General features: G+C 71.3%; 51 protein-coding genes (2 of these 51 running past the window's edge). 22 read left to right on the forward strand and 29 right to left on the reverse strand.

Annotation, left to right across the window (positions count from 1 at the left end; genetic code table 11):
* The 3 genes from INP57_RS07980 to INP57_RS07990 form a co-directional block, all read right to left on the reverse strand.
* On the reverse strand, window positions 1–69 hold the 5' portion of the coding sequence (locus tag INP57_RS07980) for a GNAT family N-acetyltransferase (RefSeq protein ID WP_307849960.1). It extends 462 nt beyond the left edge of the window; only the first 69 of its 531 coding nucleotides appear in the window; its start codon is at window positions 67–69; its stop codon lies off the left edge, out of view.
* A 108-nt stretch (window positions 70–177) separates the two neighbouring features.
* Window positions 178–735 (reverse strand): class I SAM-dependent methyltransferase, encoded by a 558-nt coding sequence (locus tag INP57_RS07985; protein WP_307850001.1) that lies wholly within the window; start codon window positions 733–735, stop codon window positions 178–180.
* 342 nt (window positions 736–1077) lie between these two features.
* Complete coding sequence (locus INP57_RS07990) at window positions 1078–1254, reverse strand: hypothetical protein (protein ID WP_200069945.1); 177 nt, start codon at window positions 1252–1254, stop codon at window positions 1078–1080.
* Window positions 1255–1502: 248 nt separating this feature from the next.
* On the opposite strand from INP57_RS07990, the gene INP57_RS07995 reads away from it, so the two are divergent.
* Window positions 1503–2579 carry an NAD(P)-binding domain-containing protein gene (locus INP57_RS07995; RefSeq protein WP_200069464.1) on the forward strand — a complete coding sequence of 359 codons (1077 nt, stop codon included), beginning with the start codon at window positions 1503–1505 and terminating at the stop codon, window positions 2577–2579.
* A 6-nt stretch (window positions 2580–2585) separates the two neighbouring features.
* Here INP57_RS07995 and INP57_RS08000 read toward each other — a convergent pair whose 3' ends face one another.
* The 6 genes from INP57_RS08000 to INP57_RS08025 form a co-directional block, all read right to left on the reverse strand.
* A complete protein-coding gene (locus INP57_RS08000; RefSeq protein WP_200069465.1) occupies window positions 2586–3605 on the reverse strand; it encodes a TIGR03842 family LLM class F420-dependent oxidoreductase in 1020 nt (339 codons plus the stop codon).
* 99 nt (window positions 3606–3704) lie between these two features.
* Window positions 3705–5105: a dihydropyrimidinase gene (hydA, locus tag INP57_RS08005; protein WP_200069466.1), complete on the reverse strand. Its 1401-nt coding sequence runs from the start codon at window positions 5103–5105 to the stop codon at window positions 3705–3707.
* Between the two features lie 4 nt (window positions 5106–5109).
* Window positions 5110–6414 (reverse strand): aspartate aminotransferase family protein, encoded by a 1305-nt coding sequence (locus tag INP57_RS08010; RefSeq protein WP_200069467.1) that lies wholly within the window; start codon window positions 6412–6414, stop codon window positions 5110–5112.
* A 57-nt stretch (window positions 6415–6471) separates the two neighbouring features.
* Window positions 6472–7314, reverse strand: coding sequence for a nitrilase-related carbon-nitrogen hydrolase (locus tag INP57_RS08015; RefSeq protein ID WP_200069468.1), 843 nt, complete (start codon window positions 7312–7314; stop codon window positions 6472–6474).
* A gap of 234 nt (window positions 7315–7548) precedes the next feature.
* Entirely contained in the window at window positions 7549–8946 is a 1398-nt protein-coding gene (locus tag INP57_RS08020; protein WP_200069469.1) for an NAD(P)/FAD-dependent oxidoreductase, read from the reverse strand.
* Window positions 8934–9341: a DUF5313 family protein gene (locus tag INP57_RS08025; RefSeq protein ID WP_295144954.1), complete on the reverse strand. Its 408-nt coding sequence runs from the start codon at window positions 9339–9341 to the stop codon at window positions 8934–8936. Before INP57_RS08025 ends, INP57_RS08020 begins: the two co-directional genes overlap by 13 nt.
* Window positions 9342–9575: 234 nt before the next feature.
* On the opposite strand from INP57_RS08025, the gene INP57_RS08030 reads away from it, so the two are divergent.
* The 5 genes from INP57_RS08030 (at window position 9576) to INP57_RS08050 (ending at window position 15161) form a co-directional block, all read left to right on the forward strand.
* The gene (locus INP57_RS08030) at window positions 9576–9713 is read left to right on the forward strand and encodes a hypothetical protein (protein ID WP_200069471.1); all 138 of its coding nucleotides are present in this window, start codon (window positions 9576–9578) and stop codon (window positions 9711–9713) included.
* A gap of 75 nt (window positions 9714–9788) precedes the next feature.
* The gene (locus INP57_RS08035) at window positions 9789–10760 is read left to right on the forward strand and encodes a formylglycine-generating enzyme family protein (protein WP_374220928.1); all 972 of its coding nucleotides are present in this window, start codon (window positions 9789–9791) and stop codon (window positions 10758–10760) included.
* A 270-nt stretch (window positions 10761–11030) separates the two neighbouring features.
* Window positions 11031–12353 (forward strand): bifunctional o-acetylhomoserine/o-acetylserine sulfhydrylase, encoded by a 1323-nt coding sequence (locus tag INP57_RS08040; RefSeq protein WP_200069472.1) that lies wholly within the window; start codon window positions 11031–11033, stop codon window positions 12351–12353.
* Complete coding sequence (gene metX, locus INP57_RS08045; RefSeq protein ID WP_200069473.1) at window positions 12353–13477, forward strand: homoserine O-acetyltransferase MetX; 1125 nt, start codon at window positions 12353–12355, stop codon at window positions 13475–13477. Before INP57_RS08040 ends, metX begins: the two co-directional genes overlap by 1 nt.
* A 31-nt stretch (window positions 13478–13508) precedes the next feature.
* A complete protein-coding gene (locus INP57_RS08050) occupies window positions 13509–15161 on the forward strand; it encodes a long-chain-fatty-acid--CoA ligase (protein ID WP_200069474.1) in 1653 nt (550 codons plus the stop codon).
* 22 nt (window positions 15162–15183) lie between these two features.
* Here the strand turns inward: INP57_RS08050 and INP57_RS08055 are convergent, their stop codons facing one another.
* Window positions 15184–16371 (reverse strand): 4-hydroxybenzoate 3-monooxygenase, encoded by a 1188-nt coding sequence (locus tag INP57_RS08055; protein WP_200069475.1) that lies wholly within the window; start codon window positions 16369–16371, stop codon window positions 15184–15186.
* Between the two features lie 159 nt (window positions 16372–16530).
* On the opposite strand from INP57_RS08055, the gene INP57_RS08060 reads away from it, so the two are divergent.
* From INP57_RS08060 to INP57_RS08085, 6 genes are all read left to right on the forward strand, one after another.
* On the forward strand, window positions 16531–16986 hold the full coding sequence (locus INP57_RS08060; protein ID WP_200069476.1) for a MarR family winged helix-turn-helix transcriptional regulator: 456 nt from the start codon (window positions 16531–16533) through the stop codon (window positions 16984–16986).
* A gap of 275 nt (window positions 16987–17261) precedes the next feature.
* Window positions 17262–20429: an AfsR/SARP family transcriptional regulator gene (locus tag INP57_RS08065; protein ID WP_200069477.1), complete on the forward strand. Its 3168-nt coding sequence runs from the start codon at window positions 17262–17264 to the stop codon at window positions 20427–20429.
* Window positions 20430–20539: 110 nt separating this feature from the next.
* Window positions 20540–22297 (forward strand): alpha/beta hydrolase family protein, encoded by a 1758-nt coding sequence (locus INP57_RS08070; protein ID WP_200069478.1) that lies wholly within the window; start codon window positions 20540–20542, stop codon window positions 22295–22297.
* A 24-nt stretch (window positions 22298–22321) separates the two neighbouring features.
* Window positions 22322–23065 carry a decaprenylphospho-beta-D-erythro-pentofuranosid-2-ulose 2-reductase gene (dprE2, locus tag INP57_RS08075; protein WP_200069479.1) on the forward strand — a complete coding sequence of 248 codons (744 nt, stop codon included), beginning with the start codon at window positions 22322–22324 and terminating at the stop codon, window positions 23063–23065.
* 136 nt (window positions 23066–23201) lie between these two features.
* A complete protein-coding gene (locus INP57_RS08080) occupies window positions 23202–23594 on the forward strand; it encodes a DUF2237 family protein (protein WP_200069480.1) in 393 nt (130 codons plus the stop codon).
* A 236-nt stretch (window positions 23595–23830) separates the two neighbouring features.
* Window positions 23831–24448 (forward strand): TetR/AcrR family transcriptional regulator, encoded by a 618-nt coding sequence (locus INP57_RS08085; RefSeq protein ID WP_200069481.1) that lies wholly within the window; start codon window positions 23831–23833, stop codon window positions 24446–24448.
* Window positions 24449–24734: 286 nt separating this feature from the next.
* Here the strand turns inward: INP57_RS08085 and INP57_RS08090 are convergent, their stop codons facing one another.
* The 5 genes from INP57_RS08090 to INP57_RS08110 form a co-directional block, all read right to left on the reverse strand.
* Window positions 24735–25394 (reverse strand): thiaminase II/PqqC family protein, encoded by a 660-nt coding sequence (locus INP57_RS08090; RefSeq protein ID WP_200069482.1) that lies wholly within the window; start codon window positions 25392–25394, stop codon window positions 24735–24737.
* 47 nt (window positions 25395–25441) lie between these two features.
* Window positions 25442–26065, reverse strand: a complete 624-nt coding sequence (locus INP57_RS08095; RefSeq protein ID WP_200069483.1) for an acetoacetate decarboxylase family protein — start codon at window positions 26063–26065, stop codon at window positions 25442–25444.
* A gap of 23 nt (window positions 26066–26088) precedes the next feature.
* Entirely contained in the window at window positions 26089–27771 is a 1683-nt protein-coding gene (locus INP57_RS08100) for a GMC family oxidoreductase N-terminal domain-containing protein (protein WP_200069484.1), read from the reverse strand.
* A 48-nt stretch (window positions 27772–27819) separates the two neighbouring features.
* The gene (locus INP57_RS08105; RefSeq protein WP_200069485.1) at window positions 27820–29298 is read right to left on the reverse strand and encodes a flavin-containing monooxygenase; all 1479 of its coding nucleotides are present in this window, start codon (window positions 29296–29298) and stop codon (window positions 27820–27822) included.
* 158 nt (window positions 29299–29456) lie between these two features.
* Window positions 29457–31091: an AMP-binding protein gene (locus INP57_RS08110; RefSeq protein WP_200069486.1), complete on the reverse strand. Its 1635-nt coding sequence runs from the start codon at window positions 31089–31091 to the stop codon at window positions 29457–29459.
* A 251-nt stretch (window positions 31092–31342) separates the two neighbouring features.
* Between INP57_RS08110 and INP57_RS08115 the strand changes: the two genes are divergently transcribed.
* The gene (locus INP57_RS08115; RefSeq protein WP_233627176.1) at window positions 31343–32173 is read left to right on the forward strand and encodes an amidohydrolase family protein; all 831 of its coding nucleotides are present in this window, start codon (window positions 31343–31345) and stop codon (window positions 32171–32173) included.
* 106 nt (window positions 32174–32279) lie between these two features.
* Here INP57_RS08115 and INP57_RS08120 read toward each other — a convergent pair whose 3' ends face one another.
* The 3 genes from INP57_RS08120 to INP57_RS08130 form a co-directional block, all read right to left on the reverse strand.
* Window positions 32280–33026 carry a FadR/GntR family transcriptional regulator gene (locus INP57_RS08120; RefSeq protein WP_200069487.1) on the reverse strand — a complete coding sequence of 249 codons (747 nt, stop codon included), beginning with the start codon at window positions 33024–33026 and terminating at the stop codon, window positions 32280–32282.
* Window positions 33027–33173: 147 nt separating this feature from the next.
* Window positions 33174–34475: an MFS transporter gene (locus INP57_RS30275; protein ID WP_200069488.1), complete on the reverse strand. Its 1302-nt coding sequence runs from the start codon at window positions 34473–34475 to the stop codon at window positions 33174–33176.
* Between the two features lie 251 nt (window positions 34476–34726).
* A complete protein-coding gene (locus INP57_RS08130) occupies window positions 34727–35884 on the reverse strand; it encodes an acyl-CoA dehydrogenase family protein (RefSeq protein WP_200069946.1) in 1158 nt (385 codons plus the stop codon).
* A gap of 103 nt (window positions 35885–35987) precedes the next feature.
* Between INP57_RS08130 and INP57_RS08135 the strand changes: the two genes are divergently transcribed.
* Complete coding sequence (locus INP57_RS08135) at window positions 35988–36767, forward strand: SDR family NAD(P)-dependent oxidoreductase (protein WP_200069489.1); 780 nt, start codon at window positions 35988–35990, stop codon at window positions 36765–36767.
* A 47-nt stretch (window positions 36768–36814) separates the two neighbouring features.
* On the opposite strand, the gene INP57_RS08140 is transcribed toward INP57_RS08135, so the two are convergent.
* Genes INP57_RS08140 through INP57_RS08175 form a run of 8 tightly spaced genes read right to left on the reverse strand, consistent with a single transcriptional unit; the run spans window position 36815 to window position 45676 of the window.
* Window positions 36815–38074, reverse strand: a complete 1260-nt coding sequence (locus INP57_RS08140) for a CaiB/BaiF CoA transferase family protein (RefSeq protein ID WP_200069490.1) — start codon at window positions 38072–38074, stop codon at window positions 36815–36817.
* A gap of 18 nt (window positions 38075–38092) precedes the next feature.
* Window positions 38093–39571: an aldehyde dehydrogenase family protein gene (locus tag INP57_RS08145; RefSeq protein ID WP_200069491.1), complete on the reverse strand. Its 1479-nt coding sequence runs from the start codon at window positions 39569–39571 to the stop codon at window positions 38093–38095.
* Complete coding sequence (locus INP57_RS08150) at window positions 39568–40080, reverse strand: MaoC family dehydratase (RefSeq protein WP_200069492.1); 513 nt, start codon at window positions 40078–40080, stop codon at window positions 39568–39570. The genes INP57_RS08145 and INP57_RS08150 overlap by 4 nt, the downstream gene beginning before the upstream one ends.
* Before the next feature lie 4 nt (window positions 40081–40084).
* Complete coding sequence (locus INP57_RS08155; RefSeq protein WP_200069493.1) at window positions 40085–40999, reverse strand: HpcH/HpaI aldolase/citrate lyase family protein; 915 nt, start codon at window positions 40997–40999, stop codon at window positions 40085–40087.
* Window positions 40999–42165: an acyl-CoA dehydrogenase family protein gene (locus INP57_RS08160; protein WP_200069494.1), complete on the reverse strand. Its 1167-nt coding sequence runs from the start codon at window positions 42163–42165 to the stop codon at window positions 40999–41001. The genes INP57_RS08155 and INP57_RS08160 overlap by 1 nt, the downstream gene beginning before the upstream one ends.
* 13 nt (window positions 42166–42178) lie before the next feature.
* Complete coding sequence (locus INP57_RS08165) at window positions 42179–43822, reverse strand: ATP-dependent acyl-CoA ligase (protein WP_200069495.1); 1644 nt, start codon at window positions 43820–43822, stop codon at window positions 42179–42181.
* Window positions 43822–44883: an LLM class flavin-dependent oxidoreductase gene (locus tag INP57_RS08170; RefSeq protein WP_200069496.1), complete on the reverse strand. Its 1062-nt coding sequence runs from the start codon at window positions 44881–44883 to the stop codon at window positions 43822–43824. The genes INP57_RS08165 and INP57_RS08170 overlap by 1 nt, the downstream gene beginning before the upstream one ends.
* Window positions 44884–44902: 19 nt before the next feature.
* Window positions 44903–45676: an SDR family NAD(P)-dependent oxidoreductase gene (locus INP57_RS08175; RefSeq protein WP_200069497.1), complete on the reverse strand. Its 774-nt coding sequence runs from the start codon at window positions 45674–45676 to the stop codon at window positions 44903–44905.
* 158 nt (window positions 45677–45834) lie between these two features.
* On the opposite strand from INP57_RS08175, the gene INP57_RS08180 reads away from it, so the two are divergent.
* Together INP57_RS08180 and INP57_RS08185 are read left to right on the forward strand one after the other, a co-directional pair.
* Window positions 45835–46995 carry a thiolase family protein gene (locus INP57_RS08180; RefSeq protein WP_200069498.1) on the forward strand — a complete coding sequence of 387 codons (1161 nt, stop codon included), beginning with the start codon at window positions 45835–45837 and terminating at the stop codon, window positions 46993–46995.
* Between the two features lie 48 nt (window positions 46996–47043).
* Entirely contained in the window at window positions 47044–47808 is a 765-nt protein-coding gene (locus INP57_RS08185; RefSeq protein ID WP_200069499.1) for an SDR family NAD(P)-dependent oxidoreductase, read from the forward strand.
* 194 nt (window positions 47809–48002) lie between these two features.
* On the opposite strand, the gene INP57_RS08190 is transcribed toward INP57_RS08185, so the two are convergent.
* The gene (locus tag INP57_RS08190; protein ID WP_233627177.1) at window positions 48003–48770 is read right to left on the reverse strand and encodes an enoyl-CoA hydratase/isomerase family protein; all 768 of its coding nucleotides are present in this window, start codon (window positions 48768–48770) and stop codon (window positions 48003–48005) included.
* Window positions 48770–48961: a ferredoxin gene (locus INP57_RS08195; protein ID WP_200069500.1), complete on the reverse strand. Its 192-nt coding sequence runs from the start codon at window positions 48959–48961 to the stop codon at window positions 48770–48772. Before INP57_RS08195 ends, INP57_RS08190 begins: the two co-directional genes overlap by 1 nt.
* A 128-nt stretch (window positions 48962–49089) precedes the next feature.
* Here INP57_RS08195 and INP57_RS08200 point away from each other — a divergent pair, with 128 nt between their 5' ends.
* The 4 genes from INP57_RS08200 to aroQ all read left to right on the forward strand — a co-directional run bounded on the left by INP57_RS08200 (window position 49090) and on the right by aroQ (window position 53168).
* Complete coding sequence (locus INP57_RS08200) at window positions 49090–50319, forward strand: cytochrome P450 (RefSeq protein WP_200069501.1); 1230 nt, start codon at window positions 49090–49092, stop codon at window positions 50317–50319.
* Window positions 50316–51467: an NAD(P)/FAD-dependent oxidoreductase gene (locus tag INP57_RS08205; RefSeq protein WP_200069502.1), complete on the forward strand. Its 1152-nt coding sequence runs from the start codon at window positions 50316–50318 to the stop codon at window positions 51465–51467. The genes INP57_RS08200 and INP57_RS08205 overlap by 4 nt, the downstream gene beginning before the upstream one ends.
* Before the next feature lie 11 nt (window positions 51468–51478).
* Window positions 51479–52249, forward strand: a complete 771-nt coding sequence (locus INP57_RS08210; RefSeq protein WP_200069503.1) for an SDR family NAD(P)-dependent oxidoreductase — start codon at window positions 51479–51481, stop codon at window positions 52247–52249.
* Window positions 52250–52550: 301 nt separating this feature from the next.
* Window positions 52551–53168: a gamma subclass chorismate mutase AroQ gene (gene aroQ, locus INP57_RS08215; protein WP_233627178.1), complete on the forward strand. Its 618-nt coding sequence runs from the start codon at window positions 52551–52553 to the stop codon at window positions 53166–53168.
* A 12-nt stretch (window positions 53169–53180) separates the two neighbouring features.
* Here aroQ and cynS read toward each other — a convergent pair whose 3' ends face one another.
* Window positions 53181–53624, reverse strand: a complete 444-nt coding sequence (cynS, locus tag INP57_RS08220) for a cyanase (RefSeq protein ID WP_200069504.1) — start codon at window positions 53622–53624, stop codon at window positions 53181–53183.
* A gap of 340 nt (window positions 53625–53964) precedes the next feature.
* On the opposite strand from cynS, the gene INP57_RS08225 reads away from it, so the two are divergent.
* Complete coding sequence (locus tag INP57_RS08225; protein WP_307849961.1) at window positions 53965–56343, forward strand: WS/DGAT domain-containing protein; 2379 nt, start codon at window positions 53965–53967, stop codon at window positions 56341–56343.
* Window positions 56340–56862: the 5' portion of a DMT family transporter gene (locus tag INP57_RS08230; RefSeq protein WP_295146021.1), read on the forward strand. 380 nt of this gene lie beyond the right edge of the window; the window shows 523 of its 903 coding nt (coding positions 1–523); it begins with the start codon at window positions 56340–56342; the stop codon falls past the right edge of the window. Before INP57_RS08225 ends, INP57_RS08230 begins: the two co-directional genes overlap by 4 nt.

The following is a 56862-nucleotide window of genomic DNA, read 5'->3' on the forward strand; positions in this document are numbered from 1 at the left end:
GTTGAGCATCCGCTCCAATTCGGGAAGGTCGTCGGATAGCACCGGTCTGAGCCGCACCAATGTCCCCACATGGCGACCGTAGACCGATCTCGCGCCACGGGACATGCTCTGTTCCGGTGGCAAATTTCCGCCACCGGGTTGCACGGCACGTGCGCGCGCCGGATCAACCTCCGGCGATCAAGCTTTGGGGCGGCGGCAGGTGTAGACGCGGGCCGGTGGCACGTTGCGCCACACCGTGCGGCTGGTGAGGACTTCGTCGAACGCGCCGTCCAGGCGGCGGCGGAACGTTTGCGCACCGGACATGCCCAGCGCGTGCACATAGGCGAACGTGGTGAACGCGCCACCCGGCGCGAGGGCCTTGCCGACCTCGGTCAGGATGTCGCGCTGCAGCTCGCCGGAGAAGATCGACCACGGCAGCCCGCTGACCACCGCGTCCACCGAACTCACCCCTGCCTCGGCCAGCAGCGCGCCGAGGCGGGAAGCGTCGCCGCGCACGACTTCCAGCCACGGCAGGTCGGCGCGCAAGTGCTCGATCATGCCCGGGTCGATCTCGATCGCCAGGTGCCTGCCGCCTTCGGGCAGCCGCTCGTGCACCGCGCGGGAAAGCGCACCCGTGCCGGGACCCAGCTCAACTACGACGGGCGCGGCCGTGCGGCTCGGCACGACGGCCGCCATTTCACGCGCCAGGAAAGGAGAACTCGGCGCGACCGCGCCGACCAGGCCGGGTTCGCGCACCGCCCGTGCGACGAACCTGCGGTACTCCGCGAGCGCCGAGCCGGGCGAAGCACCGGGACGGGGCTGCTGCTGCGATGTGGTCACAACTGCCTTCCGCGGTCGTCGAGCAGGGACCCGGGCACTCTATCGGGGGCCGGGCGATGCCCGGCGCGGACCTGTCGGCCGGGCGGCAACCCGCGCGATGAAACGCGAAAAAGGAAGTTCCGACGAACGCGGAAAGCGCCGCGAAAAACCGGGAAAAGCATCCCGGGAAAATGTGTAACGAAACCGGTTTCGCCGCCGATGGCGCGGCGATCACCGTGCTCGGGGCTTGCCCTCGACGGGCAAGCCCGCTGCACTCGTTCAGGCCGGTTGCTCGATCAGCCCACCGGTCGGCTCGGTCACCGGTCCCTGCTGTTCAGCGGGCCGGGCCGGGGTGTTCGGCGCAGGCTTGCCAACCCACCTCACCGCCGCGACCGCAGCCGCGAGCAGCACGACAGCTTCGACCGCAAGAGCCACCCACACCATTGCCACTTTCATTGCCTCCCTTCTGCTTACCTCCCCGTCTTCCGGACATGCGCCAGCGGCCGCGCACAGGCATGGCCCGAAGGCACGACGAGCGGAAGAGGTTTGGGGCGAACACCCACTTGCACTTCGATACTAGGCGCTTGTTTCGGACGGGTTAAAGAGGGGCTGGAGTGGCGTCCGTCGCACCCGCCCGGGTGGCGTTTCCCGGTGGTCGACGACACAGCGGGTACGGGACGTCCGCGGCCGGGTGCGGCGTTGCGGTGAACGTGGAGCACGAAGTCGACGTGGTCGTGATCGGGGCCGGGCAGGCCGGGCTCAGCAGCGCGTACCACCTCGGACGCAACGGGTTCGCGGACGCCGGTGATCACGTGGTCCTCGACGCCGACTCGGCGCCCGGCGGAGCGTGGCGGCACCGCTGGCCATCGCTGCGGATCGGCGGCGTGCACGGCATCCACGACCTCCCCGGCCTGCCGCTGCGGGAGAAGGACGGGCAGCGCCCGGCCGCGGAGGTCATGGCGGAGTACTTCGCCCGCTACGAGCGAACGTTCCACCTGCCGGTGCGCCGTCCCGTTCAGGTGCACTCGGTGCGGTACGGCCCCGACCGGCGCTTGCTGGTCGACGCGGGCTCCGAGCGCTGGGCCGCCCGGGCGGTGATCAACGCGACCGGAACGTGGCGGCGGCCGTTCGTGCCGCACTACCCGGGTCAGGCGACCTTCCGCGGCAGGCAGCTGCACACCGCCGACTACCGCGGGCCGGAGGAGTTCCGCGGGCTGCGGGTGATCGTCGTCGGCGGCGGCATCTCCGCGGTCGAACTGCTCACCGAGATCGCCGAGGTCGCAGGCACGACGTGGGTGACGCGGCGGCCGCCGGTGTTCACCGGAACCGAGTTCAGCCCGGACGACGGGCGGGCCGCGGTGGCCGAGGCGCAGCGGCGGGTGCAGGCCGGATCGCCGCCGGGAAGCGTTGTGAGCCTCACCGGGCTGCCCACCACGCCGGCGGTCCGCCGCGCCCGCGAACGCGGCGTGCTCGAGCGCTCGCCGATGTTCCAGCGGATCACGCCGCACGGCGTGCAGTGGGCCGATGGCAGCGAGTCCGGCGCGGACGTGATCCTGTGGGCGACCGGTTTCCGCGCCGACCTCGACCACTTGGCTCCGCTGGGATTGCGCGAACCCGGCGGCGGGATCCGGATGGCGGGCACGCAGGTCGCGGCCGAACCGCGGCTGCACCTGGTCGGCTACGGACCTTCGGCCAGCACGATCGGCGCGAACCGGGCCGGACGGGCCGCGGCTTCGGCGGTCAAGCGGCTGCTGGACGCCGAGGTCGCCGCCGCGAGCTGACCGGGCTCAGCGCGTGGCCGAGTCGTCCGCCCGCACCGCCGGGATCACCTGCGAGCCGTATTGCTCCATTGTGGACTCTATTGCGTCGTGCATGGCGTAGAGCGCGAATTGGTCGACGCCGGCGTCGCGCAGCTCGGTGAGCTTGTCGATGTGCGCCGGAGCCGGGCCGAGCAGGCAGAAGCGGTCCACGATCTCGTCCGGCACGAACTCGGTGTCCGGGTTGTCCGCGCGGCCGTGGTGCGCGTAGTCGTAACCGGCGCGGTCCTTGACGTAGTCGGTCAACGCGGCTGGCACCGCGTCGGACTGCGCGCCGTAGCGGGTGACCAGGTCCGCCACGTGGTTGCCGACCATGCCGCCGAACCAACGGCACTGCTGGCGGGCATGGGCGAGGTCGTCGCCGACGTAGGCGGGCGCGGCCACGCAGACGGTGATCTCGGCCGGGTCGCGGCCCGCGTCCGCGGCGGCCTGCCGCACGTGATCGACCATCCAGCGGGTCAGCAGCGGGTCGGCGAGCTGCAGGATGAACCCGTCCGCGACGCGTCCGGCCAGTTCGAGCGCTTTCGGCCCGTAAGCGCCCATCCACACCGGCAGCGAACCGTTGCGCACCCACGGCAGCCGGACCTCGTTGCCGTCGAGGCGGACCTCGCGCCCCTCGGCGAGGTCCCGGATGACCTGCATCGCGTGTTCCAGCGTGGCCAGCGTGTTCGGTTTGCCGCCGGTGACCCGCACGGCGGAGTCACCGCGTCCGATGCCGCAGACCGTGCGGTTGCCGAACATCTCGTTGAGCGTCGCGAAGGTCGAGGCGGTGACCGTCCAGTCCCGGGTGGCCGGATTGGTCACCATCGGGCCGACGACCATGCGGTCGGTGGCCGCGAGGATCTGGCTGTGGATGACGTACGGCTCCTGCCACAGCACGCACGAGTCGAACGTCCAGCCGTGCTCGAAGCCGAGGTCTTCGGCGCGGCGCATCAGGTCCACCACCCGCCAGGCGGACGGGTCGGTTTGCAGCACGAGACCGAATCGCACGGGCGCCTCCGTGGTCGTCGCTGAACGGGTCGTCACTGAACGGTCATCACTGAACGGGTCGCAGGCTGATCGCCGGTGGTGTGCGGGGGACGCCCGCGATCAGGTCAGGTACCCGCACGTACCGCGCGGCAGGAACTGGCCGTGCCCGGCGCGGCCCCGGTACTCGCCTTCATCGAGGATCGCCTCGCCGCGGGAGAGCACCGTGTCGACGCGGCCGGTGATGCGTCTGCCCTCGTAAACGCTGTAGTCGACGTTCATGTGGTGCGTCTCGGCGGAGAGCACCTGCTCGGCAGCCGGGTCGTAGATGACGACATCGGCATCGCTGCCCGCCGACAGCGAGCCCTTCCGCGGGTGCAGGCCGAACATCCGCGCAGGAGCCGTGCTGGCCAGTTCCACCCAGCGGCGGCGGGTGATCCGGCCCGCCACCACCGCCTGGTGCAGCAGGTCCACCCGGTGCTCGACGCCGGGCAGTCCGTTCGGGATCTTGGAGAAGTCCCCGAGCCCGAGCTCCTTCTGCGGGGTGAAGCAGAACGGGCAGTGGTCGGTGGCCACCACCGACAGGTCGTCGGTGCGCAGCGCCCGCCACAACGACTCCTGGTGCTCGGCGGGCCGCAGCGGCGTCGAGCACACGAACTTGGCGCCCTCGAAGCCGGGCCGGTCGAGTTCGGTCACGTCCAGGAACAGGTACTGCGGGCAGGTTTCGCCGAACACCGGCAGCCCGGCGTCGCGGGCCTGGGTGAGTTCGGCGACCGACTCGGACGCGGACACGTGCACCACGTACAGCGGGGCCTCGGCGACCCGGGCGAGCTGGATCGCGCGGTGCGTCGCCTCCGCCTCCAGCAGCGGGTGCCGCACCTTGCCGTGCTGGCGCGGATCGGTGCGGCCTTCGGCGAGCGCCTGCTGCACCAGCACGTCGATGGCGATGCCGTTCTCCGCGTGCATCATCGTCAACGCGCCGTTGCCCGCGGCCTGCTGCATGGCGCGCAGGATCTTGCCGTCGTCGCTGTAGAACACGCCCGGGTAGGCCATGAACATCTTGAAGCTGGTGATGCCCTCGCCGACCAGCGCGTCCAGCTCCTTGAGCGCCGACTCGTGCACATCGGACAGGACCAGGTGGAAGCCGTAATCCACCGCGCACTGCCCGTCGGCCTGCGCGTGCCAGGAATCCAGGCCCTCGCGCAGGGAATGGCCGATCGACTGGATGGCGAAGTCGATGATCGTCGTGGTGCCGCCCCAAGCCGCCGCACGGGTACCGGTCTCGAACGTGTCCGAGGCGTAGGTGCCGCCGAAGGGCATCTGCATGTGCGTGTGACCGTCGACCCCGCCGGGGATCACGTAGCGCCCGCGCGCGTCGATCACCCGGTCCGCGCCGGGTCGCCACTGCTCGGCCAGTTCCGGCGTGGCCACCGCTGCGATCTTCTCGTCGACGACGAGGACGTCGGCTTCGACCTCCTCGGTCGCCGTGATCACCAGGCCGCCGCTGATCAGTGTTCTGCCCATGGCCTCACTCCTGCGCTCTCGCGAGTGCGTCGACCAGGACCGCCGCTCCGTCCCGGGCCTCCTGCTCGGTGAGGCTCAGCGGCGGAGCGATCCGCAGCACGTTGTTGTCCAGGCCGCCCTTGCCGATCAGCAGTCCGCCGCGGCGGGTCTCCTCCAGCACTCTGGTGGCCGCGGCCGGGTCGGGAGCACCGGTGTCCGGCCGGGCCAGCTCGACACCGAGCATCAGGCCCTTGCCGCGCACGTCGGCCACGATCGGCAGCCGCTCCCGCGCCTTCTCCAGTTCGCCGCGCAGCACCGAGCCCACGCGCAGCGCGTTGCCCTGCAGGTCGTGCGCCAGCAGGTGGTCCAGGTTCGCCAGCGCGCCCGCAGTGGTGACCGGGCTGCCGCCGAAGGTGGACAGCGAGCTGACCTCGATGCTGTTCATGATCTCGGCACTGGCCACGACGCCGCCGATGGACATCCCGTTGCCGAGGCCCTTGGCGAAGGTCATGAGGTCCGGCGAGCCGCTGCCGCCGTGCGCCTGCCAGCCCCAGAAGTGTTCGCCGGTGCGGCCCCAGCCGGTCTGCACCTCGTCGCTGATCCACAGGATGCCGTGCCGATCGAGGATTTCCTTGAACCGGGCGAACAGCCCGTCCGGCGGCACCGCGAACCCGCCGACGCCCTGGATCGGCTCGGCGATCAGGCAGGCGACGTTGCCGTGCAACTGGCCGAGCACGTCTTCCAGGTCCTCGGCGCAGGCGTCGATGAACGCCTCGTCGGACAGCTCCGCGAGCTTCGTGCCGCGCCTGCGGCTGCCGTGCACGTACGCGGTCTGCACCGGCGAGAGGCTGGTCGGCGACCACGCGCGGTTGCCGGTGATCGCCAGCGCCGAGAACGAGCGCCCGTGGTAGCTGTTGCGCAGCGCGAGCACCTGGTTGGACCCGCGGTACCCGGTGGCCAGCAGCAACGCGGTGTCGTTCGCCTCGGTTCCGCTGGAGGTGAAGAAGACCCGCGGATCTTCGATGCCGGACAGTTCGGCGACCCGCTCGCCCAGTTCGATCATCGGCCGGTTCAGGTACAGCGTCGAGGAGTGCAGGATGCGGCCTGCCTGCTCGCTGACCGCGGCGGTGACCGCGGGCAGCGCGTGCTCGGTCATCGTGGTCAGGATGCCGCCGAAGAAGTCCAGGTACCGGTTTCCCTCGGCGTCCCAGACGTGCCTGCCCTCGCCGCGTTCGATCTCGATCGGCTCGTCGTAGTAGGTCGCCACCCAGTCCGGCAGCACCGCGCGGCGCCGCTTCGCCAGCTCGGTGTGCACGCCAGTGCCTGCCATCGCCGTCCTCTCCTCGTTGCTCGGATGCGCGTGGATCGCTCGGGTGCCCGCGGGCGGTCAGGGGGTGGTCAGCGGGCCGTAGGCGTCCGGCCTGCGGTCGCGGTAGAAGGCCCACTTGGTGCGCACCTCGTCGAGCAGGTCGAGGTCCAGGTCGCGCACCAGCAGCTCCTCGTCGGTGTCGCTGGCCACCTCGCCGACGAACTGCCCGTAGGGGTCCACGAAGTAGCTGCTGCCGTAGAAGTCGTTGTCGCCGTACTCCTCCACGCCGACGCGGTTGATCGCGGCGATGAAGTACTCGTTGGCGACCGCGGCGGCCGGTTGTTCCAGCTTCCACAGGTAGGAGGAAAGGCCGCGGCTGGTGGCCGAGGGGTTGTAGACGAGCTGCGCGCCCGCCAGACCCAGCGCCCGCCAGCCCTCCGGGAAGTGCCGGTCGTAGCAGATGTAGACCCCGACGCGGCCGACCGCGGTGTCGAACACCGGCCAGCCGAGGTTGCCGGGGCGGAAGTAGTACTTCTCCCAGAAGCCGGGCAGGTGCGGCAGGTGGTGCTTGCGGTACTTGCCGAGGTAACTGCCGTCGGCGTCGATCACCGCGGCGGTGTTGTAGTAGAAGCCCGGCCCGTCGACCTCGAAGATCGGCACCACGACGACCATGCCGAGTTCGCCGGCGAGCGCGCACATCCGGCGGGTGGTCGGCCCGTCCGGCACGGCCTCCGCCCACCCGTAGTGCTCGGGTTCCTGGACCTGGCAGAAGTACGGCGCGTTGAAGACCTCCTGGAATCCGATGATCCGCGCACCGCGCTCGGCGGCGGTGCGCGCGTGGCGCTCGTGCAGGTCGGTCATCGATCCCGCGTCGCCGGTCCACTTCGCCTGGACCAGCGCGGCACGGACGAGGTTCGACATGGCTGCGGCTCCCGTTGCGGCGTGGCGGCGATGGACCTCCCGAACATATGGCGCGGGTCACCTACCTGCAATGACCCAGCTGCCAAGGAATTTCCGGGCCCAGCGAGATGATCGGCCGCGCCCGGCCGAACGGCCTGGTCGGCGGTTCCGCGGCGCCGGTCGTGAGCGGTGCGTGATTCGCTCGCTCGGTGGAAGCGCCGGTGTGTCGGCCCGAACGACGGCGGCTCGCCGCCCTCAGCTGCCGAGGCCGAGCCCGAAGCGGTCCAGCAGCCGCAGCCAGCGCCCGCGTTCACCGGCGTCCGCTTCGCGCAGCGCACGCCGCGTAGCCCGGACGAGCGGCCAGCGCAACGGCTCCGGCGGGAACGCCATCGGGTGCGTGCGCACCAACGGGTTGGTGGTGCGCTCGGTTTCCCCGTCTTCCAGCAGGTCCAGCGCCACCTGCGCGCCGAACCGCGAGGCGGCGACGCCGAGCCCGGCGAATCCCACCGCGTAGGCCACCCGTCCCGCGCACGCCGTGCCGAACACCGGCGTGGAACGGGTCGTGGAGTCGATCGGGCCGCCCCAGCGATGGGTGAAGCGCACGCCCTCCAGCTGCGGGAACGTCGTGCAGAACGCTTCGGCGAGCGCCCGGTGCGGCTCCGGTCGCCAGGCGTGCCGCAGCGCGGTGCGCCCGCCGAAGAAGTAGTGCGGAGAACCGCCGCCCCAGAGGATCCGCCCGTCCGGAGTGGGCCGGTAGTAGTGGAACAGGTTGTGGCTGTCGGTGATCCCCTGCCGATCGCGCCAGCCCAGCCGGTCCCACGCCGAGTCCGGCAGCGGTTCGGTCACCAGCACGTAATCCCAGATCGGCAGCACGTACCGGCGCAACCGCCGCAGCGGGCTGCGAAAGGCGTTGGTGGCCAGCACCACCCGCGCTGCCCGCACTGTCCCTTGTGGACATTGCAGGGACGGCCCGCCGCGCGCGGAACGCACCGAATTCACCGGCGTGTGCTCGTGCAGCCGCACGCCACGCCGCCGCGCCGCCTCGGCCAGCCCGCCGACCAGCTTCGCCGGATCCACCAACCCCCCGGCGTCCGGCAGCCGGAGCCCGGCGCGGAAGGACGGCGAATCCACATCCGCACGAACTCCGCCCGCGCCCTGGAACAGCACGCGGAAGCCGTGCTCGCGGTAGCGGTCCGCCTCGTCGCGCAGCTCGCCGACCTGGTGCGGCTCGGTGGCCACCGCGGTTTTGCCGCACAGCCGCAGGTCCGCGTCGATGCCTTCGGCGGTGACGAACTCGCTGATCTCGCGCAGGTTCCGGGCGCCGAGCTCGACCAGCGCCCCGATCTCCGACGGCCACAGGTGCGCGCCGTGCGCGAGACCGTGCGTGAGCGACTCGGACAGGAAACCACCGCTGCGCGCACTGCCCCCGGAACCTGCCCGGCCGGCGTCCAGGATCAGCACGTCCAGCCCGGGATCGCGCTGCTTGGCCAGCACCGCCGTCCACAATCCGGTCAGGCCCGCTCCGACGACCACCAGGTCGGCTTCGGCCGAGCCGGGCAGCGCGTCCCGCGGCGAACCCCGGTGCGCATCCCAGAACACGGCCGGTTCCGCGTCCGCGAGCGCGCGGTCGACCTGCCCGTTCAGTGCCACCACGGGCGGTACCCGACTCCGTGCTTGCCTGCGCGCTCCACGTCCTTGCGAAGCTGCCTGGTCTCGCGGGCGGTGCCCGGCGGATGTCCGTGCTTGATCGAGCGGTGCTCGCACGCCTCGCCCATCAGGCACACCGAGTAGAACAACCCGACGAACAACCCGAGCACCAGAGCGCTCAGCCGGATCGACCACGATGCGGGCAGCAGCAGGACCACCGCGCAGCAGGGCGCCAGCTGGGTCAGCGCGCGGGCGAAGTGGCGCAGCGCCCAGGTGCGGCAGGTGACGTCGTGCAGCACCCACTCCGCGCACCGTTCGGGCAACCGGCCGCCGAAGGCGTACCAGACCCATTGCGCCGGGTTCGGCCGCCCGGAACTCGCTCGCTCAGGCCGGGGTGACACCGCTCCAGGGTAGGCCTCGCCGCCGAACCCGAGGGACCCCAGTGGGTCGCACATGTCACTCCGGTCACCGGTAACGATCTCCGGTGGGCGACGATGTTATTGGTGCAGGGCGAAAGCGCCGGGAGGCCAGCGCCGGACGTACGCTCACGGACCGCGCGACCTCCCCCGGCAGCGCCGCCGTCTTTCGCCGCTTCGCAATCCGCCGCTCAAACGAACCGAAACGGGCACGCCAGCATGTTCATCCTCGTCGTCGTGATGTTGTTCCTCGTCGTCGTCGGTGCCGTGAGTTTCACGGATCTCGTGGACAACGGTTTCCGCAGCGCGGGCGCCACGCTCGCGCAGGCGCTGCGCGACACCCGCCCGAACACCTGACCATCCACTGAGGACACTCGCGGCGGCGCGGAACCGGTCTCGGGTGCCCGCGCCACCCGGTCCTAGAGTGGGGGCGTGAGCAGTGCGAACCCGCCGGAGACCCACGGCTGCTGCGCCCCCGGGCGCGAGCCGTCCGATCGGGCCGCGGCCACCGGTTCCCGGCCGCGTGCCGAGGTCGGCAGGCAGGCCGACCGCCATTGGCGACAACTGCCCGGCGGGACGTTCCGGATGGGCACCGAAGACGCGGAAGGCTTCCCGGACGACGGTGAAGGACCGGTGCGCGAGGTCCGGCTGAGCCCGTTCGAGATCGGCCCGTTCGCGGTGACCAACGCCGAATTCGCCGAGTTCGTCGCGGAAACCGGTTTCGTCACCGACGCCGAGCGGTTCGGCTGGTCGTACGTGTTCGCCGCGTTCCTGCCGGGCGCGCTGCGCCGCGCCGCGCCGCGCCCGGACCAGACGCCGTGGTGGTGCGGCGTCGAAGGCGCGTACTGGCGCGCTCCCGAAGGCCCCGGCTCGGCGGTGGACGGCCGGGAAGACCATCCCGTCGTCCACGCGTCCTGGCACGACGCCGCCGCCTACTGCGAGTGGGCGGGCGGGCGCCTGCCCACCGAAGCGGAATGGGAGTGCGCCGCCCGCGGCGGGCTCGACCAGGCCCGCTATCCGTGGGGCGACGAGCTGCTGCCCGGCGGCGAGCACCGCTGCAACATCTGGCAGGGCATGTTCCCCGCCAAGAACCTCGTCGAGGACGGCCATCGCGGCACCGCGCCGGTGGACTCCTTCCCACCAAACGGCTTCGGCCTGCACAACGTGGCGGGCAACGTCTGGGAGTGGTGCGCGGACCGGTGGACGACCACGCACTCCGCGCAGCCGGTCGCCGACCCGGCGGGACCGCCCGAGGGCGACCGGCGGGTGATGCGCGGCGGCTCGTACCTGTGCCACGAGTCGTACTGCAATCGCTACCGGGTGGCCGCCCGCACGGCCAACACGCCGGACAGCTCGGTGGGCAACCTCGGGTTCCGCTGCGTGCGCGACTCTCCCGAATGGTGAACGACCTGTTGCTGCGAGTGTCGTAGCCGCTATGCTCCGCGCATGATCGACCTGGCGCGCCCGACCCGCCTTGTGATGCGTAAGCACGTCGATCTCCTGCGCGTGATCAGCAGCGCCTGTCGCGCCGGCTGACGCAGCTCGCTCCTTTCACCGCTCGGATCCGCCTGTTGAGCGGAATTTCCGCGCGTTTCCAGCTCATCGCACCGCCTTTCGCGGCGCGTTCCCAATCCGGCGCGAACCGTCGCGCCCGAAGTCCACTGTGGAGTCCGCATGTCCGCTGAACCGCAAGACGAGTCCGCCTGGTCGTTCGAGACCCAGCAGGTGCACGCCGGTGCCGCACCGGACCCGGCCACCGGCGCCCGCGCGGTGCCGATCTACCAGACCACCTCCTACGTCTTCCGCGACACCCAGCACGCGCAGGACCTGTTCAGCCTGGCCGAGCCCGGCAACATCTACACCCGCATCAACAATCCCACCCAGGACGTGCTGGAACAGCGGGTCGCGCGGCTGGAAGGCGGCGTCGGAGCGGTCGCGGTCGCCTCCGGGCAGGCCGCCGAGACGCTGACCGTGCTCACCCTCGCGCAGGCCGGGGACCACCTGGTCTCCAGCGCCTCGCTGTACGGCGGCACCTACAACCTCTTCCACCACACGCTGCCGAAGCTGGGCATCGAGGTCAGCTTCGTCGACGACTTCGACGATCCGCAGGCGTGGCGCGCGGCGGTGCGGCCGAACACCAAGCTGCTGTTCGCCGAATCCCAGGGGAATCCGCGCAGCAACGTGCTCGACGTGCGCGCGGTGGCCGACGTGGCGCACGAGGCCGGTGTGCCGCTGGTCGTGGACAACACGGTCACCACGCCGTACCTGCTGCGGCCGCTGGAGCACGGCGCGGACATCGTGGTGCACTCGGCGACGAAGTACCTCGGCGGGCACGGCACGGCCGTCGGCGGCGTCGTGGTCGACGGCGGGAAGTTCGACTTCGGCGCGAACGGAGCGCGGTTCCCCGGATTCGTCGAACCGGATCCCAGCTACCACGGGCTGAAGTACTGGGAGGCGCTCGGGCACGGCGCGTTCGCGGCGAAGCTGCGGGTGCAGCTGCTGCGCGACCTCGGACCCGCGATCTCGCCGTTCAACGCCTTCCTGGTGCTGCAAGGGCTGGAGACGCTGTCGCTGCGCATCGAGCGGCACAACCGCAACGCCCAGCGGCTCGCCGAATGGCTCGAAGCCCGCGACGAGGTGGAGAAGGTGCACTACGCGGGCCTGCCGTCGAGCCCGTGGCACGAACTGGGCAAGCGGTACCTCGACGGCGGATTCGGCGCGATCGTCTCGTTCGAGCTGCGCGGCGGAGTCGCGGCCGGGCGGGCCTTCGTGGAGGGCACCTCGCTGTTCAGCCACCTGGTCAACCTCGGCGACGTGCGCAGCCTCATCGCGCACCCGGCCAGCACCACGCACAGCCAGCTCTCCGAGCAGGAGCAGCTGGACGCGGGCGTGCCGCCGGGGCTGGTGCGGCTCGCGGTGGGCATCGAGTCGGTCGAAGACCTGGAGGCCGACCTCGAAGCGGCGTTCCGAGCGGCGAAAGCCGAATTGGAGGGTTGATGATCGTCCCGGCCCTTCCCGCCACCGGCGCGTGGCGGGAAGGGCACCCGCCGGGACGGCGCGAGTGGGTCCGGCTGGCGCCGTTGCCGCTGGCCGCGGGCGGGAAGCTCACCGGTGCCCGGCTGGCCTACGAGACGTGGGGCGAACTCGCCCCGGACGGTTCGAACGCGGTGCTCGTGCTGCACGCGCTGACCGGCGACAGCCACGTGCGCGGGCGGGCCGAGCCCGGGCATCCGAGCCCCGGCTGGTGGCACGAGCTGGTCGGACCGGGCCGCGCGTTGGACACCGACCGGTGGTTCGTGGTCGCGCCCAACGCGCTCGGTGGCTGCCAGGGCAGCACCGGCCCGGCGGAGAACGCCACGGACGGGCGGGCGTGGGGCTCCCGCTTCCCGATGATCACGGTGCGGGACATGGTGCGCGCGGAGGTCGAGCTGGCCGAAGCGCTCGGCGTGCGCCGCTGGGCGGCGGTGCTCGGCGGTTCGCTGGGCGGGATGCGGGCGCTGGAGTGGGCGGTCGACCAGCCCGAGCGGGTCGGCTCGGCGCTGCTGCTGTGCTGCGGGGCGATCTCCTCGGCCGAGCAGATCGCCTGGTCGTCGGCCCAGCTGCACGCGATCCGCGCCGATCCGGACTGGCTCGGCGGCGACTACCACCAGCTGCCCGCCGGGCGCGGGCCGCACACCGGGCTCGGGATCGCGCGGCGCATCGCGCACCTGACCTACCGCAGCCCGCAGGAGCTGCAGGACCGGTTCGCCGCCGAGCACCAGGACGGCGAGCCGGCCGGCCGCTACGCGGTGGAGTCCTATTTGGACCACCACGCTGACAAGCTGGTGCGCAGGTTCGACGCGGCCAGCTACGTCGCGCTCACGCGGGCGATGTCCGCGCACGACGTGGGCCGGGACCGCGGCGGGGTCGCCGCCGCGCTGCGCCGGGTTCGCGCCCGGGTGCTGGTCGCCGGGGTGGACAGCGACCGGTTGTTCCCGCTCGCCCAGCAGCGCGCCCTGGCCGACGGCCTGCCGGGCTGCGGCCCCGCGCGGGTGGTGCGCTCGGCGGCCGGGCACGACGGGTTCCTCACCGAGAACGATCAGGTGGGAGCGCTGCTGCGGGAGCTGCTGGCCGAGTCTTGACTTCACCGCGGACGAGGCCAACCGTGTGGCAATGAGCACCTACGACGAACGCCCGTGGCTGGCCCGCTACGACGCCGGGCAGCCGCACGACGTCGCCGCCGAGTTCCCGAACGCGCTGGAGATGTTCCAGGACTCCGTGCGCCGCCACCCGGACCTCCCGCTGATCCACTACTTCGACGGGACGCTCACCGTCCGCGAGTTCGACGAACTCACCGACGCCTTCGCCTGCGCGCTACTGGAGCGCGGCTGCTCGCCCGGCGATCGGGTCGCGCTCTACCTGCAGAACGTGCCGCAGTTCGGCATCGCGATGGTCGGCGCCTGGAAGGCCGGCTGCATCGCGGTCTCGATCAACCCGATGAACCGGCACCGCGAGCTGGCGCTGCTGCTGGCCGACTCCGGAGCGCGCGTCCTGGTGGCGCTGCGCGGGCTGTACGAATCGGTGGGCGCCGCGGTGCTGCCGGACAGCCCGGTGGAGCTGACGATCACCACCTCCGAGCACGAGTACCAGACCCGCAGCGACCCGCGAGCACTACCGGACCCGATCGAGACCGTGCCCACCGGCACCGAGGACATGGCCGGGCTGATCGCCGCGCACCGCGGCCGGCGCCCGCCGCGGGTCTCGCCCGGCCCGGACGACGTCGCCGTGCTCACCTACACCTCCGGGACCACCGGCCCGCCGAAGGGCGCGATGAACACCCACGGCAACATCGTGTTCGACGCGCGGGTGTGGCGGGACTGGATCGGTGTCGGCGCCGACGACGTGATCCTCGGTGTGGCGCCGATGTTCCACATCACCGGGATGGTCGGGCACCTGGCGCTGGCGCTGCTGACGCCGGCACCGCTGGTGCTGACCCACCGGTTCGAGGCCACCGCCGCGGTCGACGCGATCCGCGAGCACCGGCCGACGTTCACCGTCGGGGCGATCACCGTGTTCATCGCCCTGATGAACGCTCCGGGCGCGAGCAAGGACGACTTCACCAGCCTGCGCAAGATCTACTCCGGTGGCGCGCCGATCCCGCCGAGCACGGTGCAGGCGTTCGAGCAGCAATTCGGGCAGCGGATCCACAACGTCTACGGGCTCACCGAGACCTCCTCGGCCACGCACGCCCAGCCGTTCCACGCCGAGTCGCCGGTCGACGAGCTATCCGGTGCGCTCTCGGTCGGCGTGCCCGTCTACAGCACGGACGTGCGGATCGTCGGCGAGGACGGCGCGGACCTGCCGCCCGGCGAGGAGGGCGAGCTGGTGATCTCCGGCCCGCAGGTGGTGCCGGGATACTGGAACAAGCTCGAGGAGACCGCGCACGCCCTGCCCGGCGGCGCGCTGCACACCGGCGACGTCGGCTACATGGACGCCGCGGGCTGGTTCTACCTGGTGGACCGCAAGAAGGACCAGATCAACGCGGGCGGCTACAAGGTGTGGCCGCGCGAGGTCGAGGACGTGCTCTACGAGCACCCCGCGGTGCGCGAAGCCGCCGTCGTCGGCGTCGCCGACCCGTACCGGGGCGAGACGGTGAAGGGGTACGTGAGCGTGCGCCCGGGCCAACGCGCCACCCCGGAAGAACTGGTGGCGTTCTGCAAGGAGCGGATGGCCGCCTACAAGTACCCGCGAGAGGTCGAAGTTCTCGACGAACTCCCCAAAACCACCACCGGCAAGCTGCTGCGCCGCGAACTCCGCGCCCGGTGAACCGACCTGGAGCCGGAACGAGTCACGCAGGCCCGGCGGGCAGCGGCAGGCCGACGTAGTTCTCCGCCAACGAGGTGGCGGCCGCCGTCGAATTTGCCACGTAGTCCAGGTGGGACAGCTGCAACCGGCGTCCGAAGTCGTCCGCGGCCGGGTCGGTGTGCAGCAGCGTGGTCATGAAGTACGAGAAGTGCTCGGCCCGCCACACCCGCCGCAGCGCGGTGTCCGAATAGGCGTCCAGTTCGGCGTCGTCACCGCGCAGCAGCGACGAGCCCAGCGCGCGGGCCAGCAGCGTCACGTCCGCTGCGGCCAGGTTGAGCCCCTTCGCCCCGGTCGGCGGCACGATGTGCGCCGCGTCGCCGGCCAGCAGCAACCGCCCGTGCCGCAGCGGTTCGGACACGAAGCTGCGCATCGGCGTCACGGATCGTTCGGTGATCGGCCCGCGCTGCAGCTTCCAGTCCGCGTCGACCTCGAAGCGCCGGTCCAGTTCCGCCCAGATCTCCTCGTCCGGCCAGTCCTGCAGCGAGGTGTCCGGCGGCACTTGCAGGTACAGCCTGCTGACCTGGGTCGAACGCATGCTGTGCAGCGCGAAGCCGCGCTCGTGATTGGCGTAGATCAGCTCGTCGGTGGACGGCGGCACCGAAGCGAGGATGCCCAGCCACGCGTAGGGATAGGTGCGCTCGTAGGTCCGCACCCGCTCCGTCGGGATGGATTTGCGCGCCACACCGTGGAAACCGTCGGTTCCGACGACGTAATCGGCCGCCAGGACCTGCTCGGCGCCGTCGTGCCGGTAGCGCACCCTGGGCTGCTCCCCCTCGGCGCCCTCCACCGCGAGCGCTTCCGCCTCGAACAGCACCGGGGAGCCGGACTCCAGGCGCAACGCCACGAGATCGCGCACGACCTCGGTCTGCGCGTAGACCATCACCTGCCGTCCGCCGGTCAGCGCGGCCATGTCGATGCGGTGCCCGGCCCTGCCGAAGCGCAGTTCGATGCCGTCGTGCGGCAGGCCCTCGCGGTCCATCCGCTCCCCCGCGCCGCATTCGCGCAGCACGTCGATGGTGCCCTGCTCCAGGATCCCGGCGCGCTGGCGGTGCTCGACGTGCTCGCGGGAGCGGGATTCCAGCACGACCGAGTCGATGCCCTGCCGCTGCAGCAGCCGGGCCAGCAGCAGTCCGGCCGGTCCCGCTCCGATGATGGCCACGCTGGTGCGCATCCACAGCTCCCTCGGCGCCGGAGAATTTAATCCGTGTACGGATGAGTTGGCTAACACCGTCCAGCCTGCAACATCCGTTGTCAACTGTCCGATTTCCGCTGCCTCGATCAAGAGTCGATCCGTGCACGGATCATCGGTCCGATCAAGCACAATGGCCGGGTGGGACCCATCGATCTCGGCACGCATCCCGGGCACCTGTTCCGGCGCGTCCAGCAAGTGCACACCATGCTGTGGGGCGCGGCGGTCTCCGAGGAGATCACGCCGCCCCAGTTCGCGGTGCTCAACGGGCTCGCCGAAGAACCGGAACGGGACCAGCGCACGCTGGCCGAGCGGGTCGCGCTGGACCGCTCCACCGCCGCCGACGTGGTGGCGCGGCTGGTGCGGCGCGGGCTGGTCGAACGCACCAAGGACAGCGCGGACGGGCGGCGCAACGTGCTCCGGTTGACCGAGTCCGGGCAAGCCGCGCACGAGAACCTGGTGCGCCGCACCGAGCGGATGATCGAGATCTTGCTGACCCCGTTGCGGGGAGACGAGCGGGAGCAGCTGCTCGCGCTGCTGTCCCGCGTCGCCGAGGCGGGCGAACGCATCCGCGATCCCGGAACGGCCCGGAGCTGACGCCACCCGAACCGGTTCCCGTCAAGAGGCCCCACCTGAGCAGGTGACCGTCGCCGCCGCGGTTCACCCGAACCGCGGCACCGGCGCTGCCGGTACGGCCACGAACAGAACGCGGCCGCCACTCCATCGCGCAGTAGCGCCTGCGACGCGCAGGCACGATCCGGCGAACGGCTCGCCCGGTTCGGCACGCAGGGTTTCAGCGCCGTTCGCGCGCATCCGGCAGCGCCGCGGCACCGATCTCACCATGAGCGACATCAGCGCAGGTGGGAGGTGTGATGCGACGTCCTGACCCCGTCGCGGCGCCAGGTTCGGCGCAGGTACCGCGCCCGGACCTCGACGACGCGCTGGCGGCGGCCACCCGCAACCTGGTGTGCCTGGTGATCGGAGCGGCCGGCTGGGGCAAGACGACCGCGGTCCGCTCGTGGGCCGAGTCGACCGGTGCCGATGCGCTCTGGTGGGCGCCCAGCGGATCGGGCCGGGATGCCGAACGGCTGCTGGGCGACCTCGCCCGCGCGGCGCTGCCCGCGGATGCGGACCATGCCGGCGACGCCGCGCCGGTACGCGATGCGGCCGAGGCGTGCGACCGGCTCGGCGCACTTCGCAGCACCCTGCACCTGGTGATCGACGAGCTGCACGAAGTGGACGAACCGACGGCGCGAACGCTCGCCGAACTCTGCCGCCTCGCCCCGTCCGGGCTGCACTTGGTGCTGCTGTCCCGGCAAGATCCCCCGTTCTCCCTGGAACGGCTCCGGGGGCGGGGCAAAGTGACCGAGATCGATGCGGCCCGGCTGGCCCTCGCCCCCTCCGAGATCGCCGAACTCCTGCGCACAGCGCTGGGCGCGCAACCGCCCGGACTCGCCGATGCACTGCACGAACGCACCGGCGGCTGGCCGGCCGCGGTCTGCCGCGCAGTGCAATCGCTGCGCGCGGTGCCGGAACCCCGCGCGGCCGAGGCGCTGCCCGCCGACCACTTCCGCCCGTACCTGACCGAAGAAGTGCTGGACGGCGAACCGGAACCGGCGCGGCACGCGCTGCACCGGCTGGCCGTGCTCGGCGAAGCCACCGCGGCGGAGTCCGGCGACGTGCTCACCGACTTGGCCAGGCGCGGACTGCTGCGTCCGGCCGGGCTCGGGCGCTGGTCGCTGGTGCCGCCGCTGGCGGAGTTCTTCGCCGAATCCCGGGTCGTCACCGCCGAAGCCCGCACGGAACTGCACCTGCAGGCCGCCGAAGAGCACCGCCGCGAAGGCAGGCTGGGGCAGGCGCTGCGGCACCTGGTCACCGCACGCGACGCGGACGGCTGCGCGGCGCTGCTGCACGAGTCCGGGCCCGCGCTGCTGGAGGCCGGGCACGTCGACGCGGTGCTGGACGCGGACGCGCTGCTCGGTGAGCGCGCAGACGTGTCCCTGGCCCGAATCGCCGGGCAGGCCCACCAGATCCGCGGCCGCTGGGCGGAAGCTGCGCGGCGGTGGCGGCACGCGGGAGATCCGGGCGAGCCGGGCCTGGCGTGGCGCATCGCTGCCGGTGCGCTCGCTCGCGGCGAACCCCGCGAAGCGCTGGCTGCCTGTTCGGCCGCCGCTCCCGTCGACGGCGACCCCGACACCGCCCGGGTGTTCGCGGTGGCAGCGGTGGCGCACCGCCTCATCGGCGAGATCGAGCGCGGCGCCGAGTTCGCGGAACAAGCGGTGGACGTGGCGCAACGCAGCCGCGGAATTCCGGGCGCCGGACAGATCTCCGCAGTGGCGCACGGCGCTCGCGCGGTGCTGAACGCCGCGCGCGGAGATCACCGGGGTGCCGTCACCGCTTGGTTCGACGCCACCGAGAACGCTCCGGACGGCCGGCTCGCCCAGCTGCACGTCGTCCGGGCGCTGCACCTGGTGGAGGGCGGCTCGCCCGGAGAAGCGGTGCAGCACGCCGACAAGGCGCTGCGCATCGCCGAACAACACGGTGAACCGCTGTTGCGGGCGCACGCGCTCACCCAGCGAGGCGCGGCGCTGGCCCGGCTCGGCCGGTTCGACGAGGCGATCGTGGCGCACGACGAAGCATGCGACGTCTTCCGCCGCTACGGCTCGCGGTTCCTGTCCTGGTCGCTGTGCGTGCGCGGGGACGTGCACCGCCAACGCGGGCGGCTGGAACGCGCCCGCTCCGCCTATGAAGAAGCGCTCGCGCTGGCCGGACCGGACCTGCTCGGCACCAGCTCGGCGCTGCTGGGGCTCGCACGAGTGCGAGTCGTCGACGACCCGGACGAAGCGCTCCGATCCGCGCAGCGGGCGATCAGCCTCGGCGAGCTGCTGCACGAGGTGCGCGCGCTGCTGACCCGCGGCTGGATCTGGTGGGAGACCGGCGCGACCGAGATGGCCCGCGCCGACGCCGCGCTGGCCGCCGAACGTGCCCGGGCGCGCGGCGACGAGCCCGGCCTGGCCGAAGCGCTGGCGCTGACCGCGGTGACCTCCCCGGATCCGCTGGAGCACGGACGGGCGCTCGACGAGGCCGTGCAGATCTGGCGCGAAGGCGGCTTCGGCATCGAGCAAGCGCAGGGACTGCTGCTGCGGCACCGGCTGGGCCCGGCCCGCGACGGGGTGCCCGCCACGGTCGACCTCGCCGAGCGCACCTTGCGCGAACACGGCATCGTGCCGGATTCCCGCACCGCCGCCGGACCGCTGGCGGCGGTCGCGCACCTGGCTCCTCCGGTCGCGCTGCACGCGCTGGGAGTGTTCCAGGTCGAGCACGCAGGGCGCCCGGTGCCGAAGGCGTCGTGGCAGTCCCGCAAAGCGCGGGACCTGCTGAAGATCCTGGTGGCGAAGCGGCGGCCGGTGCGCCGGGAAGAACTGATGGAGCTGCTGTGGCCGGAGGTCGAGCCGGTCCGGGCTGGCAACCGGCTGTCGGTACTGCTCTCGACCGTGCGCGACGTGCTCGCCTCCCGCGGACCTGCGGCCGGGTCGGTGCTGCTGACCAGCGAAGCGGGCACGGTCGGGCTGGACCCGCGGCACGTGCGCATCGACGTGGAGTCCTTCGCCGCCCAGGCCGAGCGCGCGCTTGAGGCGCACCGCCAGGACCACGACGAGGTCACCGAGCTGCTGCTGGCCGCCGAAGCCGCCTACACCGGCGATTTCCTGGAGGACGATCCGTACCAGGACTGGGCGGCCCCGCTGGCCGACGAGCTGCGCACCACGCACACCGCGCTGCTGCGGGCGCTGACCCGGCGGCTGCGCGACGAAGGCGACGCCGACCGGGTCGCGCGGTTCGCGCTGCGGCTGCTGCGGGACGACCCGTACGACGAAGAGGCGCACCTCGACCTGGTCGAGACGTTGCTGCGCCAGGAGCGGTTCGGGGAGGCGCGGCGCCGCTACGAGATCTACGGCGAGCGGATGCGGGAGATCTCGGTAGCGCCGCGCCCGTTCCCGGAAGTCTCCGGCACCCGGCGCCCCGATCACCCTTCCGAGTAGCAGCGGCCACACTTCCGGGTGCCTCCGGCCGTTTTCTAAGGAAACCTTAAACCGTCTTGAACTGCGATTTCCTAGCCTCGCGGCGTGCATCCCGCTGAACCGGGGCGCCGATGAGCGCACCCGCCCCGATCCGGCCGGCCTCGCTGGCCGTGTCCAGGTCGAACTTCGGCTTCTCCCCGGACGGCCGGGAAGTCGCGTGCGTCCGGACCAGCGAGGAGATCTCCACCCTCGAACTGTGGGACTTCGGCACCGCCAACCGGTCCGCACGGCCGCACAGCCTGCGGTCCCGCTCCCTCGGCACGCGCCCGGCCCACTCCCGCGCATCCCGCTTCCCGCAGCAGCGCGACGGCACTGCACGCGCGCTGCACCGGGGCACCGTCGTCGACCCGTCCGCGCAGGCCACACCGCTCGGCGAAGGCCGCGTGCTGCTGCTGACGACGGATCACGAGCTCGCCGAGCTGGAACTGATCGACACGGCCGCCGCCCGCTCGCACCTGCTCGGGCAGGTGCGCGCCCAGGAGGGCTACCTGCTGGCGAGCCCGTCGGCCGCGCAACTCGGTTTCCTGATCGCCCGGGAGGACCGGGAGCGGAGTGCCGTCTGGCGGATCACCGACGGCCCGCCCGGTGTCGAGCCACTCGTGCGGCTGCCTGGTGCCGCCTCTGGGGGTGTGTGGCTCGACACCGACGCGGATCTGCTCGCGCTGAACCTCACCCGGCCGGACCGGCGGGTCGAAGGCGTGCTGGTCGACCTGCGCCGCGGGTCCTGGCAGCCGCTGTTCTCGCTGTCGTCCGACAGCGACGACCGGATCCTGCTGCACCACCAGGGCTCCAAGCTGCTGCTGGTGCGCTCGACCGCGGACGGATCCGACCGGCTGGGCTGGGTCGTGCTGGACGGGGCGAGCACGGTGCGCTTCCCGGACCGGCTGACCTCGGCGCACGTCCCGCTGGCGGTGGACGGCGGCGGCCAGCGGGTATTGCTGCGGCGGGACTCCGGGGCGCTTTCCGCGCTGGAGCTCTACGCGCCGCGCGAGGACAAACTCACTCCGCTGTCGCTGCCGCCGGGCAGCACCGGGGACCGCGCCTGCCTGCCCGGCAAGGTGGTCCGCGTGCCGTTCTCCTCGCCGGCGCGGCCGTCGACGCTGGTCACGCTGGCGCCGAGCGGGGCGTGCTCGACGTTGCCGGAGGACTCGGAGGCTTCGGAGCTGCCGCCGTGGGCCTCCGCCGACCTGCTGCGGCTGGGCGGCGGCATCGAGGCGATCGTCTACGGCGGCGGCCAGTGGCGATCCTGCTCGCACCTGGTGCTCGCGCTGCACCCGCTGGAAGACGCGGTGTGGCGGTGGGAATTCCACCCGCTGTTCCAGGACCTGGCCGCGGTGGGGGTCGCGGTCATCGCCGCGAACCACCGCGACGAGAACGGCGCGTGGGGCGCGCCGGGCCTGCCCGAGATCCTTTCGCTCGGGCACCACCTGCGTTCGCAGCGCCCGGGCCTGCCAGGGTCGATGCTGATCGGTGGCGGGCACGGCGGGCGGATCGCGCTGCGCGCCGCCGGGACCGCGCCGGACCTGTGGTCGGGGTGCGCGGCGCTGGCACCGGAGCTGCTCGCCGACGACGAGCTGCCGCGCACGATCACCTCGGTGACTTCGCCCCTGCTGCTGGTGCACGGCGTCGAAGACGAGGTGGTGCCCGTGCAGCGAGCCAGGCAGCTGCGGCGGGCGGTCGCCGGGCTCGGCGCGGCCGGTCCTGAGCTGCGCTACTTCGAGGTCGCCGGTGATCACCGCGGGGTGGCCGCGGCGACCTCGGGCGCGCTGCGGGAGCGGATCGTGAGCTTCTGCCGGGGCGGCACGGCACCCTCGCCCGGGAGCCGTTGATCACCGTCGGGCAGACTGGCCGCGATGAGCGGAACGGTTCTGGTCCTCGGCGGGCGCAGCGAGATCGGCGTGGCACTGGCCCGGCGGCTGGTGGACGCGGGCGCGCGCACCGTCGTGCTCGCCGCCCGGCGCAGCGGTGACCTCGACGAGCAGGAGCGCGAGCTGCGGCAGGCGGGCGCGGACCACGTCGAACGGGTCGAGTTCGACGCCGACGACACCGGCAGGCACCGGGAAGTCCTCGACCAGATCACCGAGCGGCACGGCCCGATCGACGACGTGATCGTCTCGTTCGGCATCCTCGGCGATCAGCAGCGGGCCGAGACCGACGCCGAGCACGCGATGTCGATCGTGCACACCGACTACGTGGCGCACGTGACGGTGCTGACCCACCTGGCGACGCTGCTGCGGGCGCAGGGACGCGGGCGGATCGTGGTGTTCTCCTCGGTGGCCGGGGTCCGGGTGCGGCGGGCGAACTACGTGTACGGCTCGGCCAAGGCCGGCCTGGACGGATTCGCCAGCGGGCTCTCCGACGCTCTGGCGGGTACCGGTGTGCACCTGCTGGTGGTGCGGCCGGGGTTCGTGATCGGGCGGATGACCGAAGGAATGTCGCCCGCGCCGTTCTCCAGCACCCCGGATCAGGTCGCGGACTCGGCCGCGCGGGCGCTTCGCCGCGGCAGGAACGAGGTGTGGGTGCCGTTCGCGCTGCGGGTGCTCTTCGGCGTGCTGCGGTACGCGCCGCGGGCGGTGTGGCGCCGGATGCCGCGCTAGAAATCCCCGCACAGCCGCCGAAACCGCCAGTACTGGACGGATTCGGCGGTTCTCGCCACACTTGGGTGGCCAGGCCGCAGGCACGTCGGGCCGGGCCGGGCCAGAGCCGACAGGTGTGGGAAATGAAGGTGTCCTCATGACGACCGAACGCAACGTGCTCGGTGGCGAGCTGGAGCCCTGCGGCACCGATCCCCTCACCGGCTTCTACCGGGACGGATGTTGCTCCACCGGACCCGAGGACGTCGGCAGGCACACCGTCTGCGCGGTGGTGTCCACCGAATTCCTCGTGCAGCAGCAGGAAGCGGGCAACGACCTGGTCACGCCGCGCCCCGAGCACGGGTTCGCCGGCCTGCAACCGGGTGATCGCTGGTGCGTGTGCGCCGACCGCTGGCGGGAGGCGTACGAGGCGGGTGTGGCACCGCCGGTGCTGCTGGCCGCCACGCACGCCGACACCACCGAAGTCGTTCCGCTGAGCGCGCTGCGTGAGCATTCCGTGGACGTGCCCGCCGATCCGAGCGCGCTGATCTGAACTCGCCGGAGTCCCGGCACCGGGCGGGCACCGTTCTCGCCCGCGCTGCGCCGGGTGGCTGAGGTGGTCCGGGGGCGGTCGGAGTCGTTCCCGGCCGCAGTCGGCCGTGTTCCGGCGCCGTTCTCGCTCGGCGCGGCCGGTCGGTGATGTTCGCGACGCGCGCGTGCGGCGGGTTGGTTCGGCGCTCGCCGATCGGCAGACTGGTCCGGACGCACCGGAGGCGAGGAGGAGCGCGGATGCCAGCCGAACAGCCGTCCGGCGACCCCGTGCTCGGCCTCCCCCGCGCCCAGCCCGCCGAACGGGCCGATGCGGCGCGGAACCGCAAGCGGATCTTGGACGCGGCCCGGGACATCGTGCGCACCAGCGGCGTCGAAGGACTCTCCATGGAGGAGGTCGCGCACTCCGCCGGTGTCGGCGTTGGCACCGTCTACCGCCGGTTCGGCGACCGCGCCGGGCTGGCCTACGCGCTGCTCGACGAGCGGGAACGCGAGTTCCAGGAGTCCTTCCTGCGCGGCGCTCCGCCGCTCGGACCCGGCGCCGCGGCCGCCGAGCGCATCACCGCGTTCCTGCACGCACTGGTCGCCCGGGTCGAGGAGCAGTCGGCGCTGCTGCTGCTGGCCGAGCACAACACCCCGCACGCGCGGTACCTCAGCGGGGCTTACGCGGTGCATCACCGCCACCTCGCCGAGCTGCTGCGGCAGGCCAGGCCGGGCTCGGACGAGCACTACCTGGCGGACGCGCTGCTGGCCCCGCTCGGCGCCGGCATGGTGACCTACCAGCGGGAGATCGCCGGGATGCAGCCGGAACGGATCAAGGCAGGGCTGGCGGATCTGGTGCGCGCGCTGGTGGCATGACCGTCCATAGTGTCCTACGGCGTGGCTGTGCCGCACGGACGTGCGGATCCGCGGGGCCGCCCGGTCCAACCCCTGCGTGCTGCAACAGCTCAGCGGCACCTACGACGCGGGCAACTCCCTCGACGCGCTGTGGCTGGGTGGCAACATCGCGCTCGGCGCGGCGGGACTGCATCCCACGTTGGCCGCGTTCGGCGAACCCGGGCCGGACGAGGAGCTGAACCTGAGCCGCTGGGGGTGGCCGCGCTGCGGGCCAGGCGCTGCGCAGGGATCGGTTCGTGCGCGGAACCTAGCCCGCGTCGGCGAGGGTGTTCCAGAACATCAGCTCGAACTCCTGGAACAGGCGCGCCTGCTCGCGGGCGGTGGACTCGGTCAACTTCCCGGCGTCGAGCCCGGCCTGCACCGCCGCTTCGGCCTGCTCGGCGGCCCCGGCAGCGGGGTGCGCGAACAGGTCGAAGAACTCGCAGTCCTGTTCGGACAAGCCGTAGTGCGACCGCAGGCCGTGCGCGATCTCGGCGCAATACCCGCCCCACGCCGCGAAGTTCGACACGATGGCGACCGCCGCGTCGGCGGGCTCGGCGTGCAGCGCCAGCCACGACATGTACGCCGGGTACGCCTGGCAGCCCGCTGCGGGGCGGTAGGCAGCCACCTCGTCGTCGTCCCACCCGAGCGCGCGGGCGAGTTTCGGCAGCGCGTTGAGCGCGGCGCCTTCGCCCGCGGCGAGCCCGGCGAAGAACTCCCGGGTGGGCCGGTCGGTGGCGCGGGCCGACAGGGTCAGGAAGCTGCGCCAGTCGCACGGCACGATGCGGTGTTCCTCAGCGGCCAGCGCGGCAGGCACCGCACGCGGGGCGTTGCCGTGCCGGACCAGCGGGACCAGCCGGTTGCCGCCCTCACGCGGGGCGAGGTCCTGCTGCACCGAGTCCAACAGCGCACGAGCGGAGCCAGTCATGACCGCGATGATCGCACGCCGCGCACCGGCCGCTGATCAGAAAACCCTCAGTTCTCGTCGCCGAAGCGCAACGACACGTCCCGCAGCTGCACGCTGGCCAGCGGCCGCCTGCCCGCCAGCCAGGCCAGCGGGCCGCTCGCCTCGAACCGCCAGGACGCGGTGCACAGGCCCGCCGGGGACGACCCGTGGAAACCGCTGATCTTGAGCCGGCCGTCGAGGGTCTGCGCGAGCTGGTAGTCGAACGGCCAGTTCCCGGGCAGCTTCGCCAGCCGGGTGAACCCGGCCGAGGCGATGCCGTCCGCAGCGAACGACGCGACCCGCGATTCGCCGGCCTGCCCGGTCGCCGAACGCAGCCGGAACCGCGCCAGCTCCTTCGGGATGCCCCAGAGCTCGCGGCCGCCCTGCTTGGACGCGGCGCTGTCCACCCAGATCTTCGTGATGGTCACGTGCGGGCGGCCGTCGTGGCGCACCAGCACCGCCTCCAGCAGCTCGTTGTACTCCAGCACCGAACCCGGCCCGTAGACCAGCCACGCGGTGCCGACCAGCCCGGAACCGCCGAGCAGCGCAGGCTCGGTCCCGGCCGGGACATCCGGCAGCTCGAACGCGGGCACCGGCCACAGCGACATGTGCATGCTGGCGCGCATGTTCCACGGTTCGGGCGGATAGGTCATCGATGCCTCCAAGCTCTGGGCGTTCAGACGGGGGTGACCGGCAGGCGCAGTGCGCCCGGCGCGGCCTCCGGCACGACCGGGCGGCCGGGCGTGCTCGCGGGGACCTGCTGGTACGGCTCGCCGAGTTCCGGGCGGCGGTCCGGTTCGCCCTTGTTCGGCCACAGCGCCATCGCCCGCTCTGCCTGCGCGGTGATCGTCAGCGAGGGATTCACCCCGAGGTTGGCCGAGATCGTGGAGCCGTCCACGACGTGCAGCCCCGGATGGCCGTAGAGGCGATGGTACGGGTCCACGACACCCTGCTCGGCGTCCGCGCCGATCGCGCAGCCGCCGATGAAGTGCCCGGTGATGGGCACGTTGGCCAGATCGGCCCAGCTGCCCGCCGGTACGCCGCCGATGTCGCGCGCGACCGCGCGGGCCGCGTCGTGCCCGGCCGGGATCCAGGTGGGGTTCGGCTCACCGCCGCCCTGCTCGCTGGTGAGCCTTCGCCCGAACAGGCCGCGTTTGCTGCGCAGCGTCAGGGAGTTGTCCACCGCCTGCATCACCAGCAGGATGATCGCCTGCTGCGACCAGCGCCGCGGGTTGTGCAACGTGGGCAGGTCGCGCCAGTTGCGCAGCATGTGCCGCAATCCCAGCAGCAGGCGGTTGCGTCCCGGCTTCGGGTCCACCAGCGACGCCTCCAGCAGGGCGAGCAGGTTGCTGCCCTTGCCGTAGCGGACCGGTTCGATGTGCGTCGTCGAGTCCGGGTGCAGCGACGAGGTGATCGTGACTCCTTCGCTGAAGTCGCGTTCGGACCCTTTCGCGCGGGCGGCGAGGATCTGCTCGGAGTTGGTGCGGCTGAGCACGCCCAGCTTGGCCGAAATGCGCGGCAGCACGCCCTCGTCGCGCATCCGGTGCAGCAGCTTCTGGGTGCCCAGCGCGGAGGCGGAGAAGATCACCTGGTCTGCGGTGAAGGTCTTGCGGTGCTTGCGGAATCGGCCACCGGTGCGCACGGTGTCCACTGCGTACCCGCCGTCCGGCAGCGGCCGCACCGTCGTGGCCGTGGTCATCGGATGCACCGCGGCGCCCGCGTTCTCCGCCAGATGCAGGTAGTTCTTCGCCACGGTGTTCTTCGCGCCGTGCCTGCACCCGGTCATGCAAGCTCCACAGTGGATGCATCCGCTGCGGTCCGGTCCGGCGCCGCCGAAGAAGGGGTCGGCGGCGGTTTCCCCCGGCTCGCCGAAGAAAACCCCGACCTGGGAGGTGTGGTAGGTGTCGCCGATGCCGAGCTCCTCGCCGACCCGCCGCATGACCTCATCGGACGGTGTGTCGCGCGGGTTGCGGGTCACACCGAGCATCCGCTTGGCCTGGTCGTAGTAGGGCGCGAGTTCCTGCTCCCAGTCGGTGATCCCGGCCCACTGCGGGTGCCGGTAGAACTCCTTCGGCGGTTCGTACAGCGTGTTCGCGTACACCAGGGAACCGCCGCCCACTCCGGCGCCGCTGAGGATCAGCACGTCCTTGAGCAGGTTGAGCCGGAAGATGCCGTAGCAGCCCAGCGCGGGCAGGTACAGGTAGTCGCGGACCCGCCAGGAGGTCTTCGGGAAGTCCGCGTCGGAGAAGCGCTTGCCCGCTTCGAGCACCCCCACCCGGTAGCCCTTCTCGGTCAGCCGCAGCGCGGAAACCCCGCCGCCGAAACCGGATCCGATGACGAGCACGTCGTAGTCGGCCATGCGCAACCTCGCTGTCGTTTCACCACTGTGGACACACTCGGCGGGGGGTCAGGACTGCACGGCACCCGGGCTCAGGACCCGGTAGTCGTCCAGCGCCACCCGCCGGGTGCGGCGCCGGTACTCGGCCATCGAACCGGGCCAGTTCGTGCTGATCCGCCCGTCCGCACCGCGATACCAGCTCGAGCAGGTCGTCCACACGCTGTGCTGCAACCGTTCCTGGATCTCGCGGTCGAATTCTTCGGCCGCCTCGGCGCGCACCTCCAACGCCGCGCCGCTCCGGCGCACGATCTCCCGCACCGCGCGCACCACGTACCGCGCCTGACTTTCCAGCATGTGCACGATGGAACCGGATCCGAGGTTGGTGTTCGGGCCGTACATCAGGAACATGTTCGGGAATTGCGGCACCGACATCCCCAGGTAGGCGCGCGCGCCGTCGCCCCACTCCTCGCTCAGCAGCCGGTTTCCCTTGCCGCGCACCGTGATCGAGGAGAGGAAGTGCTGCGCGTCGAAGCCGGTGCCGAAGATCAGCACGTCGGCGTCGTGCTCGATGCCGTCCGCGGTCCGGATGCCGCTGGGCGTGACCCGCTCGATCGACTCGCGCTCCAACCGCACTCCGGGCCGGTTGAACGCCGGGTAGTAGTCGCTGGAGAACAGCACCCGCTTGCAACCGATGGCGTGGTCCGGGGTCATCCCCTCCGCCGTCTCGGCTTCAGCGAGCTGCGCTGCGCGGTGCCTGCGCGCCACGGCGGTGAACGCGCGGCCGATCGGCTGCGCGGTGGTCATCCCGCGCCCGGCGAACTCGAAGAACAACCACACTCCGAGCCTGCCCAGCAGTTGCGCACCCGGAACGCGGCGGAACGCGAATTCGTGCCGCGGCCGGTACGGACGGTCCGGGCGGGGCACCACGTGCGGTGCGGAGCGCTGGAAAACCGTCAGCTTCGCGGCGCGCTCGGCGATCTCGGGCACGAACTGGATCGCGCTCGCGCCGGTGCCGACCACCGCGACGTTCTTCCCGGCCAGCTCGCAGCCGTGGTCCCACCGCGCGGAGTGGAACGCCCGGCCCGCGAACTCCTCGCGGCCCGGCAGATCCGGCACCAGCGGCTCGCTGAGCTGGCCGACCGCGGGTACGAGCACGTCGGCCTGCACCTGCTCGCCGGACTCGGTCCGCAACCGCCACCGGCACTGCTGCTCGTCGTAGTGCGCGGCCACGATCGCGGTGCTGAGCCGCAGGTGGTCGGTGAGCCCGTAGTGCTCGACGCACCGGCGCAGGTACCGCAAGATCTCCGGCTGCCGGGCGAACCGGAACCGCCAGCGCGGTTCCCGCGCGTGCGAGAACGAATACAGGTGCGACGGCACGTCGCAGGCGGCTCCCGGATAGGTGTTGTCCCGCCACACACCGCCGACGCGAGCGGCCCGCTCGTAGATGGTGAACGAGGTGTACCCGGCGCGGCGCAGTTCGGCCGCCACCGCGATACCGGCGAAACCACTGCCGATGATGGCAACATGCGGCGGGCGGATCGGTGCCATCGCGGACTCCTGGGGCTCGTGCGCTGCAGTTCGGAGATCACGCTAAGCCGCAGCCGCCCGCACCGGTCTGACCCCGGCGGTCAGATCGTTGACATCTTCGGACACCGGACTCATCGGGCACTGGCCTCACCGGCACCGAGCGCACCGGGGCACCGGGCTCAGGCCAGCGCGCGGCGCACCAGCTTTCCGGTGGTGTTGCGCGGAACCGACTTCACCAGCACGACCTCGCGCGGGACCTTGTGCCGGGCCAGCCGGCGGCGGACGAACTCGACGATCTCCTGCGGTTCCAGCTCGGCGCCCGGGATCGGCACCACGAAAGCCCGCAGCCGCTGACCGAATTCCGCGTCCTCGGCGCCGATGACCGCGACGTCCTTGACCGCTTGGTGGGTCGCGATGAGGTTCTCCACCTCGGCGGGGAACACGTTCTCCGCGCCGGAGATGATCATGTCGTCGGCCCGCCCGTCGACGAACAGCAGCCCGTCACCGTCGAAGTGCCCCACGTCCCCGGTGTCGATCAGCCCGTCGATGCGCCCGCGACCGACCCCGGCGGTGGTGTAGCCGGTGAAGGCGAGCTGGCCACCTGCGAAGATCCGGCCGGCGGTGTGCGGTCGGGTGATGCGCCGGTTGTGCTCGTCGTAGAGCCGCACCGCACACCCGCGCGGGGACCGGCCGACCGTGCCGGGCGCCGCCGCCAGCTCCCGCGGGGTCGCGACCGCGGCGACCGCGGCCTCGGTCGAGCCGTACAGGTTGTAGAGCACGTCGCCGAGCACCGCACTGGCCCGCTGTGCCAAGGCGGGTGCCAGCACCGAGCCGGAGACCACGACCGAACGCACCGAGGACAGCAGCTCCCGCAGGAACCGCTCGTCCAGCTCCAGCAGCCGGTGCAGCATCGTCGGCACCAGGACCACGCAGGTGCAGCCGTTCTCGTGCACCGCCCGGGCGAGCTGCCCGGGATCGAACCTCCGGTGCACCACGACGGTGCTGCCCAACCCGAACGCGACCGTCAGCTGGGAGAAACCGATCGCGTGCGACAGCGGTGCGGCCAGGAAGGTCCGCTCGTGCGCCCGCAGCGGGATCCGGTCCAGGAAGTCCGCGGCGGCCAGCGCGGAGCGGACCTGGCGGCGCGCGCCCTTCGGGCGGCCGGTGGTGCCGCTGGTGAGCAGCACGACGCTGCCCGGGCGATCCGGTTCCGGCAGCGGCGCGCCGTCGTCGGCCTCCGCCACCAGGTCCGCCAGGCTCGGTCCCGCACCGCGCGGCTGCGGCGCCTGCCAGGCCACGAAGCACGGCAGCCGCAACCGCGCCTCCTGCACCAGCGGGTGGAATTCACCGTCGAGCACCAGCGCTGCCGCGTCCTCGCGGGCGAGCACGTCGGCCAGCTGCGGGGCGGCGAACCCGGTGTTGACGAGCACGACGTGCACGCCGATCCGGCCGCAGGCCAGTTGTGCCAGCACCAGCCACCGGTGGTCGCGGCACAGCACGGCGATCGTGTGGCCGGGCTCGAATCCCCGTTCCAGCAGTGCGAGGGCCAATGCGCGCGAGGCGCGGTCCAGTTCGGCATAGGTCAGCGTGCCGTGTTCGTCCACCAGTGCGGCGGCGTTCGGGCGGGTGCGCAGCGCGTGCCGCAGCGCGCCGACCAGTGGGCCGTGGTCGCGCACGTCGGCGAGCCCGCGCAGCGCGGTGGCGGGCGCAGTGGCTGAGGCCATCCCCGCGCGCGTGAGCACTTGGAACCCGCGCAGGTTCTGCACGGCTCGGCGCACCGAGCCCGATCTGCCTTCGTGGTCGTCCCGCGCCATGGTGCCCCTCCGAACGTTTACAACGGGAAATGTAAACAAAACCTTCTACCGACCCGGCTTCGAGCACGTCAAGACAGCCGGTCCGGCCGCGCGATTCGTTGTCATGCGGGTGATAAAAAACCGGCTGACCATGAACGATTCGGCAACGACGTCCACTTTGGAGTTCGGTTCCGCCGGGTCCGCGACACCACTCGCGCCGACCACTGTGGACCGGCGACTAACCATTGTAATGATTTTCAGCGTCTGTTAAGTTGCTCCGCGAGGATCGCCACCGCCCACCGGAGGTCGACGTGATCATCGACGCGCACACCCACGTGTGGCCGGACGCGATCGCGGAGAAGGCGCTCGGCGCGAACGCGCTGCCCGGCCTGCGCGCGCTGCGCGACGGCAAAGCGGGCACGCTGGCCGCGGACATGCGCGCGAACGGCATCGACCACAGCGTGGCGCTCGGCGTGGCCGGCGCGGCCAAGCACGTCGACCGCACCAACGAGTTCGTGTCCTCGCTCGACCGCGACCGGTTCACCCCGTTCGGCACCGTGCACGTGGATCAGTCCGTGGAAGCGAACCTGGCCAGCCTGCGCAGGCACGGCATCCACGGGGTCAAGGTGCACCCGCTGTTCCAGGGCTTCGGCCTGGAGGACCCGCGGTTGTGGGAGCTGCTCGAGGCGTTCGGCTCCGAGTTCCCGGTGATCACGCACGTGGGCGCGGGCGGCAGCGGCGCGGTGAACTCGCTGAGCACTCCGAAGATGCTGCGCAAGATCGTGCGCACGTTCCCGCGGCTGCGGCTGGTCGCCTGCCACTTCGGCGGCTACCACATGCTGGAAGAGGCCCGGGAGGAATTGCGGGACCTGCCGATCGTGCTGGAGACGAGCTGGCCGCCGGGGCTGGCCACGGTGCACCCGGGCACCGTGCGCGAGATCATCGGCAGGCACGGCGCGGAACGGGTCGTGTTCGGCTCCGACTGGCCGATGGCCGATCCGGCCGCGGAAATCGCCGCCATCGGAGCGCTCGGCCTGGGCGACGAGACCGAAGCGGCGCTGCTCGGCGGCAACCTCTCCCGAGTGCTGCGGCTGCCCGTTTGAGCAGCCGCCTCGGGGGTGCGTCACCGGGCCGGCAACGGCGGCGCCAGGACACCCGCTTCGAGGCGTCCGAGGTCGCACCGCCCCTGCCGCGGAACCGCCTCCGAGCTCACCGCCAGTCCACGACCTCGTTCATGAGCTGCGGTTCCTTCTTCGCGACCATCTTGGCGTACTCGCTCATGTGCTCGCGCATGAGTTCTTCGGCGCGGTCGCCGTCGCCGTCCACGATCGCGTCGGCGATCTGCCCGTGCACCTTCTTCACCTCCGCGCGGCGGCGGCTGACGAACAGCACGCCGGAAACCCGCTCGGTGAAGATGTCCTTGAGCGCGCGGGCGAAGATGTTCAGCAGGCCGTTGCCGGACATGGACAGCACCTTGGCGTGGAAGGCGCTGCTGGCGCGCAACCACTCGGCGGAGTCCTCCGCGTCGAAGCCCTCCTGCACGATGGTGCGCAGCTGCTCGTTGTCCTCCGGATCGCGCCGCTCGGCGGCCAGCCGAGCGACCAGCGGTTCGACGATCAGCCGGGCCTCCACCAGCTCGCTGAACCGGATTCCCATCACCTGGAAGAACAGCGTGCACATCCGGCCGAACTCGCGACTGTCCACATCGGCCACCACGGGACCGCCGCCGGGGCCGGGCTTCATCCGCACCAGGCCGTGGGTCTCCAGGACGCGCAGCGCCTCCCGCAGCGAGGCGCGGGCCACCTGGTAGCGGCCGAGCATCGCGCTCTCGGATTCCAAGGTGGAGCCGGACGGCAGCTCGCGCTTGGCGATGTCCCGCACGATCTCCCGCGCGATGATCGCCGACACCTTCTCGCCGCGCCGTTCCCAAGCGGCCCCGGACACAGGTTCATTCATAATAGTTGTCATGGTAGTGGCCGCGTTGTGGCCGGTCGCGCCAGGGCACGCGGAAAGTCGCACATATTTTCCGCAAGCGCTCCGGTTGCGCGGAGCAACCGTGGTGGCTGCTGCCTGTTGTGCTCGATGTGGCGATCACCGCCGTGCTCATCGGGCTCTACCCGTGCTTCTCCGCCGGTCCGATGGCTGCGGAGCGGCTTCGCGTGGCGTGCACAACAGCGCCGCCATGCCCAGCGCGGCGGGCAGTACGAACAGGTAGAAGTCACCGCGCAGCCCGAAACCCGCGGTGATCGCGAAGGCACCGAGCATCGGTCCGAGGATCGCGCCCACCCGGCCGACCGACAGGATCCCGCCGAGCGCACCTGCGCGGACCCCGGCCGGGAAGCGTTGCGCGATGTAGCCGTTGAGCACGATCTGCGCGCCGTTCGAGCCGACCCCGGCCAGCGCCACCGCCAGGTACAGCACCACCGTCGGCGGGTTCGTGCTCAGGATCAGCAGTGCCAGCACCGCTACGCCGAACGCCGCGATCACCACGATCCGGGCGCCGAGCCGATCAGCCACAGTGGACAGCACCAACGCGCCGGCCACGGCGCCGACGCTCAGCGCCACGAGGAACTGCAAGGAGGAACCGAGCGGATAACCCGCCGAGCGCATGATCTCCGGAAGCCACGTGTTGAGGCCGTAGACGACCACCTGCCCGAGGAAGCTCGCCGCAGCGAACGCGGCGACCAGCCGCGGATACGGGCGCCGCAACAGAATTCGGAAGCGCTCACGCCCGGCAGCGGTGGCGGCTGCGGGCTCCGGCACCGCGATTCCGTACTGCGCGGCGACCCGCTCGGCTTCCGCTCGCCTGCCCCGCGCCGCGAGGAAGTCCACCGACTCCGGCAACCACCGCCACGCCACCGGCACGACCAGCACCAGCGGCAACGCGCCGATCGCGAGCAGGGGGCGGAAACCGTGCCCGGCGACCAGCACCAGGCCGAGCACCGCCGCCAGCACCGCACCGACCGAGTAGCCGGAGTTCATCAGCGCGTTGACCAGATTCCGTCGCCGCGGCGGGGCGAATTCGACGGTGAGCGCGATCGCGGTGGGAATCACGCCGCCGAGGCCGATGCCGCCGAGGAACCGGAACAGCCCGAACAACTCCGGGGTCGGCGCCACCGCGCACGCGCCCATCGACAGCGAGAACCAGGTGACGCTGGCCAGCATCAGCTTGCGGCGGCCGAGCAGGTCGGTGGTCACACCGACCAGCAACGCGCCCAGCAGCATCCCGATCAGCGAGTAGCTCGCGATGGCCCCGACCGCGGTGGCGTCCAGGCCCCACGGCTCGTAGCGCAGCAGGCTCGGCACGACAGTGCCGTAGACGATGAGGTCGTAGCCGTCGCACACGATCGTCACGAAGCAGATCGCCGCGACCACGCCACCGCGCCGTTGCGGTAAGCCGTCCACTTTCGACTCCTTCGCGGGACTCGTCCTGACCCGATCGGTGCGGTCCGCAACGGCTCGGGGCGGTTTCACAAGCGGCGTAAGCCGCTTGCGGTGCGGGACTCAGGCGGACCACCGGCGGGTTCTCAGGCGTCTTCTGGCGAGGACAGCGCCGACGCCGCGTAGGGAGCTACGTCTCCGAGGCGATCCCGGAGCCAGAAGACGCCTGAGGTTCCGCTACCCGACCCACTACGCAAACCGTTTTAAGGCACCATTTAGTAGATCTTGCCGATGTCCTTGGTCAGTTGCTTCGCGAGGGAATCGAGGATCACTTCGGTGGAGCCTTCGTAGATCCGCATCGGTCTCGCCTCCCGGTAGAGCCGTTCCATCGTGGACCCGCGCACCAGGCCGAACCGGCCCATGGTCTGCAGCGAGCGGTCCACGATCCGCGCGCACGCCTCCGTCGCGCCGACTTTGGCCATCGAGGACAGGTGCAGGTTCGCCAGCGGATCGCGGGCGGCGCCCGCCGCAGCGCGGTAAGTCAGCGAGCGCGCCATCTCCAGGTCGGTCCACGAAGTCGCCAGCGACTCCGGAACCGACCCGAGCCGGGCGAGGGACACGCCGAACTGCTCGCGCCCGGTCGCGTGCCGCACGGCCTCCTCCAGCGCGGCCCGCGCGGTGCCCACCGCGGCTCCGGCGACCGAGACGCGGAACGTGGCCAGCGTCGCCAGCATCAGCTTGAACCCGCGGCCGCGCTCGCCGAGCCGGTTGGCCGCCGGGACCCGCACGTCGTCGAGCACGACGTCGCCGAGCACGTGCGGCGCGATGATCTGATGCGGCTTCTCCGTGGACACGCCCGCCGCGTCCGCGGGCACCAGCACCAGCGAGTAGTCCTCGCCTTCCTTGCCCAGCACGCAGTAGTGGTCGGCGTCCCCGGCGTTGGTGATGAACGACTTGTGCCCGCGCAGCACCAGCTCACCGTTGCGCTCGGTGATCGTGGTGCTGATCGCGCGCAGGTCCGATCCGACGTCCGGCTCGGTCAGCGCGAGCGCGGCGATCACCTCGAGCGCGGCGACCTTCGGCAGCCAGGTCCGGCGCACCTCGTCCTGCCCGCCCGCGCTGATCGCGTAGCTGCCGATCCCTTGCATGCCCAGCATCGAGTCCAGGTGCGCGCTCTCGGCGGCGAACGCCTCGCGGACGACGGTCACCGCAAGCGAGTCGACCTGCTCGTAGCGCCCGCCGTACTCGGCCGGGACCACGATCGAGGCGAGCCCGCTGTCCGCGAGGCGCTTGCGCATCTCCGGGTCGATGTCGTCGGATTCGTCGGCGCGGGCGGCGATGTCGCGCACCGATGCCGCGAACTCGCGCGCCTCGGCTTGCAGTTCCCGGTGCCTGCGGGGGAGCTCGAAGACCCCGTGCTGCTCGTCGGTCACCGCCGCGCTCCTCTCCCTTGAGGCATATTGATGATTACCATAACAATGAATACTGACCGCTGGAAGATGCCGCGCCCCGCCGGGGCGCTCTAGGAGGTGCCGCGTGTCGGGTGAACCGCACCGTTTCGACCCGCAGACCGCGTTCGACCTGACCGGGAAGGTCGCCCTGGTCACCGGTGGCAGCCGCGGGCTGGGCAGGCGGATGGCCGAGGGGCTCGCGGCCGCAGGCGCCGACGTCGTCATCGCCAGCCGCAGCCGGGAATCCTGCGAGCAGGCCGCCGCCGAGATCGAGCAGGCCACCGGGCGCACCGCGCTGCCCGCGCCCGCGCACGTCGGCCGCTGGGACGAGCTGGAGTCCCTTGTGGACACCGCCTACGAACACTTCGGGCACGTCGACGTGCTGGTGAACAACGCGGGGATGTCGCCGCTCTACGACGACCTGAACTCGGTCAGCGAGGAACTGTTCGACAAGGTTCTCGGGGTGAACCTGAAAGCCCCGTTCCGGTTGGCCACGCTGGTGGGCACCCGGATGGCCGCCGGGTCCGGGGGCAGCATCATCAACATCAGCAGTGCCGGAGCGGTGCACCCGCGGCCGGGCATCCTGCCGTACGCCGCGGCCAAGGCGGGGCTCAACGCCATCACCACCGGGTTCGCGCACGCCTTCGGCCCATCGGTGCGCTGCAACGCCATCATGGCGGGGACGTTCCACACCGATGTGAGCTCGTCCTGGGACCCGGAAGCGTTCGCGCGCCGCGCCGAGGGGTTCGCGCTGCGCCGAGGCGGGGACCCGGACGAGATCGTTGGCACGGCGCTGTACCTGGCCGGTGCGGCGTCCAGCTACACGACCGGGTCGGTGATCACAGTGGACGGTGGGCAGCCGTGAGGCGGTGATCGGCCGCGGGCCGCCGGAATTCCCGGCGGCCGGCCGGATCATCGCGCTCCGGAAGCGATCACGCCCCGGCCGCCGAGTTCGTCCAATTCGGACTCCGCCAGCCCGAGCCGCTCCCCCAGCATCGCGCCGGTGTGCTCGCCGATGCGCGGCACACCGTCGTAAACCGGACCGTCGTAGCCCGCCAGGTGCAGGATCGGCCCGGGCATCAGGGAACCGGCCAGTTCGTCCCGCCCGGTGATGCCCACCAGCGTCCGCTGCAGGAAGTGCGGGTCGGCGACGATGTCGGCCGCATCGTTGACCGGGGCGTTGACCACCTCGTGCTCCTCCAGCAGCGCCAGCGCCTTCGCTCGCGGCAGCGAACCGACCCAGTCCCGGACCCGTTGCTGGACCTCGTCGTTGTTGGCCAGCCGCGCCGCGTTGGTGGCGAAATGCGGGTGCTCGATCAACTCCGGGCAGCCCATCGCGCTGAACAACCGCTCCGCGATCGCCTGGTTCGACGCGGCGATCGAGAGGTACTTCCCGTCGGCGGCCTCGTAGATCCCGCGCGGCGATGCGGCTCCGGTGCCGTTGCCGATCCGGCCCTGGATCTCGCCGAGTCCGGTGTACTTCAGCAGCATGTCCCCGATGATGAACATCAGCGGTTCGTACAGCGCCACGTCCACCACTTCGCCCTGGCCGGTGCGTTCCCGCCGGTACAGCGCCATCGCGGTGCCCATCGCGGCGGCGATGCCCGCGATGGAGTCCGCGAAGCCGAACGGCGGGGAGGTCGGCGGCAACTGCGGCCAGCCGTTGATCTGGGCGAAGCCGCTGGCGGTCTCGGCCACGGTGCCGAAGCCGGGTTGCGACTTGTACGGGCCGGTCTGGCCGAAACCGGAAACCCGGGTCAGCACCAGAGCTGGGTTGTCCGCGGCCAGCCGTTCGTAACCCAGACCCCACTTCTCCAACCGTTCCGGGCGGAACGACTCGACGACCACATCGGACTGCGCGGCCAGCCTGCGCACCAGCGCGCGGCCCTCCGGGTCGCGCAGATCCACGCCGACGGAGCGCTTTCCCGCGTTGAGCCGGGCGAAACCCAGCGACAGGCCGTCCTTCTGCGGCACCCACTGCCGGGCGTAGTCCCCGGTGACCGGGTCCTCGACCTTGACCACGTCGGCGCCGAAGTCGCGCAGCATCCGGCCCGCGGTGGGCGCGGCGTACATCGTGCCGAGCTCCAGCACCCGCACGCCCGCCAGCGGTCCCGCACCGGATGCACCCGCAGACCCGGAGGTGTCGGCCGAGGCCGATGTCGTCCCTGCCATGATCGCCTCCTCGGCGGCCTAAAGCCGCCACTGGATGTGCCGGGGTTCCAGGTATTCCCGGATTCCCCATTCGCCGAGTTCGCGGCCGACGCCGGAGCGGCCCGACCCGCCGAACGGGGCGTCGGGGCGCATCCCGCCGCCGCCGTTGATCCACACCGTGCCCGCGCGCAGCCGCTCGGCAACGTGGCGCCCCTCGTCGAGGTCGGCGGCCCACACGTTGGCGGCCAGCCCGTAGGCGGTGTCGTTCGCCAACCGGACCGCTTCCTCGGTGTCCCGGAACGGCACGACGACCGCGACCGGGCCGAAGATCTCCTCCTGCACGGCGCGGGCGTCGTGCCCCAGCTCGCCGAGCAGCACCGGGTTCACGAAGTAACCCTTGTCCGGCAACGGTTTTTCCACCGACAGCAGCTTCTTGCCACCGGCCTCGACCGCGTCGTCGACGTAGCCGCGCACCCGGTCCCGGTGGTCCGGCCGGATCATCGGCCCGATGTTGGTCTCCCGGTCCCACGGGTCGCCGACGACCATCTGCTCGAAGGCGTCCGCGCTGGCCGCCAGGAACCGGTCGTAGAGATCCTCGTGCACCAGCAGCCTCGCCAGCGCCGCGCAGCCCTGACCGCCGTTGCGCGACCAGCGCAGGTGCATGTCGGTGGCGAACGACTCGACCTCGGTGCCCGGCAGCACGATGCTGGCGGATTTGCCGCCGAGTTCGAGGGTGACGCCGTTGAGGTTGCGGGCCGCCTGCTCCATGATCTTCGAGCCGACCGCGTCCGAACCGGTGAACGAGACCTTGTCCACCCCGCGGTGCGCGGAAAGCCGTTGTCCCGCTTCGGTTCCGCCGACGACGGTGTTGAGCACGCCCGCGGGCAGCTCGGCTTCGCGGACGAGGTCGCCGAACAGCAACGTGGTCAGCGGAGTCCGCGGCGACGGCAGCAGCACGACGGTGCACCCGGCGGCCAGCGCGGCCCCGAACTTGTAGATCGCCAGGTTCAGCGGGTAGTTGTAGCCCGTGATGGCGGCGACCACGCCGACCGGGAAGTGCGTCACGTCGCTTTCGGTCGGCACCGGCTGGTCGAACCCGCCGAGGTGCACCGTGCGGTCCTTCTTGGCCGCCTCGGCCTGCCACCGCAGGTGCGAGATCCCGAGGGCTACCTGCATCCCTTCGGCCAGCGACACCGGAGTGCCGACCTCGTTCACGATCGAGGCGAGCAATTCGTCCCGGTGTGCTTCGAAAACGTCCGCCAGCCGGTGCATGGCTGCGCTGCGCTGCACACCGGTCAGCGACGACCAGGGGCCGAACGCTTCGCGCGCGGCCGCCACCGCTTGGTCCACCTGCTCCGGTGCGGCGCCGCCCACGGTCGCCAGCACGTCCTCGGTGGCCGGATTGCGGACTTCCCAGCTCTCACCGGCAGGCTGCACGGGCTTGTTGGCGATGGTGAGCGTGCGTACTTGCGGGACGAAATCGCGCAATGGGCGGGAATCGGTGTTCGTCGTGGTCATCGCGCACCTTCTTCGGCTCCGTCGGCGGGCGGTTCTCCTTGCGGTGCCGCGGAATCGTCCGCGGGCTTCTTGGCCATCATGCCGACGCGGGTGCATTCGCAGATCAGCACGTCGTCCTGGTTGTAGCCGCGGTGCTCGAACCAGACGATGCCGGAATCATCGCGGCTGCGGGATTCCCGCTTGTCCAGGATGGTCGTCTCGGCGCGCAGCGTGTCCCCGTGGAAGACCGGGTGCGGGAACTTCACCTTGTCGTAGCCGAGGTTCCCGAGCGTGGTGCCCATGGTCAGCTCCGGCACGTGGAACGAACCGATCAGCGCGAGGGTGAACAGGCTGTTGAGCACGCGGCCGCCGTGCACGCTGCGCTTGGCGAACTCCTCGTCCAAGTGCAGCGGCTGCAGGTTCATCGTCAGCGAGGTGAACATGACGTTGTCCATCTCGGTGATGGTGCGGGTGAACGGGTGGCGGAAGTTCGCGCCGATCTCGAACTCCTCGAAGTACAGTCCGCGCACTGCCTCACTCCTCCCCGCGCCGCAGCGCTTGCCGACCGGTGCCCGCAAGCAGCGATTCCGCACGCCAAAGCCAGTCCACCGCTTTGTCGTAATGCGCCTTGTCGATGTGCACGCCGCGGTAGCGCAGGGCGCCCGCGCCGTCCGCGGCGGCCTGCTCGTAGGCGGCGACGAGCCCGCGGTAGAACTCGATGTCCTGTTCGGACGGTGTGAACACCTCGTGCAGCGGCGCGACGTGACTCGGATGGATCGCGATCATTCCGCGGAATCCGAGTTGCCTTCCGCGGCGCGCGAACTCGCGAAGCCCGTCCAGATCGGACAGCGCTTCCCAGAGCCCGGTCAACGCGTGAATTCCGGCCTCCCGACAGGCGAGCAGCACGCGGGAGCGCAGGTACAGCGTCTCGAGCCCTTCCGGGGTCCACTCGTAACCGACGGCGTTGGCGATGTCCGCGTGCTCGGCGGTCGGGCCGATCATCGCGCCCACCCGCGGGGACGCGGTCGCGATGTCCAGGCAGGAGTGGATGGCGCGGACCGTCTCCACCGGCACGATGTACTCCAGGTCCGCCACGCCGTTGCGGACCTCGAAGTGGTCGACGAGCGCGTCGTAGCGCAGCACGTCGATGGCCGCCTCGATCTTCGGGGCGAACACGCCGGTCAACCCGGGCACCACGACTTCTTCGAGGTCTCCGCCGGTCAACTTCGTCTCCAGCGGGTTGACCCGGACGAACAGCCCGATCTCGACGCCCTCGCCGCGCAGCCGCTTGATGGACTCCGCCGCGGCGCGGCGGGCCCCGGCCTTCTCCGCCGCGGGCACCGAATCCTCCAGGTCCAGCACCACCGCGTCGGCGCCGCTGGCCACGGCTTTGTCCACCCAGGACGGACGGTGAGCGGGCACGAACAGCACGGAACGGTACGGCCGCATCAGTAGCTCCTGGGCAGGCCGAGCACGTGCTCGGCGGTGTAGTTGAGCACCATTTCCTGGCTGATCGGGGCGATCCGCATCAGTCGCGCCTCCCGGAAGTAGCGTTCGATGTGGTACTCCTTGCTGTAGCCGTAGCCGCCGTGCGCGCTCAACGCCGCGTCCGCGGCTTGGAAGCTCGCCTCGGCCGCCAAGTACTTCGCCGCGTTGGCCTCGCGGCCCGCGGTGTGCCCGTTGTCCAGCAACCACGCGGCTTTCTGACAGGTCAGATCCGCGGCGTCGAGCCGCATCAACGCTTCCGCCAGCGGGAACGCGATCCCCTGGTTCCGGCCGATCGGACGGCCGAAGACCTCGCGCTGCGTTGCGTATCCGGTGGCACGGCGCAGCGCGGCGCGGCCGATGCCGAGCGCGGCGTTCGCGGAGATCACCCGTTCCGCGTTGAGCCCGGCCAGGATGGCGCGGAAGCCCTTGCCGACCTCGCCGACCACGTCCTCGTCCGGGACGAACAACTCGTCGATGAACAACTCGTTGGTGTCCACGGCATTGCGGCCCAGCTTGGGGATCTTGCGCACGGTGACGTTGTTGCGGTCCATCGGCGCGAAGAACAGCGTGAGGCCGTCGGTCTTCTTCGCCACCTCGCCGCGCGGCGTCGTGCGGGCCAGCAGGATCAGCCGCTCGGCCTCCTGCGCCTTGGTGATCCAGACCTTCTTGCCGGACACCGACCATCCGCCGTCCACTTTGGTCGCGAACGTGCTGAGGTTGGTGGTGTCGGTACCGGCGTCCGGCTCGGTGACCGCGAACGACACGTGCAGGTCACCTTCGGCCAGCCGCGGCAGGAACCGCTGCTTGAGCTGCTCGTCGCCGTGACGGATGATCGGCTCGAAGCCGAACACGCCGATGTGCACGGCGCTGCAACCGTTCATCCCCGCACCGGAGGCGGCGATCTCCTGTTCCACGATCGCCGCCTCGGTGACGCCCAGCCCACCGCCGCCGTACTCGGTGGGCACCGTCAGCCCGAGCCAGCCGCCCTTGACCACGGCTTCGTAGAATTCCCACGGGAATTCCTGGCTCTGGTCGTGCTCCATCCAGTAGTCGTCGGAGAATTTCGCGCACAACGCGCGAACCGCCGATCGGATGTCGTCGTGCACCTCGTCGGTGTTGAAGTCCATCGTGGTCTCCTGATCAGCGAGCCGGTGCGCCGGACCGGTCGAAGGCGTCGGCCGTGATCCCGTCCTCGCGCAGCACCGCTTTGCGGACCTTCTCGGAAGGCGTCTTGGGCAGCGCGTCGAGCACCCGCACGAATCGGGGTATGACGAAGGGAGGGAGCTTGCCGTCGCACCACTGGAGCACTTCCGCGGGATCCACCGGCTCGGACGCGACGATCGCGGCCAGCACCTCGTCCTCACCGGCTTCCACGTCCGCGGGCACACCGATGACCGCGCATTCCGCGACCGCGGGATGGCTCAAGATGGCCTGCTCCACCTCGTAGGAGCTGATGTTCTCGCCGCGGCGGCGCAGCGCGTCCTTGTAGCGGTCGACGAAGTAGTACCAGCCCTGCTCGTCGCGCTTGAGCGCATCACCGGTGTGGAACCAGAGGTTGCGCCACGCTTCCAGCGTCTTCTCCGGCATCCCGTAGTAGCCCATGCTGCACGTCCACGGCCGGACCGGCCGCACCACCAGTTCGCCGACCTCGCCGACCGGCACTTCGCGATCGGTCTCCGGATCCACCAGGCGGATGTCGAACCAGCCCTTGGCCTGCAACCCGGCCGCACCCGGTGGCCGATCCACGCCGTAGGGCGACAGTATCGGTGCGCCGGTCTCGGTCAGCCCGAAAGCATCCACAAAGGACTCGACACCGTAGCGCCGCTTGAACTGCTCGACGATGGTGCTCGCGGTCGGTGCGGCGTAGACCGCGCGCAGCGGGTTGTCCAGGTCGTCCGGCCGCTCGGGCTGCTTCCAGGCGAAGTCCATCATCACACCGACGAAGTTCGTCACCGTGGCCCCGGACTCGCGGATGTGGTCGATCCACTTGCTGGCGCTGAACTTCGGCCGGACCGCCGCGGTCGCGCCCGCCACCAGCGCCGGATACACCGCCATGAATTGGGCGTTGCCGTGGAACAGCGGCGTGGTCGTCAGGTACGTGTCCACATTGGTCAGCTGCGTGAGGTTCACGACCTCCTGGGCGAAGAAGTACAGGTGCGAGTGCGGCATCGCCACGCCCTTGGACGGGCCGGTGGTGCCGGAGGTGAAGAAGATCGCGCCGAGGTCCTGCGCCTTCGGCGTCGGCAGGTCCAGCACCGGGCCTTCCTCCAAGGCTTCCCACTGCTCGGCCTGCCATCCGTGGGAACGCAGCAGCTGCACGGCCTCGGACCCGCGCCCGGTGTCGATGACCCAGAACTTCTCCACTCCACGCGCATGTTCGGCGACGGCCACCCAGCGTTCGGCGAAGACGTCGTCGATCACCGCCCAGCGGGCACCGACCGTGACGACCTGGTGGCGCAGGAACTCGCCCTCGTAGGAGGTGTTGATCGGGACCTCGGCCATCCCGGCCAGTGCGGTACCGAACCAGGTGCGCACGAACCGGGACGAGTTGAACGCCATGATGATGACCCGGTCGCCGTACTGCCCGCCTTCGGTGACCAGCGCGCCCGCGATCCGCTCCGCCGAACCGAGCATCTCGGCGTATGTCCACTGCAGACCTTCCTCGGGCGTCTTCAGCAACGTCGCATCCGGCTGCGAAGCCGCGTAGTGCCGCAGGACGTGGTTCAGCGTCCAGTTCTCCGGCTCCTCGAAGGTGAACGAGGTGTTCTCGTAGTACCGGGTCATCAGGCCTCCCCGGCTTGCGCGGATGAGTCCGCCTGCGCGGGGATGTCGTTGCGCGGCTGGATACCGACCAGGGAGGGCAGCACTTCCCGCCCGAACAGGTCGATCGAGGCGATCGTCTCGTCCGCGTCCATCGTCGGCCACTGCGGACGGATCAGCAGCGGGTCGACCGGCAGCGTGGTCACCAGCTCGGTCAGCTCCGAGACGACGTCCTCCGGCGACCCGACCACGGCGTGGTTGGAAACGGCTTCGGCGAACGCGTTCTCCAAGTCGCTGCCGGACATCACGTCCAAGCCCTTGTTGGCGTAGGTGATGTAGCGGCCCTGCGCCACCCGCGAGTACTCGGCGAGCGCGTTCTGCTTGGTGTCGGCGACCAAGGTGTTGCGCCGCAGCGGCTGCGGCCCGAATTCCTTGCCCCGCGCGGCGAAACCGTCGCGCACGGCTCGGAACCGCTCGATCACCTGCGGAACCGGCGTTTCCGGCGGGCACACGTAGGCGTCACCGTACCGCCCGGCGCGCCGGGTGCCCGCCATGCTGTGCGCGCCGATCCACAATGGAGGATGCGGCTTCTGCACCGGATGCAGGTGCGGTGCAACGGAATCCAGCTGCCAGTGGTCGCCCTCGAAAGTCACCTCGTCCTCGGTCCAGAGCCGCTTCATCAGCCGCAACGACTCGTCGAACCGCGAAGCGCGCTGCTTGAACGGCACACCGAGGTAGTCGAACTCCTCGGCCCGGTAACCGAGCCCGGCGCCGAAGACCAATCGCCCCTCGGTCACCACGTCCAGCGTCGCGATCTCCTCGGCGAGCAGCACCGGGTGGTACAGCGGCGCGATCATGATCTGGGTGACCAGCTTGACGTCCTGCGAGACCTCCGCCGCCAGCCGGGCGAGCAGCGGAACCGGTTGCAGCCAGCGCAGATCCCCGTACAGGAAGTGCTGCCCGATGGCGATGTGGGTGAATCCGTTGCGCTGCGCGGCTTCCACGATCCGCAGCACGTCCTTGAACTGCTTGGCCGGCGTCACCGATTTCGGCACGTCGCTGAGCAGCAGACCGACCTGCACCATGTTCGATCCTTCCTGGTCGTCACTTCGCGGTGAGGCCGCCGTCGACGGGAACGGTCACGCCGGTGACGTAGCTGGCGTCGTCGCTGGCCAGGAACGCCACCACGGACGCGATCTCCTCGGGCTGCGCCCCGCGGCCGAGCGGGATGCCGCCGACGAAGTTCTTCGTCAGCTCCGAAACGTCCGCACCGGGCTCGCGCCCGAAGAACTGCGAGAGCATCGGCGTGTGCACGGTTCCCGGGCACACCACGTTGGCCCTGATCCCATCCGGAGCGCCGAGGAGCGCCAGCGATCTGCAGAACGGCACCAGCGCGCCCTTGGTCAGCGAGTAGATCGGGCTGAACGGCGAGCCGACCAGCGCCGAGGTGGACGAGGTCATCGTGATCGACCCGTGCCCGCCCGCGTTGCGCAGCAGGTCCAGCCCGAGAGTGCAGGTGTAGTAGGCGCTCTTGACGTTCACGTCGATGTTCTTTTCCCACTCGTCGGCATCCACTTCGGTGCCGCTGGGACCGGGCATCCCCACCTGCGCGTGCAGCGCGTGCAGCACGCCGTGCTCGGACTCGATGCGCGCGAACAGCGCTTTGAGGCTTTCGGTGTCGGTGGCGTCGACCTGCACCGCGGTCGCTTGGCCGCCCTCGTCCGCGATCTCCTTGGCGACCTCCTCGGCCGCCTGCTGCCCGAGGTCGGCGACGTAGACGTGCGCCCCTTCGGAACCGAGCCGGTGCGAGATCGCGCGGCCCATGCCCGATCCCCCTCCGACGACGGCGGCGATGCGGTCCTCGAAACGGCGTGTCATGCGGTTTCCTCCCGGGAGAGCGGGCGCCGCGGCGGTGTGGCCGCGGCACGACGGGTCGAACCGTTTGTAATAATCATAATCATAGTATCGGCCCGAACTGGGTCAAGAGCGCGCGCTTGGGATGTACGCTGATATTCATCATCATGATTGGAGGGCGTATGCGCCGTGCCGTCATCGTCGATGCCGTCCGCTCCCCCATGGGCAAGGGCAAGAAGACCGGAACGCTCGCCGAGACGCACCCGGTGGACCTGCTGGCCGCCGTGCTCGCCCGGCTCACCGAACGCACCGAGCTCGACCCGGGCCTGATCGACGACGTGCTGGTGGGCTGCGTCGGGCAGAACGGCGAGCAGTCCGCCACCCCCGGCCGCCAAGCGCTGCTCGCCGCGGGCTGGCCCGAGCACGTCCCCGCGGTCACCGTCGAGCGCAAGTGCGGTTCCGGCCAGCAGGCCGTGGATTTCGCGGTGCAGGGCGTGCAGGCCGGGGCCTACGACATCGCGGTGGCCGCCGGGGTGGAGTCGATGAGCCGGGTGCCGATCGGCTCGGCACGCGGCGACGCGGACCCGTTCGGCCCTGCGGTGCGGGAGCGCTACCCGGATCTGGTGCCACAGGGCATCTCCGCGGAACTGGTCGCCGAGAAGTGGAAGCTCACCCGCGCCGAACTGGACGACTACTCCGCGCGCTCGCACGAACGCGCCGCGCGCGCTCGCGCGCAGGGCTGGTTCGACGACGAGGTCGCCCCGGTCGCCGGGCTCACCGCGGACGAGACGATCCGCGAGGGAACCACCGCCGAACGCCTCGCCGGGCTCAAGCCCGCGTTCGCCGAGAAGCACCACGCGCGGAACCTGGACTGGAAGATCACCGCGGGCAACTCCTCGCAGATCACCGACGGTGCCGCCGCGCTGCTGGTGATGTCCGAGGACCGCGCCGCCGAGCTGGGCCTGCGCCCGCGCGCGGTGGTGGCGGCATCGGCCGTGGTCGGCGACGACCCGCGGATGATGCTCACCGGGCCGATCCCGGCGACGAGGAAAGTCCTCGCCCGCAGCGGCATTCCGCTCGCCGACATCGCCGCGTTCGAGGTCAACGAGGCGTTCGCGCCCGTGCCGCTGGCGTTCCAGCGCGAACTCGGCGTGGCCGACGCGGCGCTGAACCCGGTGGGCGGCGCGATCGCGCTCGGGCACCCGCTCGGCGCGTCCGGGACGCGCCTGATGAGCACGCTGATCAACCACCTGGAACGCACCGGCGCGCGCTACGGGCTGCAGACGATGTGCGAAGCCGGCGGCATGGCCAACGCGACGATCCTGGAAAACCCCGCGGCCTGAGCGCGGAACCGACGAACTCGGCGATGCGGCCGGGGGAGCAGGAGAACGATGAACCTCGACGGTGGCAGCGCAGTGGTGACCGGCGGTGCGTCCGGGCTCGGGCTGGCCAGCGCCAAGCGGCTGCTCGACCGGGGCGTGCCGGTGGTGCTGGTGGACCTGCCGAGCTCCGCGGGCGAGCAGGTGGCGGCCGAGCTCGGTGGCAAGGCGAGCTTCGCCCCGGCCGACGTGGCCGATCCGGAGGCGGTCGACGCGGCGATGGACCTCGCCGAGCAGCAAGGCCCGATCCGCGCGCTGGTGCACTGCGCGGGCCGCGGCGGCACGGTCCGCGTGGTGGAACGCGACGGCGAACCGGGCTCGCTGGAGCAGTACGAGTCGATCGTGCGCACCAACCTGACCGGCAGCTTCAACGTGCTGCGGCTGGCGTCGGCCCGGATGGCGCGCAACGAGCCGGTCGACGGTGAGCGCGGAGTCTGCGTGCTCACCGCCTCGGTCGCGGCGTGGGAAGGCCAGATCGGGCAGATCCCCTACGCCTCGGCGAAATCCGGGGTGGTCGGCATGACGCTGGTAGCCGCCCGCGACCTGGCGCGCAAGCTGGTGCGGGTGTGCTCGATCGCGCCGGGCACGTTCGACACGCCGATCCTGTCCCGGTTCTCCGACGAGATCCGCGACGGGCTCGCCTCCCGCACGCCGCACCCGTCGCGGCTGGGGCGCCCGGACGAGTTCGCCGCGCTCGCCGAGCAGATCATCGGCAACCCGATGCTCAACGGCGAGACGATCCGGCTGGACGGGGCGATCCGGATGCCCCCGAAGTGACCGGCGCCGGCCCCCTGCGCGGGCAGGGGGCCGGTACTGCCGCGGCTGCGCCGGTGCCGCTGCGGTGCCTGCGCGCACCACCGGAGTTCGCGCGGCGGTCCGGTTCGCGGCGACTCTGGCTGCGACGCCTGCGGACACCGGGATCACTGCACCTGCGGCCGCCGAGGGCGCTGCGATGCCCGGCGCCGCCGGGATCACTCCGGCGGCGGGAACCGCGGTCGCCGCTTCTCCAAGAACGACGTGGCGCCCTCGACCATGTCCGCGCTGCCCACCGCCTGCACCAGCATCCCGAGACCGTTGCTGAACGAGTCCCGCGCCGAGTTCCACCAGATGTTGGAGGAGATCTTGGTGATCTCCAGGTAGCGCGGGCTCAGCTCGGCCAGCTCCTCGACCCATCCGGTCACCGCCTCCGCCAGCCGGTCGTCCTCGACCACCTCGTTGACCAGGCCCAGGCTCTCGGCCTGTTCGGCGGAGTAGCGCCGGCACAGCATCGCCATCTCCTTGGCCCGCTTCTCCCCGATCTGCACGCCGAGCACGTTGGTGGCGCCGGTGACCGGGGCGCTGCCGACCTTCGGCCCGGTCTGGCCGAACGTCGCCGAACGCGCCGCGATCGCCAGGTCGCAGGCCACGACGAGCTCGTTGCCGCCGCCCGCCGCCGCGCCGTTGACCGCGGCGATGACCGGGCGCGGGCATTGCCGCACGGCGTCGAACAACCGCAGCGAGCCCTGGTACAGCGCCCGCATCTCCCCGGTGGTCGGCGTGCTGAGCTGCTGCAACGATCCGCCTGCGCAGAAGCTGCCGCCGGATCCGGTCAGCACCACCGCCCGCGCCTCATCGGCGCCGCGCAGCGCTTCGACGATCGCGTCGGACATGGCGGGATCGAAGGCGTTCTTGCGCTCCGGCCGGTTGAGCGTGAGCCACAGCGCGTCCCCGCGCTGCTCGACCAGCACGTCCTCCCCCATCAGTCGACCGTGATCGCGCGCTCGGGGCAGGAGTCCGCGCCTTCGACGGCCTCGTCGGCGAACTCGGCCGGGACCTGTTCTTCGAGCACGTAGGCGGTGCCGTCCTCCTCGCGCAACGCGAAGACGTTCGGGGCGCTCATCTGGCACAGCCCGTGCCCCTGGCAGTGGTTCGGATCGACCCGCGCGCGCATGGTTTTTCCTCCTCGTCGAGGTGGCGCCGACTCCCCCCGGCTTCGTGCGAACCGTTGACAACCGGCATATCTAGTATAACCATTATCAGGTCAACAGCGGGGTTGATGCAATAGGAGGTCCCAGCAGCATGGCTTCGCAACAGCGCTGTCCAGTGATCCGCTTCGATCACAACTCCCAGGAGCACTCCGCGGACCCGGTCGCTTCCTACCGCGCCGTCCGCAACGAGCACGGACTCGCCTGGACCGAGTCGCACGGTGGCTACTGGGTGCTGTCCGACTACGAGAGCGTCTTCGAAGCCGCGCGGGACGACGGCGTGTTCTCCTCGGCGCGCACCTCCTCCGGAGGCGAGGGGCTGTCCGTGGTGATCCCGAAGACGCCCATGCACTTCCACATCCCGATTGAACTGGATCCACCGGATTTCCGGAAGTTCCGCAAGCTGATCAACCCGATCACCTCGCCCGCCGCGATCGAGCGGATGCGCGGCATGGTCGAGCACCACGTCAGCAGTTTCATCGACGAGGTCATCGAGACCGGCGAGTGCGACTTCACCTCCGTGATCGGCGTTCCGTCGCTGGTCACCATCGACTGGCTGGGCCTGCCGGTCGAGGAGTGGCGCCGCTACTCGCGCGCGCACCACGCCACGCTGGCCGCCGTGCCCGGCAGCGAGAAGTGGCGCCAGGCCACCGAAGTGGACCTGCCCTACCTGTCCGAGCAGATGAGCCGGATCATCGAGCAGCGCCGCGCCGATCCGCAGGACGACGTGATCAGCTACCTGGTGCAGCAGACCGTGGACGACCGGCCGATCACCGACGACGAGGTCTTCGCCATCGTCGAGCTGCTCATCGCGGGCGGTACCGGGACCACCGCCTCGCTGGTGAGCCAGACGCTCGTCTGGCTGGCCGAGCACACCGACGTGCGGCAACGGCTGATCGAAGATCCGAGCCTGCTCGACCACGCCGTGGAGGAGTTCCTGCGCTACTTCTCCCCCACCCAGGCGCTGGCCCGCACCGTCGCGCAGGACACCGAGTTCCGCGGCTGCCCGATGCGGCAAGGCGACCGGGTGCTGCTTTCCTGGGCCTCGGCCAACCGGGACGAGTCGCTGTTCGAGCACCCGGACGAGATCGACATCGACCGCTGGCCGAACCGGCACACCGCCTTCGGCATCGGGGTGCACCGCTGCGCCGGCTCGCACCTGGGCCGGTTGATGGCCAAGACGCTGCTCAACGAGATCCTCACCCGGATGCCGGACTACACCGTCGATTTCGACGCGCTGGAGCGCTATCCGCACCAGGGCACGAACATGGGCTTCCAGCGCATCCCGGCGCGGTTCACTCCCGGCCCGAAGCTCGCCCGGTGACCCGGGTCGTCATCGCCGGTGGGGGGCTGGCCGCGGCGCGCACCTGCGAATTGCTGCGGCGCAAGGGTTTCGACGGCGAGATCGTGCTGCTCGCGGCCGAGCGGCGGGCGCCCTACGACCGGCCGCCGCTGACCAAGGCGGCGTTGCGGGACGAGTTCGACCCCACGTTGCGGACCGACTACGAGGCGTTGTCGGTCGATCTCCGGCTGGGCGCAGCGGCTCGATCGCTGCATCCGGCGGAACGGGTGGTCGGTACCGATTCCGGCGACGTCGGCTACGACGCGCTGGTCATCGCCACCGGCGCGAGCCCGGTGCGGCTTCCCGGCGACGGTCCGCAGCTGGTCGTGCGCACCGCCGACGACGCGGCGCTGCTGCGGGAACGGCTGCGGGCGGGAGCGCGGGTCGTGCTGGTCGGCGCGAGCTGGATCAGTGCGGAAGTGGCCACCGCCGCACTGGCCCGGGGCTGCTCGGTGACCTGCGTGGAAGCGGCGCCGGTCCCGCTCGGTGCGCTGGGCGAGCAGGTCGGGCAGCGGATGCGGCCGTGGTGGGCGGAGGTCGACCTGCGGCTCGGCACCGGCGTCGACGCGGTCACCTCCGGCGGGGTGGCGCTGACCGGCGGCGGGCACCTGGACGCCGACGTGGTGGTCACCGGAGTCGGCGTGCGCCCGGACACGGCGTGGCTGGCTGGCTCCGGCGTCGAGCTGGACCGCGGCGTGCTCGTCGACGAGCACCTGCGCACCGGAGTTCCCGGGGTGTACGCGGTGGGCGACGTGGCGGCGCGCTGGTCGCCGCGCTCGGGCGCGCGGTTGCGGGTCGAGCACTGGGACGAGGCGCGCACCGCTCCGGAAACGGTGGTCGCGCAGATCCTCGGCACCGGCATTCCCGAGCACGATCCGGTCCCCTACTTCTGGAGCGACCAGTTCGGCCGCAAGCTCCAGTACGTCGGGCACCACAGCGCCGCCGACACGCTGGTGCTGCGCGGCGCGGACTCCGAGCGGTGGGGCGCCGCCTGGCTGTCCCCGCAAGGGCGGCTGACCGCGCACCTGGGCGTGAACCGGCCGAAGCAGCTGGTTCCGGCGCGCAACGCCATCGGCGCGGGAGCGACTCCCGATCCGGAATCCCTGCGCGATCCCGAAAACCCGTTCTGAGCAGGAGGAACATGGGCAGCGACGCACTCGCGGGCAAGGTCGCGGCGGTCACCGGAGCGGCGATGGGCATGGGCGCGGCAACCGCCGAGCTGCTGGCGGCGCAAGGCGCGTCGGTGCTGGTCGCCGACCGCGAGCAACGCGCAGGTGAGTCCACGGTGGACAAGATCGTCGCCGGTGGCGGCCGGGCGTCGTTCCTGCGCGTCGACGTCGGCGACTCCGATCAGGTGCGCGCGATGGTCGAGACCGCGGTCGAGCGGTACGGGCGGCTGGACTGCGCGGTGAACAACGCCGCGGTCGCCCCGGACGCCAATACCGTCGCCGAGCTCGCCGAGGACGACCTGGACCGGATCCTGGCGGTGAACCTGAAGTCCGTGGCGCTGTGCCTCAAGCACGAGATCAAGCAGATGCTGCGGCAGGACGGTCCCGGTTCGATCGTGAACATCGGCTCGGTGAACTCCTACCGGCCGCAGCTCAACCAGGCGATCTACACCGCGGCCAAGCACGGCGTGATCGGGCTGACCAAGGTCGCGTCGCTGGAGAACGCCGCGCGCGGCATCCGGGTCAACGCCGTCTGCCCCGGCGCGATCGACACGCCGATGATCCGGTACTCGATGGACAGCACCGGACGCCGCGAGCAGGACCTGGCGCCGCGGCTGAGCCTGTTCGGCCGGTTCGGGCGGCCGGAGGAGGTCGCCGCGGCCAGCCTGTGGCTGTGCTCGGACGATTCGTCGTTCGTGACCGGGCACGCGCTGGCCGCCGACGGCGGCTACCTGTCCAGCTGATCTCGCGACCGCCTCGCGCTGCGGGGCTCGCGATGGGACCGCGCGTGTAGGCGCGCGAACGCAACCCCTCGGCCGGGCGGGTGCTCAACCGCGCCGCCCTGCATCCGCCCGGCCGGGGGAGCTTGCGAAAGCTCTGTCCACAACGGACTCGCGGCACTTGATTCGGTCGCGGATATCCGTCCTCACCTGCGCATTCGGTTCGCCGAGGCCTCCGGCCGACACGCCGCGGCGAGTCCGCCCCGGCTCGAACGCGGGTGCACGGCAGACTTTTCCGCGAAGCAGAACCGCGAGGGGAGAAGTCATGACGATGCGACGCACGTTGCTGGCAACTTCGATCATCGGCGCCGTGGCCGCAGGCACGGCACCGGCCGCAACCGCGACACCGGACGCCGGGGCGCCCGTCGTCGGTCCGGCTTCGGTCGCCGCGCAGTCCGCGACGACCGATCTCGGCCCGCTGGTGGACCTCGCCGCGCAACGGCTGGCGCTGGCGGACGAGGTCGCCGCCGCCAAGTACGGCACCGGAAAACCCATCGCCGATCCGGAACGCGAGCGACGGGTGCTGGGCGAGGTGTCCGAGCTCGCCGCGGACAACGGACTCGATCCGGGCGTAGCCGTCCGCTTCTTCACCGACCAGATCGAAGCGGGCAAGGACGTGCAGCGCGGCCTGCACGCCCGGTGGGACGCGCACCCCGAGTCGCGCCCGGGTGAACGCCCCGACCTGGGCCAGGTGCGCCGGGAGCTGGAACGGATCAGCGACGAGGCGGTGCGGCAGCTCAAGGCGACCGAGCGGGTGCGGGTGCCGAACACTCCGTGCCGGGTCGGGGTGGCGGCCTCGGTGCTCGCCGCCGACCTGCACCACCACTTCGACCCGCTGCACCGGCGAGCATTGGACAGGGCGGTGGTTTCGATGTGCGCGTGAGAACGGCGCGGTTCACCACTGGTACGGCAGGAACTTGCCGTCCAAGGTGACCACGACCCGGTCGCCCTGCGGGTCTTCGGCGCGACGGACGTCGAGCCGGAAGTTGATCGCGCTCATGATGCCGTCACCGAATTCCTCGTGGATCAGTTCCTTGATGGTCGGCCCGTACACCTGCAGCACCTCGTAGAGCCGGTACATCGTCGGGTCGGCGGGCACCTGCGCGTCCAGCGCGCCCCGAGTGGGCTGGACGCGCAGCGCGAGAGCGACCTCCCGGTCCAGTTCGAGCAACTCCGCGGCGGCGTTCGCCTCGGCCTCGCCCATCGGGTGCTGGCCGAGCAGCGCCGCCGTGGTCCAGGCGACCGGCCTGCCCACCGCCTCGGCCAGCTGCGCCCAGGTCAGGCCCAGTTCGGTCTTCTTCGACCGGACCGCGGCCGCGGCATCGTGCTTACTGATCATGTCCGCTCCCCTTCCCCGGAAAACCCGGGACAGGCAGGACGATCGCGATCGCACAACACCGCCCGTCCCGCACGACATCGCTCAATCCGGACACATTCTCGGCCGAAACGGCGGGGTTCGTGCTGCGAGCACGTGGCACCGCGGTCCATGCACCGGCCGCACCCGGCGGTTTTCTGCGTCCGCGCCTTCCAGCTGAGGTTCCGCTACCTGACCCACTGCGCAAGCCAAATTCGGAGGCACTCCACAGGCGCGGTTCGTCCCGTTCGGCTCCACCCGGCCGAGGCGGCGGGTCGCCGCTAGCCTGCGAAAGCACGAGCCGTTCTCGGAAGGAGCTCGCCTCGTGACTGAGCCGCGCCGCCTGCTGCTGGTCAGCGCCACCATCGGGGAAGGGCACAACGCCACCGCGCGAGCCGTCGAGGAGGCCGCCCGGCGATCGTGGCCGGGCTGCGAGGTGTCCTGGCTCGACGCACTGCGGGCGATGGGGCCTTGGGTGCCGCGAACGTTCGGCCGGATCTACGTGACCAACGTGCAGTCCACGCCATGGCTCTACGACTTCTTCTACGCCGCGCTGTGGCGGCAACGCTGGTTCGCCAACGGCTGCCGCCGCTTCGTCGGTGCCTGGGCGGGCCGCAGGCTGCGCCCGCTGCTGGCCGACGAACACCCGGACCTGATCGTGTCCACCTACCCCATGGGCACCGCCGGTCTGGCCTGGTTGCGCGCCCGCGGCGAACTGCGGACTCCGGTCGCGGCAGTCATCTCCGACTTCGCCCCGCACCCGTTCTGGGTCTACTCCGCGATCGACCGGCACTACGCCATGAGCGAGGTCAGCGCAGGGGCCGCCGATCTCGCCGAACCGGCGGCGGTCAACACCGTCAGCGCACCGCCCGTCGTCGCCGCGTTCCACCCGCGGGACAAGGCCGAAGCACGCCGCGCCTGCGGTCTCCCGCAGGCCGGTTTCGTGGTGCTGATCTCGTGCGGCTCACTGGGTTTCGGCTCCGTCGACCGCGCCGTCGAGGCAGCGCTGCGCGCCGGGACCGATCAGGTCGTGGTCGTGTGCGGGCACAACGACACCTTGCGCGAGCGGTTGCTGCGCCGTGCCGAGCGCGACTCCCGGATCGACCCGCTGGGCTGGGTCGACGACATGGCCACGCGCACCGCGGCGGCCGACGTCGTGGTGACCAATGCCGGGGGCGCCACCGCGCTGGAAGCACTCGCCTGCGCCCGCCCGGTCCTCATGTTCGAACCCATCGCCGGGCACGGCCGCGCCAACGCCGAGCTGATGGAACGCGCCGGTCTGGCCGAACTCTGCGACGACGAGCCCGCGCTGGCGCAGGCGCTGCACCGGCTCGCCACCGAGCCCGGCGAGCTGCACAACGCCGAGCAGCGGATGCTCCGGCACCTGCGGGACACCGGCGAGTTCGCCGACCAGGTGGCCGATATGGCGAACCTGGATCCCGCCGTGCCCGAGCGGATGCGCGCTCAGGACACGTTCTTCGTGCACGTCACGACCCCGCAGGTTGCACAGCAGACCGGCGCCGTGTTGTCGCTGCGCGGACCGGCGGCCGGCGCGGAATGGGGCGCCGAGCTCGCCGCGCGGGTCAGCGAACGGATCGCCGCCCGTGCGCCCGAACTGCCGATGGTCAGCAAGCGGCTGGTCACCCGCCGACACCGCGAACCGCACTGGGTGCCGGTCCGGCGACTCGCACCTGAGCAGCACCTGCGGCGGATCACGCTCGGCGAGCACGACGATCAGGAGTCCGCGGAGCGCGAGTTCTTCAGCACGCCGTTGCCCACCGACCGCCCACCATGGGAGATGGCCGTGCTGCACCGGCCCGGCTCCGGCGACTCGGCGCTGCTGGTGAAGATGCACCACTCGCTCGGCGACGGGTTGGTGATGACCTCGACGCTGCTGCGGCTGCTGTGCGACGAGGTCCCCGATCTGCCGGAGCAGTCCCGGCCCGCGATTCCACGCCTGCGGTACGTCACGGCGGTGTTGCGCGGCATGCTGAGCCTGGTCACCGCAGGCCCGGCCCCGCGCGGCGGCCTCGGCGGACGCAGCACCGGAGCACGCCGCTTCGCCTGGAAAGAGCTCGACGCCGCCGAGGTCGAGGCCGAAGCCCGCGCGAACGGCGTATCCCGCAGCGCGTTGCTGCTCGGCATGGTGGCCGAAGCGCTGCACCGCTTGGACGAGAACAACACACACCAGCGGAACTTCCGCACCATGGTGCCCAGGAAGGCCCGTCCCGGCACCGAAGACTTCGGCAACCACGCGGTCGCGGTGACCGTCGACCTGCCCATCGGCCCCATGTCCCCGCGGCGACGGCTCGCCGAAGTCGCCGCCCGGCTCGACCGCGCGCAGCACCGCGGGCAGCCGCAGGCCAGCGAAGCCGTGTTGCGGGGTCTGCGCCTGCTGCCCGCTCCGCTGCACCGCTGGGTCTGCCGCAGGATCTACGGACGCAACTTCTTCCAGGCGATCGTCTCGATCATGCCGGGGCACCGGACGCCGGTGCACATCGCCGGAGCGCTGCTGCGCACCGTGTACCCGGTCTTGCCGCTGGCCGATGGCATGGCGCTGGCGATCGGGACCATCGGGTGGGGAAGAACCGTCGGAGTCGCGCTCACCACCGACGCGGCGCTGCTGCCCGACGTGGACAAGCTCGCCGACCAGCTCCCGAGCGCCTTCGCCGCACTGCGGCTCGGCGCGCAGGAGGGCGCGTGACCTCCACCGGGAGCCAGTTGTTCATCGCGGTGCCCGCCGCGCTGGCGGGCGCCGCCGGGTTCGGGCTGGCCAGCGCCGTGCAGCAACGCGCGACCAAGCAGGTGCCCACCACCCGCACGCTGGATCCCCGGCTGCTGTGGCAACTGGTGCGCAAACCGATCTGGCTGCTGAGCATCGGCACCGTGATCGTCGGGCTGTCCTTGCAGGTCGTGGCGCTCGCGTTCGGTCCGCTGGTGCTGGTGCAGCCGCTGCTGGTCACCGCGGTGCTGTTCGGCGCGGTCTTCGCGGCCTGGATGGCGCACCGCCGGTTGGACCGGGTCCTGGTGCTCGGCGCGCTCGCGGTCGCCGTCGGGTTGGCGGTGTTCCTGCTGCTGGCGCGGCCGAGCGGGCAAGGTGAGGGGTTCACCGGCTCCGGAGTGTTCCCGCTCGCGGCGGTGCTGGTGCTGATCGTGCTGGGTTGCCTGCTCGCCGCCGGGCGGTTCCGCGGTGAGCTCCGGGTGCTGGCGCTGGCCCTGGCGA

Origin of the sequence: Saccharopolyspora galaxeae (genome assembly GCF_016526145.1) — a bacterium.
Classification (GTDB): Bacteria; Actinomycetota; Actinomycetes; order Mycobacteriales; family Pseudonocardiaceae; genus Saccharopolyspora_C; species Saccharopolyspora_C galaxeae.

Bases quoted from the DNA above. Each gene is read 5' to 3' on its own strand.
- INP57_RS08165 (WP_200069495.1), bottom strand. From the start codon at position 43,822: ATGACCCGGTACTACGAGAACACCTCGTTCACCTTCGAGGAGCCGGAG.
- INP57_RS08055 (WP_200069475.1), bottom strand. From the start codon at position 16,371: ATGCGCACCAGCGTGGCCATCATCGGAGCGGGACCGGCCGGACTGCTG.
- INP57_RS08070 (WP_200069478.1), top strand. From the start codon at position 20,540: ATGAGCGCACCCGCCCCGATCCGGCCGGCCTCGCTGGCCGTGTCCAGG.
- INP57_RS08160 (WP_200069494.1), bottom strand. From the start codon at position 42,165: ATGGACTTCAACACCGACGAGGTGCACGACGACATCCGATCGGCGGTT.
- INP57_RS08195 (WP_200069500.1), bottom strand. From the start codon at position 48,961: ATGCGCGCGCGGGTCGATCCGAACCACTGCCAGGGGCACGGGCTGTGC.
- dprE2 (WP_200069479.1), top strand. From the start codon at position 22,322: ATGAGCGGAACGGTTCTGGTCCTCGGCGGGCGCAGCGAGATCGGCGTG.
- INP57_RS08170 (WP_200069496.1), bottom strand. From the start codon at position 44,883: ATGGTGCAGGTCGGTCTGCTGCTCAGCGACGTGCCGAAATCGGTGACG.
- INP57_RS08120 (WP_200069487.1), bottom strand. From the start codon at position 33,026: ATGAATGAACCTGTGTCCGGGGCCGCTTGGGAACGGCGCGGCGAGAAG.
- INP57_RS08140 (WP_200069490.1), bottom strand. From the start codon at position 38,074: ATGGCAGGGACGACATCGGCCTCGGCCGACACCTCCGGGTCTGCGGGT.
- INP57_RS08190 (WP_233627177.1), bottom strand. From the start codon at position 48,770: ATGGGGGAGGACGTGCTGGTCGAGCAGCGCGGGGACGCGCTGTGGCTC.
- INP57_RS08155 (WP_200069493.1), bottom strand. From the start codon at position 40,999: ATGCGGCCGTACCGTTCCGTGCTGTTCGTGCCCGCTCACCGTCCGTCC.
- INP57_RS08100 (WP_200069484.1), bottom strand. From the start codon at position 27,771: ATGGCCGACTACGACGTGCTCGTCATCGGATCCGGTTTCGGCGGCGGG.
- INP57_RS08050 (WP_200069474.1), top strand. From the start codon at position 13,509: ATGAGCACCTACGACGAACGCCCGTGGCTGGCCCGCTACGACGCCGGG.
- INP57_RS07990 (WP_200069945.1), bottom strand. From the start codon at position 1,254: ATGAAAGTGGCAATGGTGTGGGTGGCTCTTGCGGTCGAAGCTGTCGTG.
- INP57_RS08185 (WP_200069499.1), top strand. From the start codon at position 47,044: ATGAACCTCGACGGTGGCAGCGCAGTGGTGACCGGCGGTGCGTCCGGG.
- metX (WP_200069473.1), top strand. From the start codon at position 12,353: ATGATCGTCCCGGCCCTTCCCGCCACCGGCGCGTGGCGGGAAGGGCAC.
- INP57_RS08095 (WP_200069483.1), bottom strand. From the start codon at position 26,065: ATGACCTATCCGCCCGAACCGTGGAACATGCGCGCCAGCATGCACATG.
- INP57_RS08030 (WP_200069471.1), top strand. From the start codon at position 9,576: ATGTTCATCCTCGTCGTCGTGATGTTGTTCCTCGTCGTCGTCGGTGCC.
- INP57_RS08210 (WP_200069503.1), top strand. From the start codon at position 51,479: ATGGGCAGCGACGCACTCGCGGGCAAGGTCGCGGCGGTCACCGGAGCG.
- INP57_RS08090 (WP_200069482.1), bottom strand. From the start codon at position 25,394: ATGACTGGCTCCGCTCGTGCGCTGTTGGACTCGGTGCAGCAGGACCTC.
- aroQ (WP_233627178.1), top strand. From the start codon at position 52,551: ATGACGATGCGACGCACGTTGCTGGCAACTTCGATCATCGGCGCCGTG.
- INP57_RS08110 (WP_200069486.1), bottom strand. From the start codon at position 31,091: ATGGCGCGGGACGACCACGAAGGCAGATCGGGCTCGGTGCGCCGAGCC.
- cynS (WP_200069504.1), bottom strand. From the start codon at position 53,624: ATGATCAGTAAGCACGATGCCGCGGCCGCGGTCCGGTCGAAGAAGACC.
- INP57_RS08200 (WP_200069501.1), top strand. From the start codon at position 49,090: ATGGCTTCGCAACAGCGCTGTCCAGTGATCCGCTTCGATCACAACTCC.
- INP57_RS08085 (WP_200069481.1), top strand. From the start codon at position 23,831: ATGCCAGCCGAACAGCCGTCCGGCGACCCCGTGCTCGGCCTCCCCCGC.
- INP57_RS08080 (WP_200069480.1), top strand. From the start codon at position 23,202: ATGACGACCGAACGCAACGTGCTCGGTGGCGAGCTGGAGCCCTGCGGC.
- INP57_RS08145 (WP_200069491.1), bottom strand. From the start codon at position 39,571: ATGACCACGACGAACACCGATTCCCGCCCATTGCGCGATTTCGTCCCG.
- INP57_RS08105 (WP_200069485.1), bottom strand. From the start codon at position 29,298: ATGGCACCGATCCGCCCGCCGCATGTTGCCATCATCGGCAGTGGTTTC.
- INP57_RS08175 (WP_200069497.1), bottom strand. From the start codon at position 45,676: ATGACACGCCGTTTCGAGGACCGCATCGCCGCCGTCGTCGGAGGGGGA.
- INP57_RS08040 (WP_200069472.1), top strand. From the start codon at position 11,031: ATGTCCGCTGAACCGCAAGACGAGTCCGCCTGGTCGTTCGAGACCCAG.
- INP57_RS08010 (WP_200069467.1), bottom strand. From the start codon at position 6,414: ATGGCAGGCACTGGCGTGCACACCGAGCTGGCGAAGCGGCGCCGCGCG.
- INP57_RS08015 (WP_200069468.1), bottom strand. From the start codon at position 7,314: ATGTCGAACCTCGTCCGTGCCGCGCTGGTCCAGGCGAAGTGGACCGGC.
- INP57_RS08065 (WP_200069477.1), top strand. From the start codon at position 17,262: ATGCGACGTCCTGACCCCGTCGCGGCGCCAGGTTCGGCGCAGGTACCG.
- hydA (WP_200069466.1), bottom strand. From the start codon at position 5,105: ATGGGCAGAACACTGATCAGCGGCGGCCTGGTGATCACGGCGACCGAG.
- INP57_RS08180 (WP_200069498.1), top strand. From the start codon at position 45,835: ATGCGCCGTGCCGTCATCGTCGATGCCGTCCGCTCCCCCATGGGCAAG.